The organism is Sporosarcina sp. P12(2017), assembly GCF_002743035.1.
GTDB lineage: Bacteria > Bacillota > Bacilli > Bacillales_A > Planococcaceae > Sporosarcina > Sporosarcina ureae.
In genome coordinates this window covers 57,672-111,415 of the sequence record NZ_PDYL01000012.1, presented here as the reverse complement: position 1 = coordinate 111,415, position 53,744 = coordinate 57,672, and the positions used below count along the sequence as shown (strand labels likewise).

Annotated in this window: 57 protein-coding genes, 16 tRNA genes and 1 rRNA gene; 71 read left to right on the top strand and 3 right to left on the bottom strand. The window is 36.5% G+C overall.

Going from position 1 to position 53,744, the window contains the following annotated elements:
- The first annotated feature begins 203 nt into the window (after positions 1–203).
- The 17 genes from rrf (at position 204) to CSV80_RS11380 (ending at position 1,864) form a co-directional block, all read left to right on the top strand.
- A 5S ribosomal RNA gene (gene rrf / locus CSV80_RS11460) occupies positions 204–319 on the top strand.
- A 42-nt stretch (positions 320–361) separates the two neighbouring features.
- A tRNA-Asn gene (locus CSV80_RS11455) sits at positions 362–436 on the top strand.
- Between the two features lie 5 nt (positions 437–441).
- Positions 442–533, top strand: a tRNA-Ser gene (locus CSV80_RS11450).
- Between the two features lie 22 nt (positions 534–555).
- Positions 556–630 (top strand) — tRNA-Glu (locus tag CSV80_RS11445).
- A 44-nt stretch (positions 631–674) separates the two neighbouring features.
- Positions 675–750 (top strand) — tRNA-Val (locus tag CSV80_RS11440).
- 18 nt (positions 751–768) lie between these two features.
- Positions 769–843, top strand: a tRNA-Met gene (locus CSV80_RS11435).
- A 1-nt stretch (position 844) separates the two neighbouring features.
- A tRNA-Asp gene (locus CSV80_RS11430) sits at positions 845–920 on the top strand.
- Positions 921–968: 48 nt separating this feature from the next.
- A tRNA-Phe gene (locus CSV80_RS11425) sits at positions 969–1,044 on the top strand.
- A gap of 7 nt (positions 1,045–1,051) precedes the next feature.
- Positions 1,052–1,124: transfer RNA gene (locus CSV80_RS11420), tRNA-Thr, on the top strand.
- 8 nt (positions 1,125–1,132) lie between these two features.
- Positions 1,133–1,217 (top strand) — tRNA-Tyr (locus CSV80_RS11415).
- Between the two features lie 3 nt (positions 1,218–1,220).
- Positions 1,221–1,291 (top strand) — tRNA-Trp (locus tag CSV80_RS11410).
- Positions 1,292–1,315: 24 nt separating this feature from the next.
- A tRNA-His gene (locus CSV80_RS11405) sits at positions 1,316–1,391 on the top strand.
- 51 nt (positions 1,392–1,442) lie between these two features.
- Positions 1,443–1,518, top strand: a tRNA-His gene (locus tag CSV80_RS11400).
- 4 nt (positions 1,519–1,522) lie between these two features.
- Positions 1,523–1,594: transfer RNA gene (locus tag CSV80_RS11395), tRNA-Gln, on the top strand.
- Positions 1,595–1,602: 8 nt separating this feature from the next.
- Positions 1,603–1,677 (top strand) — tRNA-Gly (locus tag CSV80_RS11390).
- 7 nt (positions 1,678–1,684) lie between these two features.
- Positions 1,685–1,755 (top strand) — tRNA-Cys (locus CSV80_RS11385).
- A 28-nt stretch (positions 1,756–1,783) separates the two neighbouring features.
- Positions 1,784–1,864: transfer RNA gene (locus CSV80_RS11380), tRNA-Leu, on the top strand.
- 148 nt (positions 1,865–2,012) lie between these two features.
- On the opposite strand, the gene CSV80_RS11375 is transcribed toward CSV80_RS11380, so the two are convergent.
- The 3 genes from CSV80_RS11375 to CSV80_RS18105 all read right to left on the bottom strand — a co-directional run bounded on the left by CSV80_RS11375 (position 2,013) and on the right by CSV80_RS18105 (position 4,124).
- On the bottom strand, positions 2,013–3,125 hold the full coding sequence (locus CSV80_RS11375; protein WP_099670974.1) for a site-specific integrase: 1,113 nt from the start codon (positions 3,123–3,125) through the stop codon (positions 2,013–2,015).
- 56 nt (positions 3,126–3,181) lie between these two features.
- Entirely contained in the window at positions 3,182–3,658 is a 477-nt protein-coding gene (locus CSV80_RS11370) for an ImmA/IrrE family metallo-endopeptidase (protein WP_099670973.1), read from the bottom strand.
- 112 nt (positions 3,659–3,770) lie between these two features.
- Positions 3,771–4,124 (bottom strand): helix-turn-helix domain-containing protein, encoded by a 354-nt coding sequence (locus CSV80_RS18105; protein WP_009499460.1) that lies wholly within the window; start codon positions 4,122–4,124, stop codon positions 3,771–3,773.
- A gap of 171 nt (positions 4,125–4,295) precedes the next feature.
- Between CSV80_RS18105 and CSV80_RS11360 the strand changes: the two genes are divergently transcribed.
- The 54 genes from CSV80_RS11360 to CSV80_RS11110 all read left to right on the top strand — a co-directional run bounded on the left by CSV80_RS11360 (position 4,296) and on the right by CSV80_RS11110 (position 53,521).
- Positions 4,296–4,496, top strand: coding sequence for a helix-turn-helix domain-containing protein (locus tag CSV80_RS11360; RefSeq protein WP_009499462.1), 201 nt, complete (start codon positions 4,296–4,298; stop codon positions 4,494–4,496).
- A gap of 54 nt (positions 4,497–4,550) precedes the next feature.
- A complete protein-coding gene (locus CSV80_RS11355; RefSeq protein WP_009499463.1) occupies positions 4,551–4,871 on the top strand; it encodes a DUF771 domain-containing protein in 321 nt (106 codons plus the stop codon).
- A 79-nt stretch (positions 4,872–4,950) separates the two neighbouring features.
- A complete protein-coding gene (locus CSV80_RS11350; protein ID WP_009499464.1) occupies positions 4,951–5,880 on the top strand; it encodes a transcription termination/antitermination NusG family protein in 930 nt (309 codons plus the stop codon).
- Positions 5,877–8,093, top strand: coding sequence for an SF1B family DNA helicase RecD2 (gene recD2, locus CSV80_RS11345; protein WP_009499465.1), 2,217 nt, complete (start codon positions 5,877–5,879; stop codon positions 8,091–8,093). The genes CSV80_RS11350 and recD2 overlap by 4 nt, the downstream gene beginning before the upstream one ends.
- Positions 8,094–8,100: 7 nt before the next feature.
- On the top strand, positions 8,101–8,748 hold the full coding sequence (locus tag CSV80_RS11340; protein WP_099670972.1) for a MarR family transcriptional regulator: 648 nt from the start codon (positions 8,101–8,103) through the stop codon (positions 8,746–8,748).
- A gap of 718 nt (positions 8,749–9,466) precedes the next feature.
- Complete coding sequence (locus CSV80_RS11335) at positions 9,467–9,766, top strand: hypothetical protein (RefSeq protein ID WP_099670971.1); 300 nt, start codon at positions 9,467–9,469, stop codon at positions 9,764–9,766.
- A 150-nt stretch (positions 9,767–9,916) separates the two neighbouring features.
- A complete protein-coding gene (locus CSV80_RS17355) occupies positions 9,917–10,081 on the top strand; it encodes a DUF3951 domain-containing protein (RefSeq protein ID WP_143560486.1) in 165 nt (54 codons plus the stop codon).
- A 393-nt stretch (positions 10,082–10,474) separates the two neighbouring features.
- Positions 10,475–10,666: a hypothetical protein gene (locus CSV80_RS11330; RefSeq protein WP_099670970.1), complete on the top strand. Its 192-nt coding sequence runs from the start codon at positions 10,475–10,477 to the stop codon at positions 10,664–10,666.
- Positions 10,667–10,782: 116 nt separating this feature from the next.
- Complete coding sequence (locus tag CSV80_RS17350) at positions 10,783–10,980, top strand: hypothetical protein (RefSeq protein WP_143560485.1); 198 nt, start codon at positions 10,783–10,785, stop codon at positions 10,978–10,980.
- A gap of 114 nt (positions 10,981–11,094) precedes the next feature.
- Positions 11,095–11,823, top strand: coding sequence for a Fic family protein (locus CSV80_RS11325; protein ID WP_099670969.1), 729 nt, complete (start codon positions 11,095–11,097; stop codon positions 11,821–11,823).
- Between the two features lie 155 nt (positions 11,824–11,978).
- Positions 11,979–12,404, top strand: coding sequence for a YhfM domain-containing protein (locus CSV80_RS11320; RefSeq protein ID WP_099670968.1), 426 nt, complete (start codon positions 11,979–11,981; stop codon positions 12,402–12,404).
- Positions 12,405–12,720: 316 nt separating this feature from the next.
- Positions 12,721–13,173: a metal-dependent hydrolase gene (locus tag CSV80_RS11315; protein WP_099670967.1), complete on the top strand. Its 453-nt coding sequence runs from the start codon at positions 12,721–12,723 to the stop codon at positions 13,171–13,173.
- A gap of 19 nt (positions 13,174–13,192) precedes the next feature.
- A complete protein-coding gene (locus CSV80_RS11310) occupies positions 13,193–14,254 on the top strand; it encodes a ParM/StbA family protein (protein ID WP_099670966.1) in 1,062 nt (353 codons plus the stop codon).
- A 1-nt stretch (position 14,255) separates the two neighbouring features.
- Entirely contained in the window at positions 14,256–14,624 is a 369-nt protein-coding gene (locus CSV80_RS11305) for a hypothetical protein (RefSeq protein ID WP_099670965.1), read from the top strand.
- 18 nt (positions 14,625–14,642) lie between these two features.
- The gene (locus tag CSV80_RS11300) at positions 14,643–15,017 is read left to right on the top strand and encodes a hypothetical protein (RefSeq protein WP_099670964.1); all 375 of its coding nucleotides are present in this window, start codon (positions 14,643–14,645) and stop codon (positions 15,015–15,017) included.
- A gap of 15 nt (positions 15,018–15,032) precedes the next feature.
- Positions 15,033–15,476 carry a DUF5348 domain-containing protein gene (locus CSV80_RS11295; RefSeq protein WP_099670963.1) on the top strand — a complete coding sequence of 148 codons (444 nt, stop codon included), beginning with the start codon at positions 15,033–15,035 and terminating at the stop codon, positions 15,474–15,476.
- A 24-nt stretch (positions 15,477–15,500) separates the two neighbouring features.
- Positions 15,501–16,190 carry a hypothetical protein gene (locus tag CSV80_RS11290; protein WP_143560484.1) on the top strand — a complete coding sequence of 230 codons (690 nt, stop codon included), beginning with the start codon at positions 15,501–15,503 and terminating at the stop codon, positions 16,188–16,190.
- A gap of 62 nt (positions 16,191–16,252) precedes the next feature.
- Positions 16,253–16,474, top strand: a complete 222-nt coding sequence (locus CSV80_RS11285; RefSeq protein ID WP_099630314.1) for a hypothetical protein — start codon at positions 16,253–16,255, stop codon at positions 16,472–16,474.
- A gap of 49 nt (positions 16,475–16,523) precedes the next feature.
- Positions 16,524–17,729, top strand: a complete 1,206-nt coding sequence (locus tag CSV80_RS11280) for a conjugal transfer protein (protein ID WP_099670961.1) — start codon at positions 16,524–16,526, stop codon at positions 17,727–17,729.
- 61 nt (positions 17,730–17,790) lie between these two features.
- A complete protein-coding gene (locus tag CSV80_RS11275) occupies positions 17,791–18,012 on the top strand; it encodes a hypothetical protein (RefSeq protein ID WP_099670960.1) in 222 nt (73 codons plus the stop codon).
- A 108-nt stretch (positions 18,013–18,120) separates the two neighbouring features.
- The gene (locus CSV80_RS11270; RefSeq protein WP_158231896.1) at positions 18,121–19,434 is read left to right on the top strand and encodes a TcpE family conjugal transfer membrane protein; all 1,314 of its coding nucleotides are present in this window, start codon (positions 18,121–18,123) and stop codon (positions 19,432–19,434) included.
- 26 nt (positions 19,435–19,460) lie between these two features.
- Positions 19,461–20,783 carry a hypothetical protein gene (locus CSV80_RS11265; protein ID WP_099670958.1) on the top strand — a complete coding sequence of 441 codons (1,323 nt, stop codon included), beginning with the start codon at positions 19,461–19,463 and terminating at the stop codon, positions 20,781–20,783.
- A 73-nt stretch (positions 20,784–20,856) separates the two neighbouring features.
- Positions 20,857–23,445: an ATP-binding protein gene (locus CSV80_RS11260; protein WP_099670957.1), complete on the top strand. Its 2,589-nt coding sequence runs from the start codon at positions 20,857–20,859 to the stop codon at positions 23,443–23,445.
- A gap of 32 nt (positions 23,446–23,477) precedes the next feature.
- Entirely contained in the window at positions 23,478–24,029 is a 552-nt protein-coding gene (locus CSV80_RS11255) for a hypothetical protein (RefSeq protein ID WP_158231895.1), read from the top strand.
- Between the two features lie 93 nt (positions 24,030–24,122).
- A complete protein-coding gene (locus tag CSV80_RS11250; protein ID WP_099670955.1) occupies positions 24,123–26,633 on the top strand; it encodes a CD3337/EF1877 family mobilome membrane protein in 2,511 nt (836 codons plus the stop codon).
- Between the two features lie 55 nt (positions 26,634–26,688).
- Positions 26,689–27,372, top strand: coding sequence for a hypothetical protein (locus CSV80_RS11245; RefSeq protein WP_099670954.1), 684 nt, complete (start codon positions 26,689–26,691; stop codon positions 27,370–27,372).
- Positions 27,373–27,426: 54 nt separating this feature from the next.
- The gene (locus CSV80_RS11240; RefSeq protein ID WP_158231985.1) at positions 27,427–28,452 is read left to right on the top strand and encodes a peptidoglycan DD-metalloendopeptidase family protein; all 1,026 of its coding nucleotides are present in this window, start codon (positions 27,427–27,429) and stop codon (positions 28,450–28,452) included.
- Positions 28,453–28,724: 272 nt separating this feature from the next.
- The gene (locus CSV80_RS11235) at positions 28,725–29,435 is read left to right on the top strand and encodes a hypothetical protein (protein ID WP_143560482.1); all 711 of its coding nucleotides are present in this window, start codon (positions 28,725–28,727) and stop codon (positions 29,433–29,435) included.
- Positions 29,436–29,705: 270 nt separating this feature from the next.
- Positions 29,706–30,755 (top strand): replication-relaxation family protein, encoded by a 1,050-nt coding sequence (locus tag CSV80_RS11230; protein ID WP_099670951.1) that lies wholly within the window; start codon positions 29,706–29,708, stop codon positions 30,753–30,755.
- 80 nt (positions 30,756–30,835) lie between these two features.
- On the top strand, positions 30,836–31,042 hold the full coding sequence (locus CSV80_RS11225; RefSeq protein ID WP_099670950.1) for a hypothetical protein: 207 nt from the start codon (positions 30,836–30,838) through the stop codon (positions 31,040–31,042).
- Entirely contained in the window at positions 31,042–31,542 is a 501-nt protein-coding gene (locus CSV80_RS11220) for a hypothetical protein (protein ID WP_099670949.1), read from the top strand. The genes CSV80_RS11225 and CSV80_RS11220 overlap by 1 nt, the downstream gene beginning before the upstream one ends.
- A 218-nt stretch (positions 31,543–31,760) precedes the next feature.
- Positions 31,761–32,495: a serine/threonine protein kinase gene (locus CSV80_RS11215; protein WP_099670948.1), complete on the top strand. Its 735-nt coding sequence runs from the start codon at positions 31,761–31,763 to the stop codon at positions 32,493–32,495.
- 426 nt (positions 32,496–32,921) lie between these two features.
- Positions 32,922–33,194 carry a hypothetical protein gene (locus CSV80_RS17540; RefSeq protein WP_158231984.1) on the top strand — a complete coding sequence of 91 codons (273 nt, stop codon included), beginning with the start codon at positions 32,922–32,924 and terminating at the stop codon, positions 33,192–33,194.
- 27 nt (positions 33,195–33,221) lie between these two features.
- Positions 33,222–34,973: a type IV secretory system conjugative DNA transfer family protein gene (locus tag CSV80_RS11205; RefSeq protein WP_233208482.1), complete on the top strand. Its 1,752-nt coding sequence runs from the start codon at positions 33,222–33,224 to the stop codon at positions 34,971–34,973.
- Positions 34,974–35,145: 172 nt separating this feature from the next.
- Complete coding sequence (locus CSV80_RS11200; protein ID WP_233201581.1) at positions 35,146–35,967, top strand: S1 RNA-binding domain-containing protein; 822 nt, start codon at positions 35,146–35,148, stop codon at positions 35,965–35,967.
- 66 nt (positions 35,968–36,033) lie between these two features.
- Positions 36,034–36,759, top strand: coding sequence for a hypothetical protein (locus CSV80_RS11195; RefSeq protein WP_099670945.1), 726 nt, complete (start codon positions 36,034–36,036; stop codon positions 36,757–36,759).
- A 309-nt stretch (positions 36,760–37,068) separates the two neighbouring features.
- Positions 37,069–38,814 carry a reverse transcriptase domain-containing protein gene (locus CSV80_RS11190; RefSeq protein WP_099670944.1) on the top strand — a complete coding sequence of 582 codons (1,746 nt, stop codon included), beginning with the start codon at positions 37,069–37,071 and terminating at the stop codon, positions 38,812–38,814.
- A gap of 524 nt (positions 38,815–39,338) precedes the next feature.
- On the top strand, positions 39,339–40,631 hold the full coding sequence (locus CSV80_RS11185; RefSeq protein WP_099670943.1) for a RecT family recombinase: 1,293 nt from the start codon (positions 39,339–39,341) through the stop codon (positions 40,629–40,631).
- 2 nt (positions 40,632–40,633) lie between these two features.
- Complete coding sequence (locus CSV80_RS11180) at positions 40,634–41,419, top strand: hypothetical protein (protein ID WP_099670942.1); 786 nt, start codon at positions 40,634–40,636, stop codon at positions 41,417–41,419.
- A gap of 69 nt (positions 41,420–41,488) precedes the next feature.
- Positions 41,489–41,965: a single-stranded DNA-binding protein gene (locus CSV80_RS11175; protein ID WP_099670941.1), complete on the top strand. Its 477-nt coding sequence runs from the start codon at positions 41,489–41,491 to the stop codon at positions 41,963–41,965.
- Between the two features lie 81 nt (positions 41,966–42,046).
- Positions 42,047–42,751: a RecB family exonuclease gene (locus CSV80_RS11170; RefSeq protein ID WP_099670940.1), complete on the top strand. Its 705-nt coding sequence runs from the start codon at positions 42,047–42,049 to the stop codon at positions 42,749–42,751.
- 694 nt (positions 42,752–43,445) lie between these two features.
- The gene (locus tag CSV80_RS11165; RefSeq protein WP_099670939.1) at positions 43,446–43,694 is read left to right on the top strand and encodes a hypothetical protein; all 249 of its coding nucleotides are present in this window, start codon (positions 43,446–43,448) and stop codon (positions 43,692–43,694) included.
- A 15-nt stretch (positions 43,695–43,709) separates the two neighbouring features.
- A complete protein-coding gene (locus tag CSV80_RS11160; protein ID WP_099670938.1) occupies positions 43,710–44,072 on the top strand; it encodes a hypothetical protein in 363 nt (120 codons plus the stop codon).
- A 120-nt stretch (positions 44,073–44,192) separates the two neighbouring features.
- Positions 44,193–44,855, top strand: coding sequence for a RadC family protein (gene radC / locus CSV80_RS11155; RefSeq protein WP_099670937.1), 663 nt, complete (start codon positions 44,193–44,195; stop codon positions 44,853–44,855).
- Positions 44,856–44,929: 74 nt separating this feature from the next.
- Positions 44,930–45,439 carry a hypothetical protein gene (locus CSV80_RS11150; RefSeq protein ID WP_099670936.1) on the top strand — a complete coding sequence of 170 codons (510 nt, stop codon included), beginning with the start codon at positions 44,930–44,932 and terminating at the stop codon, positions 45,437–45,439.
- Between the two features lie 83 nt (positions 45,440–45,522).
- A complete protein-coding gene (locus CSV80_RS17535) occupies positions 45,523–45,699 on the top strand; it encodes a defense against restriction DarA-related protein (RefSeq protein WP_233201580.1) in 177 nt (58 codons plus the stop codon).
- 58 nt (positions 45,700–45,757) lie between these two features.
- Entirely contained in the window at positions 45,758–46,054 is a 297-nt protein-coding gene (locus tag CSV80_RS11145) for a hypothetical protein (RefSeq protein WP_099670935.1), read from the top strand.
- Positions 46,055–46,266: 212 nt separating this feature from the next.
- The gene (locus CSV80_RS11140) at positions 46,267–47,949 is read left to right on the top strand and encodes an Eco57I restriction-modification methylase domain-containing protein (protein WP_099670934.1); all 1,683 of its coding nucleotides are present in this window, start codon (positions 46,267–46,269) and stop codon (positions 47,947–47,949) included.
- Positions 47,950–47,983: 34 nt separating this feature from the next.
- Entirely contained in the window at positions 47,984–48,724 is a 741-nt protein-coding gene (locus tag CSV80_RS11135) for a PaeR7I family type II restriction endonuclease (RefSeq protein ID WP_099670933.1), read from the top strand.
- Between the two features lie 194 nt (positions 48,725–48,918).
- A complete protein-coding gene (locus CSV80_RS11130; protein ID WP_099670932.1) occupies positions 48,919–49,365 on the top strand; it encodes a hypothetical protein in 447 nt (148 codons plus the stop codon).
- A gap of 274 nt (positions 49,366–49,639) precedes the next feature.
- Entirely contained in the window at positions 49,640–50,494 is an 855-nt protein-coding gene (locus CSV80_RS11125; RefSeq protein ID WP_099670931.1) for a tyrosine-type recombinase/integrase, read from the top strand.
- Between the two features lie 85 nt (positions 50,495–50,579).
- Positions 50,580–51,944, top strand: coding sequence for a hypothetical protein (locus CSV80_RS11120; RefSeq protein WP_099670930.1), 1,365 nt, complete (start codon positions 50,580–50,582; stop codon positions 51,942–51,944).
- 222 nt (positions 51,945–52,166) lie between these two features.
- Positions 52,167–52,949 (top strand): GIY-YIG nuclease family protein, encoded by a 783-nt coding sequence (locus CSV80_RS11115; RefSeq protein ID WP_158231893.1) that lies wholly within the window; start codon positions 52,167–52,169, stop codon positions 52,947–52,949.
- 71 nt (positions 52,950–53,020) lie between these two features.
- Positions 53,021–53,521 carry a hypothetical protein gene (locus tag CSV80_RS11110; protein ID WP_099670928.1) on the top strand — a complete coding sequence of 167 codons (501 nt, stop codon included), beginning with the start codon at positions 53,021–53,023 and terminating at the stop codon, positions 53,519–53,521.
- Positions 53,522–53,744: the final 223 nt, after the last annotated feature.

Here is a 53,744-nt window from a genome sequence, read left to right as displayed (position 1 = left end):
ATGAGGTGGATAGGTCTGGGGTGTAAGTACGGCGACGTATGTAGCTGACAGATACTAATCGATCGAGGACTTAACCTATTTTAAAAAGTAGTTACTTGAACTACACCAATGTCTTTTATTCAGTTTTGAGTGAATAAAATCTTTTGTAAAAAGGATTGACATTCTCGCTCAGTTTGATATAATAATCATGGCTTTGAAAACAGTTCAGTGATGATGGCAAAGAGGTCACACCCGTTCCCATACCGAACACGGAAGTTAAGCTCTTTAGCGCCGATGGTAGTTGGGGGTTTCCCCCTGTGAGAGTAGGACATCGCTGGTCTGTTTGACAAGTTATAAAAACAGTATAACCACATTACATTATTCCGCAGTAGCTCAGTGGTAGAGCAATCGGCTGTTAACCGATCGGTCGTAAGTTCGAGTCTTACCTGCGGAGCCATTATTGGAGAGCTGTCCGAGTGGCCGAAGGAGCACGATTGGAAATCGTGTAGGCGGTTTGCGCTGCCTCAAGGGTTCGAATCCCTTGCTCTCCGCCAGATGTACGCTTTCATTATATATGGCCCCTTGGTCAAGCGGTTAAGACACCGCCCTTTCACGGCGGTATCACGGGTTCGAATCCCGTAGGGGTCACCATTTTTTAAAAATTTTTCATGCGAATTATATCGCAATATAACCCAGGAGGATTAGCTCAGCTGGGAGAGCACCTGCCTTACAAGCAGGGGGTCGGCGGTTCGAGCCCGTCATCCTCCACCATTTATTTTATAGTATTATCGCGGGGTGGAGCAGTGGTAGCTCGTTGGGCTCATAACCCAAAGGTCACAGGTTCAAATCCTGTCCCCGCAACCAAGGTCCCGTGGTGTAGCGGTTAACATGCCTGCCTGTCACGCAGGAGATCGCGGGTTCGATTCCCGTCGGGACCGCCATTTTATACATACGCTTTGAAGAGCGTCTTTATGGAAAATAACAAATGTGGCTCAGTAGCTCAGTCGGTAGAGCAAAGGACTGAAAATCCTTGTGTCGGCGGTTCGATTCCGTCCTGAGCCACCATTTATATGCCGGTGTAGCTCAATTGGTAGAGCAACTGACTTGTAATCAGTAGGTTGAGGGTTCAAGTCCTTTCGCCGGCATCCTTACTGGTGGGGTAGCGAAGTGGCTAAACGCGGCGGACTGTAAATCCGCTCCCTCCGGGTTCGGCGGTTCGAATCCGTCCCCCACCACCATTTAGGGGCATAGTTCAACGGTAGAATAGAGGTCTCCAAAACCTTTGGTGTGGGTTCGATTCCTACTGCCCCTGTATTTTTTAAAAATAATTATTTTGGCGGTCGTGGCGAAGTGGTTAACGCATCGGATTGTGATTCCGACATTCGGGGGTTCGATACCCCTCGTCCGCCCCATATTTTAAAAGCATTAACACTCATTACTATACTGTAAGTGATCATAACATGGCGGGCGTGGCGAAGTGGTTAACGCATCGGATTGTGATTCCGACATTCGGGGGTTCGATACCCCTCGTCCGCCCCATTAATGGGGTATAGCCAAGCGGTAAGGCAACGGACTTTGACTCCGTCACTCGTTGGTTCGAATCCAGCTACCCCAGTCAGTTTTGCGGAAGTAGTTCAGTGGTAGAATACGACCTTGCCAAGGTCGGGGTCGCGGGTTCGAATCCCGTCTTCCGCTCCACTATGTTGGCGGCATAGCCAAGCGGTAAGGCACGGGTCTGCAACACCCTTACCACCGGTTCGATTCCGGTTGCCGCCTTATAATTTTATATAATTACTTTACACGTGCCCGAGTGGTGGAATGGCAGACACGTCGCACTCAAAATGCGATGCCGCGAGGCGTGCCGGTTCAAGTCCGGCCTCGGGTATCTCCTGGACTTTTCCGGTTAAGTTGAGTAAAAGCTAAAGCATCTACAAACGTTGATAACACAGCGTTTGTAGATGCTTTTTCTTTTTGATGAATACGATAGAAAACGATAGGTTTTGAAAACTTTGTGCACAAATTATGCACAAGGATTACACAAACATGTTCTCAAAGATCGAAATTGTTTCTTCTTCATCTTTTTCTCTCATCTCATCTAAGATGTGCGAATAGGTCTTCCAAGTTGTCTCTACATCCTTATGTCCAAGTCGTTCGCTTACATAGTTCATAGAAACCTTTTGGTTGGATTCACCACCATATAGAAGCACACTTGCATGTGTGTGACGTAAGCCGTGCAAATTTAATTTTTTAATTTTTAAATCATCTAGTACTTTGTTTAATAATTTATTTACATTGGCATTACTGATCACTTTATATTTTGAGGCTTGACTATAGAAAACAAGATCAAAGTTATTTGTGGGAGTCGTGATAAATAGCTGTTCAAAAGTATCCATAGTAAATTTATTAACTTTAATAACACGTATAGACTCATCATTTTTTGTTGGACCAAATCCTTCAGGCGAATTCTTTGCATAGCCCCAAGTCTTTTCAATGTTAATTGTACTGTCCTCGAAATTGAAATCCTTCCTTGTCAGTCCCACCATTTCACCGAAGCGCATACCGGTAGATAGCGCAAGGAGTAAAATATAATATCCCAACCCCTTATCTAACCGATTGACAACTTCTTTAAAAAGGGCCTTGCTTTCGTAATAGCTAAGGTGTTTTTCTTCTGATCGCTTTGCTTGAATTTTCCACGTCAATGTAACTTTCCTTGTAAAGTCAAAAGGAATAATCATATCTTCTACAGCATCACGTATACAAGCCCTGCAATGATAATTTAGTTTCTCTACAGTTTCTTTACTGCGTGTGCTGCCGTAGTCATTAATGAACCCTTGATAATCTTGCCGTGTGATTTTTTGTAAAGGGGTATCTTTAAAGTATTCTTCTACTATTTCTAGAGACCGACCATAATGATATTTAGTTTGACCTTTTATATTCTTTTTATATAAATCGATCCACTCTTTGAAGTACCAAGCAAAAGGCTCTTCTTTTAAATTAGAAACAATCCCTCTGAGTAAATTTGCTTCGACTTCTCCAGCAGCCACTTGTGCTTCTTTTTTTGTTCGGAAACCACCTTTTCTAATTTGGTTTCCTTTATTACTAACTATATACTGCCAAGTTTTTCCTCGCTTTTGAAATGACGCCATGATTATACTACCCCTTCAATTAAAGTGTTTTATTGTTTATCCAAATAAGGAAAACTCTAATTCAGTAACCATTTATCCAATCTTGTTTCTGCAAAAGTATATTCAACATTGAATAGAGCTGCAACAAAACCAATTGCTTCGCTTTTAAGTTGTGGTAACTCTAAATGGTTCAACATGAATGTTGGAATGCAGAAGTGGAGTGCAAATTGTTCTGCCTGCCATTCCTGATATTCCTGGAACGGCTTGTTCATCGACCAATGATAGCCTTCATAACGCAAGATATGAGCCAATTCGTATGCGAAGTCTTGCCAAATGACTTGTTTAGATTGATTTTCATTTAAAAAGATTCTATAATCGCCTCCTAAATTATTTGCTTCACTTGGTTCATCAAAGTAATAAATTTTTATTTTCAGCATTGTAGAGACATCTTCGATAAGATTAACATGGTAAATTTGTGATGGTTCAGAGATTTTTAGTGAATGATAAATCGAACAAACTTTTTCTTCTAATGAAGATAGATATGATGTTTTCAAATTTAATTCAACACCTTTTCGATATTTAGAATGTATGTTCGTGTATAAGTTATAATAATACCCTATCTTAAATAAAAAGATAGGGTTATTAACTCATATTTTAAAAGATGTTTCATTTGTCCTTATTTTTAATGATTTCCCACATTTTTCTCAACTTTTGTAAGTCTTCCTCGTTAGAGTTAGGTAATTCTGAGTACCAACGTTTTAAATCGGGATCGGAAATAGCCTTTTGGAATTCCTCTTCATCCTTATTTATGAGCGCAGAGTTTTCTGTGCGACCTAGAAGGAAGTCTGTTGAAACATCATAAAGATCCGCTAACTTTTTTAATGTCTCTGTATCAGGGTCACGATAATCTCTTTCATAGTTCGATAACACAGCATTGGTAATACCGACTTTATTAGCTACTTCTACTTGTGACCAACTTCTTTTTTCTCTTTCCTTTTTTAAGCGAAAGCCCAAACTCATATGATCACCATTTTCATTTTACTTATCTATAAGTAATTATACCCTAACTCAACGTAAAGTTAAGTCTTTTCAACTAAAAGTTTAATAAACACTTGACAATAAACGTAAAGTTGAATAAGGTGAGAATACAAATTAAACTTTACGTTGAATGAAGGTTTGGGTGGTGAATAAATGACAAGGTCAGTAAATGAGAAGCTCAGGTTTATCCGGAAGGAATTAAATTTAACTCAATCAGTTATCGCAGAGACACTTAGCATTACAGTACAATCTTACAGCATGAAGGAAAGAGGGCAACGACCAATTACTACAGCTGAATTAGAAGTAATTGCAAAACAATTAAAAGTACCTGTTGCTATTTTTTTTGAAGATTGATTCAACGTAAAGTTTATAATGTTGAACTTAAAATTAAAAGTGAGGTGAATCATTATGGTACAGCAACTGTCAGTCAATCTTACAATTCCAATTCCACAAGATTCTGTATTAATTAGAAAGGTGGAACTAGAAGAGCTAAGAAAACTAGAACTAAGTGGTGTGTATTGGAACATGAAAGAACTAGAACATCGCACAGGCAAAAAACACGAATGGTTGAAAGAAAATATTCTCTTTCGGCAGCAATTCCGAAAAGAGCTTGATAGCGAGAATGGGGGCTATGTTTATTATCCAAAAGGGAAAGGTCAGACTTGGTCTTTTCAAGCATCAAAGATGTCAGCTTTTCTGGATAAAAACTTTCATAGATTTTTCAAGTAACCGTGATAAGAAAAAATCATTAAGTAGTTGACATGCAATTCACATTACAAACGCAGAAATTAAGAAAGGATGAAGAGACATGACTTACTTTGTAGTTCAGGTTCGTAGCGGAGCGGAAATTGAAGTGAAAGAGATGTTAAATACTGTTTTGAATAGAGCAGGCGATTCAATGGTTAAAGCTATCTATGCAATGGAAACATTCACAGAAATTATTCGTGATGACAATACTGCTGTAGATCTTTCCGAGTTAAACACAAATGATATTTCTGAACACTTGTATGTAAAGAGAATTCAAGCAGGTTTAAACAACCTTCGCATCGCTTGCGACAAACTGAAAGAATACAAAGATGCCAATTCTCTTGCCTTGCTTGAAACCTACAAAGACAGCATTCGTGAACTCTCCAAAGACTTGAGAGAAGTTCGAAAGAATACGAAGAAAATTAGTAGCGTAATTAGCGGATATATTTTAGTAGAATTAAACGTAGATTTTTATTACTTCCCGGATAATTTATGGCACTTAGTAAAATCAGTGCCTAACGTAACAGGAATTCCAAGTAAGTACAATGTTCCACAAGAAGAAATCGATGCATTCTTCCAACAGGTAGATATTACACCAGAGGTGGAAATGCAATTTGAAGAAATTCTATCAAGTGATGCATTTGTTGAAGCAAGAAACGAAATCCTGCATGAAGCGAATCAAGTAGTTGGTACTGTTGAAGAAAAAGTTTTACTCGAAAAAATTGATATTATTGCAACTAAAGTTGTTGATTCTGTAAATGAAATGAAAAATGACATTGATTCCTCTAACCCAATTATGAGAAACGTAGAACGATGTAAAGCGTTTATTCGTCGTAAACGTCAAACAGTAGTGATGCCTATGGATTTATTCTTGGCTCTTTATAATGATATTGAAAAACAAAACCTTATCCCAGCCCAAAGTTCTTTTGCATTTCTTAAACGCTTTAGATCCATATTATATAGAGACGATAAGATGGTGAGTTTGGAATGAATGAATTCATTGGAATAGTTGTAAAGGTTCTTTATAGAAATGAGGATTTTCTGATTGCTAAATTGCAAACGGATAATGAGGAACTCACAATTAAAGGAAGCATTTATGGGGTAAATAAAGGTGAAGAAGTAAAGGTTCGTGGGACATGGGAAAATCACACGCAGTTTGGGAAACAGTTTGTCGTAGAGTTTTGGGAAAGGCCGATTCCGCAAACAAAAGATCAAGTGATTGCATTCCTAGCATCGCCCCTAATAAAGGGATGTGGGCCGAAACAGTCAGTGGTCATTGCTGAAAAGTTGGGTGAAGACGCTCTGATGATAATCAGTGAACAAGGCGAAGCGAGTTTACAAGGGATTAAAGGTATCGGTGAGAAACGCGCTAGTAACATTGTAGAAAGTGTTAGGTCTACGTTTGAGGTACAGAAAATCATTTCGGAACTACTTGTATTCGGAATATCCGCTCGTATGGCGATGCGGCTGTATAAAGAATACGAGTCTAATACGGTAGCAGTTGTTACAGAAAATCCATATAAGCTAACAGAATTAAACTTGATAGGGTTCTTAAAGGCTGATGAAATTGCTCAAAAGATTGGTATATCACCCTTATCAGGATACCGCATTGATGCTTGTGTGAACTATGTACTAAAAGAAACATGCTTCAGTTCAGGCCATTGTTATGTGTTGGAAGAAATTCTACTTGCGGAAGCTTCACGTGCATTAAATCATAATACGATTGAAGAGAACAAAGTTTCGATGGATGAATTAGCACAAAGTATTTACCGTTTAGAAGAGAAACATATCGTTATTGAAGACAATTGCGTTTACCCAAAGTTTTTATTCACATATGAAGACAGGTTAGCTCGGAAACTTTCAGAAATGAAGGGTTCTCGGGATGGCGTAGCATTGCCTTCGTTAGAAAAACAGATAACCAACTATCAAAAGAAGCAGGGAATCATCCTAGCTGAGAAGCAACGTGATGCGATTAGGCGGTTATTTGAAGAACAGATGTTAATACTCACTGGTGGTCCTGGAACCGGTAAGACAACCGTTATACGTGCCATGATCGATATATATAAAGAGTTGTATCCAGAATTGATTATATGCTTAGCGGCCCCGACTGGAAAGGCGAGTAGACAATTGTCAGAAGTAGCTGGACATGACGCATCTACAATCCATAGGCTCATTGGGTATCAGCAAGGGGAAATTCCTACCTACAATTGGCAAGATAAACTTTCTTGCGATTTGTTAGTCGTTGATGAAATGTCGATGGTGGATGTTCAGTTAGCCAGTTTACTAATGGATGCACTTGAAAATGATACGAGAATTCTCTTTGTAGGTGACACGGATCAATTGCCATCAGTTAATCCGGGAAACGTTCTAAGCGACATGATTCAGTCGGGATTATCAACAGTGGCTCTTACAGAAGTATTTAGACAAGCACAAGAAAGTCAAATCATAAGTAATGCTCATAGGGTTAACCAAGGTAAATCACTTCTTATCGATAGTGATAAAGGTGATTTTTATTTTATTCATCAAGAAGATCCAAAACGAATCGCAGACTATATTGTAAGAAGTGCTTTACGTTTTCAAGAATTAGGTTATTCCATATCGGACATTTTGATTTTAAGTCCCATGAAAAAGGGACCTGCTGGAACAATTGCATTGAATGATCAGTTGAGAGACGCTTTAAACCCTGCCGACTCGACCAAAAATGAATGGAAGATAGGAAAAAATCTATTCAGACTCGGTGATAAAGTTATTCAAATTAAAAATAATCAATCTAAAGGCGTTTTTAATGGCGATATTGGTGTGATTACTAAAATTTCGAAAGAAGTAAATGAAAATAGTGAGACCGTTGAGAAAATGACATGTGATTTCATGGGAATAAAAGTATCATACGAAAAAAGCGAAACCAAAGAATTAGAATTAGGTTACGCAATCACGATTCACAAATCACAAGGCGGTGAAGCACCTATTGTCATAATCCCTGCTACGACAAGTCACTACATTATGTTGGCTCGGAATTTAATGTATACAGGCATGACTAGGGCAAAAGAAAGAATCGTTTTGATTGGTACAGAAAAAGCGATGGAGATTGCTATAAGAAATAATAAATTGAGAGAAAGAAACAGCGGCTTATCAAATCGTATCACCTCGTATACCGAAAATAACAACCGATTCAGTACGCGCAATGCAAGCGGTGAGAGGGGGTGATATAGAAATGGACATGCAGAACGCTTTAGAAACAGCAGAGAAGCATGCTAGACTTCGTGACGGTGAGAAGTTAGTTGATGTAGCTGCTGTCGCAAGAGAAGAACAGAAAGCGAATGAGCAAGGTTACGCTCTTTACAAGTTGAAAAATAAGAACAAGGCATTATTTGTTCAAACAATTCAAGAAAACCTCGATGTGCTTATCAGGAAAGAATTCCTGACAAATGCAGAGTTAGGTTTTCTTTTTTCATTGATGCCGTTGGTCCAACTACATTCAAATGGCATTACCGATAGAGAAACTGGACAATTTATGACAGTCTCAGAAATTGCAAAGTATTTAAATCGTGATCGAACAGGAATTAGTGCAACAATCCAAAGTCTTTTAGTAAAAGGAATATTATTTGAACTCGTAGATTCACAAGAGATTAAGGAACATAAAAGAAGCGTTACGCGAAGACCATTATTTATGAATCCCGAAATTATTTACGCCGGAGATCGAAATAGAATAAATGCTACATTATCAAAATTGGTTATCGAATTTGATAAATTGGAAAGAAAAAAGGCGTTGCTTTCCTGGAAGTTATGGATAAAAAATGGAGAAGAGTTCGGAAGGTTGTATAGCAGGAAAAGTTATTTGGAATTCAAAAAACTGAAATGAATTAGCGAGGTGTCGAGAAAATACGTCACCCATTATTGTTGATTTATATAGAGTTTCAACACTTCTTTTAGAGGGTGTCGAAAAAAATCTACACCTTCTATGCGCATATTGAAGGGATTAATATGAAAAAGGGGTGTCGAAAAATATCGACACATGTGTAGATAAATCTCTACACGGAAAAGTCTGTGTAAACGTTGTTGTGAAAGGGTTTTTTGGGAATTTCAGAAAGTCTCTCTATCTCACTCTTATATATACAACTGCCATACTAGAATTTTCACCTGTATCTTGAGCGTAAAGTTCGGAGGAAAGTAGTTGTAATTTAAAGCGTATGATATGTCATTATGTTTTATAAAAGATTGCAAACCTTATTATTTTGCAGTAGTTTTGGAAATAGAAATTGGAACGAATTAAAACCTGGGCTGAAAAAAAAGAGAAGGATCGCGATGTCTGCTATTTCAGCTCTTCAATTATTCAGCCCATGTTTTAACGCGTTCACCGCCATGATCCAAATTTATTATAGTGAATATTTATGTGAATCAAACCCGTTCAGTTGAGTGGTATAAAAGTTGAAGTAACGATTCAATTACATCAAATTTGGAATACTTTTCCTTTTTCGAAAGGTTTTTTGGGGTATCTTTGCTATAATGATATTGAGTATTAAAAAAGTTCTTGAAGTTCAACAATCGGGCCAGTATAAACGAGTAAGAGGTGTAAAGGTATGTATAAAGAGTTAGGTAACCACGTAGCAATAAAAGAAATTATTTTTAATGGAAAACAATACTCTAAAACTAAAAAAACACTTGGTATATTTTATATTACCTTATTAGCCTATTTTCAGGCTACACAAAATTATATTATTGGTGGTACTTTGGCAGCCATAGGTATTATCGGTGGTATTATTTATATTGTCAGTAAAATTTACATTTATAATGAACAAAAGAATATCATAGATATTATGTTCCTCATAATATATTGCGTGTTACTTGTATGGGGAATTTATATAATTTATACACTGTAATACCTTGCTATCTGTGATTCATTAATAGGGTGCGATTCTTGACGAAGAATTGTGCCTTTTTCAGTAATAGTGCAAGATTGTAAAAGTTTAAAATTCTAAAATGAGAGTTAATTCTAATGGTATTAATACGGGAAATGGAGGTTTTCATATTTGATAAGCATTATAGTTCTTATAGCAGGAATAATGGCTTTAGGGTTAATAATATTAGCTGTATATAATGTTGTTATTAGAAAAAAGAAAGTTAATAATATGTATACACCGTTTGATGATGCTACCCGTGGGATTAAGGATGAAGATAAGCAAAATCATCAGTAAATACACTGAGAAAAAAGTGTTTTATCTTCCGTTAAAAGGTGCGTTTGCTTTATAAGCGATTGTGTCTATACCGCAATCAGGCCATTTTGCAGAGAAATGGGGGTGTTTCGATGAAGAAGAAATCACTCTTTTACTAGCGAATATTTGTACTTGCTGTTATGTTTTTGCTTTTTTTAATGAAAGTAATAAACCTAGACACCTTTTTAACAATGATAGGTGGAATAATAGTCTTTGTCGGTATCCCTGAGACTATAAAGGCAATAAAGGATAAAGACAGAAAAGAAAATCCATAAACGGGTGCAGTTGTGGAAGAAGTACTGTGCCTGAATTGGGCCAAATTGTTTAGATCTCACCCTCGAAGTAATGAATTTTTTAAAAAAAGAGGGATTAGTAATGAATAAATATCGTGGTTATGCAATGATAAGTGGATTTTTTGGAGCATTTCTAATTGCGACTGGTATGATGTTGAAAAATATAGTTACTTACTCACCATCAATCGGTTGGATAGGTGGAGCCGTATTGTTTTGTGTTGCTACTTATTTCGCTATAAAATCAAATAAACGTAGTGCGGAAATGACTTCTTAATATTTAACAAACTGAATTTGGACTTCTACAAAAGGTGCGATTGTGGAAGATGATTTATTTGTAGACACTTAGTTGATCGGAGTGGAAGCCGGCGACTCTGGGAGGATTGAGGACGAATGACAGTTAATTCGTCCCGGGGACATGTGAAACAACCAACGGTAGCGAAGCGAACGGGTTGGTCCACCGCACGCCCTCCAGAACGCGTCCGACTGCAACGCAGATCAACGGTTTCAGACCACTATCTAGCTATCGGGAGCGATTACAGGACAAAAGTTATTTGGAGACGCTTAGTTTTGAAAGATATCTTTAACTGAAATCCCATCGCTCTAATTTTAAAAGTTAGATGACTATCAATTATGTATAGAACTTTTCAAATATGAGTTACAATAATAGAAATACTTTACTTGTATAGTTGGGAGGTTACACATTTGTTTGAAGTTATTAATAAAAAGAAGGCACAATTAGATGCTGCTCGTCCTTTACCAAAATATACATTGAAAAGTTTACGAGAGAAGTTATTTCTAGAGTGGACCTATAATTCAAATGCCATTGAAGGAAATACATTAACCATGAACGAAACGAAAGTGGTTCTTGAAGGGATTACAATTGGTGGTAAGACGCTGAGAGAACATTTGGAGGTTATTAATCATCGTGATGCCATTAGTTTTGTTGAAGAAATTGTCCAAATGAGAGAATCTCTTTCTGAATGGCAAATAAAAAATTTACATCGATTAGTACTCAAAGGAATTCATGACGAGTATGCAGGTGTTTACCGTAAAGAACAAGTCTTTATTTCGGGTGCTACACATATACCACCAGCGCATTATCTGATCCAAGAAAGAATGGAACAAATGATGAATTGGTATCAGAACGAAGGAATCCACCTTCATCCTGTTGAGCGTGGCGCGATGTTGCATGCCATATTTGTTGGTATTCATCCTTTTATAGACGGAAATGGACGTACTTCAAGACTTTTGCTTAATTTGGAGGTAATGAAAGATGGATTTCCTCCAGTGATTATTAAAGTGGAAAATCGATTGGCCTATTACGAAGCTCTCGATAAAGCACATACGACAGAAAATTATAGTGACTTTATAGCGCTAGTAAAATGTGAAGTAGAAGATTCCCTTGACTTATATCTAAGTACGATCAGTTAAAAGCATCTCTATGAGGTGCTTTTTTGCAAACAATAATTGCGCTTCAATCGGGCCATAGAATTGAAGTTGTATTAATATGAAGTGAAAGAAAAATCGAACTTTTTAACGGTGAATTGGGTCCTAATTGTAGAAGAAAACAATTGAGGAGGGTTACTTTGAAAAAGGTATTTTTAACATTTTCTTTATCTGTTTGTGCCTTGATTTTGTTTGCTTGTCAATCTCAAGAAAAAGAAATGACGTTGTTAGATGATATTTCATCAATTTCTATTTCAAAATCCTATGGTTATGGTGGAATAAATGAAAATTTCTTTGTAACAATTGATAAAAGTGAACTCATATCAAAATTAGAAGACGTTTTAAATGGTGCAGAGGGTAAAAAACAAAAGATTGATGTAAGTAAGGAAAAACCAGATTATGATATATTGGTTAATTATAAAAGTAGGGAAACTCACGGATTGCATCTTGTGCTTGGGGATACGGGAGAAAAGAGCAGAGTTATGTATGTTGGTCACGAACAAAATGGCTTTGATATTTCACCTGAAGGCACAGAAGTTTTAAAAAAGTTGATGGATAAACAATAAACAATGTTCCTGAATCGGGCGCGATTGTTTAAGAAGCACGATAAAATAATAACCAAAAAAACGCTGATTATTTTCAGTGTTTTTTTTGTAGCAAAAATCCCATGTTTCACTCCTCAATTTCCCTTAAGCAGTATTTTGTACAACACAACTGAACGGGAATATGTGAATCGTAAAAACTTTTGTACCTGTCAAAAGCAATCGAAATGTTTTGGTTGTTTTTAAGAGGAACAAAATTATTAATAGGAAGAAAGGGGATATAAATTGGGATATGAAAAAATGAAAGAAGTAAACGATAATTTAGAATCGAGGATGATTCATGGAGTGGTCCACACACGCTTTATCGGGAATGATAGCCGGATATACAGTTACAGGGGGTGATTGGCGAGGAGCGGTGGTAGGAGGAATTGCAGGTGTTCTACCGGATCTTGATGAACCGAAATCTAAGTTTGGAAAGTTGTTCTTCTTTATAGCTATACCACTTAATTCTATATTTGGTCATCGGACTTTTACACACTCCCTGCTATTTACGTCATTAGCAGGGATTTTTATATACCCGTTTACAGAATTATGGGTGGCCTTGTCAGTAAGTGCAGGGATACTTGCCCATATTGCAGGAGACATGTTAACTGGAAAAGTGAAACTCTTCTATCCGTCAGCTAAATCTGTTGGGATTGCAATTCCATCATTCAGTTTTATGTGGATAGACAGAATCACAAGACTGTTGCTTGTTATAGCGATAGGTTGGATTGTACTTAAAAAAGTAATTTGAATTTATAGGAGGTCAAAAATTGGAAAACGTTGCAGTGGATTTAGGTTATGGCTACGTCAAAGCGATTTCATCATCAGGAAAGAGAATAATTTTTCCTTCGTTGGTTGGGAAAGGATACGACAGGGGAATTACAAATATCCTCGGAGATACACCAAACGACTTAGCGAATATACATGTATCAATCAAAGGTGAAGATTATTTTGTGGGAGAACTAGCAAATGAATCTCGTTCTTTGTCTCGTATCTTTGAACGTGAACGTTTCAATCATATGTATACACATATTCTGCTTAATACCGCTATTCAGCTTGTAACAGACGGTAGAGGGGGTTCTGTGAATCTATCAACAGGACTTCCACTAGATTTCTACCAGGCACAGGCAAAAGATTTTCAAACGTCTATTACAGGAATTCAATCGCATATTGAATGGAAATCAGGTCCACTAATAGATGGTGCTAAACAAGTAAATATTGAACGTGCCTTAGTGTTTCCACAAGGTGCTTCAGCTATCTTTTCAGCATTGATTAATCATGATGGGAAATATACCTATCCTCATCTAATGAATCAAGGAACGCTTATCGGATTGGTTGATATCGGATTTAGGACAACGGACTTTGTTGTAGTTGAAATTCAACAGAATGGTTCATTTGTTCCAAAAGCAAAGTTATCTGGAACGGTGGATGACGGTGTAAACAATTTATACAGGGATATCCGTCAAGCCTATAAAACAAAAACAGGTGGTGCTGATTTAAGTGAACATTATATTTCCCGAATATTAAAAGACGAACAATTAACGTACAAAGGAAATAAAATTGATTTCAGCAATATCATTCAGTCTAGTAAGAAATCAATAGCCACTAATATTGTTGACCGATTAAAAAATGTATGGGCTGAAGAATCTGATCTATTTGATGCACTCTTCTTGGCCGGTGGTGGCGGAGAACTCTTTGAACCATTCATCCAGACCCACTTTGATAATCGATTGGTGAAGATTACTGAAAGCCAGTTTGCAAACACCATTGGTTATTTAAGATTAGGAAAATCAGTATTTGAACAATTAGAGCGTCGAAATTCAGTGATTTGATATGAGTGTTAATTGGGAAAAGCGATATAGCTTTCGTTTGCAAGAAGAGGATAAAGAAATATATAAATTACTTCAACAAGTCCCGGATAATAAGCGAAGTGAAACAATTCGGCAGATGCTGAGATTCGCCTTTCGTACGATGTCGGAAGGAAAGAAAACAGAGCAAGGAATCCAAGATCTTTTGGCTGAAATAAAGTCATTAAAAGAAAAACAAAAATTGCAACATCAAGAGTTGCTAGTGAAGATAGGGAGTGCTGTAGCAATTAATAATGACGAAGTAAACAAACCTGACGACAATAAAATGAATGAACAGGCAATTGACGATAGCGCAAGTGCGATGCTATCGTCTTTTGGTGTTAATTTTGATTAATTAAAGGGAGGTGTTGAAATGGATAGGACAAAAGAAGAATTGCGTGCAAGAAAAAAGAAAAAGTTTTTAAAAGTATCTGAAACGCTGAGAGTTTGTGACTCCTGTGAATATCGAAGTTTAGTAATGACGGGGGATAGCTCACAAATCAAGGCACTTGTCGAAACAATTTGTGGTGGCTGTCCCAACTATAAAAGAATGCGGAGCGTAGGTGATGAGCTATGGCATACAGATACGAATATTGAAGCGATTCTGGAAAAGAAACAAGAGATTACAACTCAAGAAATACGAACGCTGCTTGAAGAAGGTGTAACAAAAAAGAAAATTAGAGAGGCATTAGGGTTTCACTCAGTTATTGAATTTAGGGAGTTCATATTAACGATTGCGAATAAATAGGAGGGGAATTTTAAAATGAAATTAGTAGAAGATACCGTAGAAAGTTACCGCAAAGCAGGTAGTACAATAAAACGACTTTTGAAGGAAATGGATGAACTGATGGATAACATCAACATTTTTAATTTGAATGCGGAAGATGTGCAAAGGTATTTCACGCTGTATAAAGCTAAATTAGGACTTGAAGAAGCCTATACATCAATTGTTGATTTGAGTAAGGAAATTCAAATTGAAGGCTATTTACGAAAAAACAGTAGGGCCAGGTATGAATTAAATAGCTTTGAATTAACAAGTGGTGCATTTCTTGATCTTTGGCAGGAGGATTTAGAAATGAAAGAAGGGGGCTATTACAAGCTCTGTAGGATTGAGCATCGCGGAACAGATTATTACTGCGTAGAAATGCCAGAAGTGAATTTAGAAGGATTGAAAGCGCGTTACAGAGTATCATTATTATCAATTTAAATTGAAAGGAGTAATCCCGTGCTATTGAATATAGAAGAAACCTATAGAACTGTGATACTAAAAGAAATGTTAGAAAATGAATTAGTAGAATTGGAAACGGCTTATAAGAATCCAATGGATGAAAGGACCGTAAGTAAAGCAACAGTACGTAAAACGATAAAACACCTTTTCATATGGGTGCCTATTTTCATGGTGCTTGTTAATTATATTCGCAATGGTGTGGATCTATTTATTTTCATCTACACACCTGTTTTTCTGTTCTATACAGCAATTTATACTGCGGTAATTGTTTTGTTCATTTACGCCTACAATTTTATTGTTAGGAAATATAACAAATCCAGGGCAGGAGCAAATGAAACATCACTTTTCTTTGAGCAAAATATAGCAGCGCTTCAATCAAATATTAAGACAGTAGAAAATGCGTTAATGACTAAATCTACTTTAATTCCTTTGTATCATTCAAAAGAGAAATTGGTGAAAATGATTGAGTATATGAAGAAAGGGCGCGTTAGAACAGAAGAGGACGCTATCAAACTATTTAAGAAAGAACATGCGAGCTATATCCAGCCAAATGCTACTAAGCGAAAAAAACGATTTAAAAATCAAGAAGGGTTGACAAGGAAATTGAATCGTTTTGGTCGTTTCATAAGCATGATATTTTTTGCTTCGCTAATCGCAAAAAGTCTAAGTAGATCAAGCTCCCCTAAAAGATAGGAAACAATTGATATTAATAAAAGGGTAAGTTATCGTGCAATTCCTTGAAGGGAGGTGAATACGTGTTTAAAACAATTATCGGAATCATCCTAATGATATTCTTAATCGCTGTTGTCGGTAGTCTATTATTAGAACAGTTTCCAACCTTAGTCCCGTTGTGGGAGGAACTGAAAATGCACATCGGCACTCTTTATGAATCATCCCTTGTTAAATATGGGACAATCACTACGCTGCTATTAATTGTCGCTATTTTTATTATGGTAGGAAGTTCAAAAAGAATGTGATGAGTCGTGTAAAGTTTGAACAAAAAGAAAAGAAGGAGGTCCACAAAACTTGCGGAAGAAGTTAGGGAAATCCAATGGAAAAAAGGATGGTATTGTAAAAAAAGCGATGGATGTATTCAGAAAGTCATCTGAAAATGAAAAACGTAAAAAAGATATGCGAAAACTTGAAAAGAAAAGCAAACCGAAAGGGTATCGAGCCAAAAAGCTAGGTGCATTTACTTTCTGGATGCTTTTTTTGTTTATGCTTTTTATTGTTTTCGTAAATGTGTTTTCATCCAGTGGGAGTTCGAATGCCGGCAATGAAGGGGATAATCTACAGGTGAATAAAGCTTTAGCTGCTGAGGGGGTAGAGTTTTCAAAAGGCTTTGTAGCAGAATACTTCACATGGAATAATGGTAATGAAGATCGTGCTCAACGAAAAATAAAGTTAAGTTATTATTTGCCCGAAAAGTTAAGTGATCTAGCCGCAACAGGTGATAAGAAGTGGAGTTCAAAGATTTTACGAGAAAATATACATTTAAAAGAAGTTGAAGATTTGGGGGACAATCGAGCACGAGTCATTTTTCAAGTTAAAATAAATTTTGAAAATCCTACCGGTAAAGAAAAAAAGGAGAATGATAAAAAAACAGAAGATGAACCCGTTGTTCCTGAAAATATTGAAACAGTAAAGTATATATCTGTGCCAATTGTTTATAACGATGAAGAAAGTCGTTTCGCCGTTTATGAACTCCCGAGCTTCACGTACATGAGTGAAGAAAGTGTTGAGAAAAGTGTTGAATCAGAAACAGAGGGATTGAAACCGATTAATGATGGAAGCATGCAAAACATTCGGGCTTTCCTGGAAACGTTTTTTGAAGCCTATGCAAATGACGCAAAAGATAAGTTAACCTACATCGTTGAGGACCCTAAACATCAAAATGGTCTTAATAAAACAATGGATTTTGTTAGCTTGAAGAATACAGAAATATTTGAAGGTAAGAAAGTGAGTGAGAAAATTGTAAGAACGGATGTTGTGTTGGCGGAACCCAATACAGGAATCGAATTCATATCTACCTACATCCTTGTATTGGTTGAAAAGGAAATGCGTTACACCGTGTTATTCATTAACAATAAACAATACATTGATGAGTTAAAGGACAAGAAAAAAGCAGAAGCAGAAATTGAAAAAGGTATGGAAGTCGAGGAAGATAATCAGGATCAAAATCACGATATTGAAAGCGATCAAGTGGATGAAAATGACACGGAAAATGAATAAGCAGTATGTAGGTACAGACAATTGTGTCTGTATTTTTTTATTTTAAAGGGAGGTGAATTGTATGAGTTTAGAAGGATTATTTACATGGTTCTCACAAGAAATCAAATGGGCATTATTCATCGTTCTTTTTGTTGCATTGATTGTGACAGCATTTAAGAGAGCATGGATTGCAATGATCGGTGTTGTTATCGGTCTTGCGTTCATCGGAATCTTCATTGTCCAACCAGACATTTTAATTAACATATCCGAATTTATTGCTGAGAAATTGAATTTAGGTAACTAATTTTTTGCTATACATGCAAGAGGGCTTCTACTACTAGAGCGCCTCTTGCTATTTGTTTTGAAATAGGCAGCTTGGAGGTGAAAAGACATTAACAAGATTCCGTTATATGTGCTGAATAACTTCATTCGTTTTGAACGTCAGCTCTATCAAATATTCGGGTTAGAACTAGGCAGGCCAATCCGGTTAAAAGCAGTTTTGTATTTCTTTGTGATAGCAATCGTGGAGTCTACTATCTATTTTACTCCGGGAATTGGGCGGTTAATTAATTGGATACCTGTTGGGATCTTAATTCTTATACCAATAGGATTGGCATGGTTACTTGCAGATGTAGGAACGGAGGGTAGATCACCAGTAAACTTCTTCCGTTCGTTTATTTTGTATCAAGCAAGAAAGATAAAGGACAGCTCGGTTTATAGAGGTAGAGAAGTTGATAAAGAAAAGGATTATCAATTTCATAACTATTTTACTTTTAATGCAATTGTACATCCAGAAAGTGACGATGTATCTATTGCAACAGAGATTGATGAAAAACGAAAGAACGCAATTGAATATATGAAGCGAATTTCAGATAAAGGAAAAATGGCTAGTGCGGAACAAGTCAATCATAAAAATAATGAAACAGAGGTGGTCGAGAAGGTGGCAGATGAACAACTACCAGAAATAGAAACAGAGCAATTACAAACAGGAAAGAATCCGGAAAAAATCGGAAAGCGAATAAATCGGAGCCCACTTGTGACAACTGGTATTACTGTTCTTTTCACAATAGTAGTAAGCGTCGCATTGGTTTTCGGTTACCTTTATACATTGACGGATTTTAAGTTCGGTGAGGCAAATGCCATCGCTAACAATTTGGATTCGCCTCATGAGGTAAATAAGGATGGTACTGAAAAAATAGTTTTGCCTATTGATGAAAACCTCATTTTAGGATTAAGAGCTGCGGCCATTCAAAAATACGGTGATGCAGTTAAAAACTTCGATAAATTAGACTTTGGTGAGTTGGAAAAAGCCGATAGAAATGCGGTGTTGTTTACGTATTTAATGTCAGGTAATGCACAAAAAGCATTAGATTATGTTCCAGAATTTGATAAATCAATTGTTGGTTACTATGTCGTGAAAAAAGACCTCGAGTTACTACTAGATTTACAAACTGATTCTGCATTAATCGCATTTGAAGTTGCTGCGTTAAATAACGATTACGAAAAGGTAATTGAATATCAAAGTGCAGAGAGAATGGAGATGGATGATAGACGGGCTTACATTATTGCTGATGCTTATATCGCTTTGGGACGCGAAGATGAGGCTCTTGAGTTTGCGAAAAGCATTGATGATAACTCATTACACTCATATATCAAGGAGAAAACGGATGCCAAAGGCTTGGAAGAAGAGAAAAAAGAAGCTGAAGAATCTAAGGGGAAAGTATAAAAAAGCATTTCATGGGAGGAATTTACTTGTCAATTGAAAATAAAGATATGAAGAAGAAAGTGACGGTGGTCGGATCAATTGCCCTGTCGGCCGTATTAGCTAGTGGTGTAGGATATACCAGCTATAACATATTGAAAGAAAAAACCACAGAAGAAAAACATGAAGAACAAATCAAGAAAAAGGATGATAGTAAAGTCGTTGATAGATATACTTTCGACGAGGAATTAACAGAAACTGAAGATGTCCTTGAAGTGATGATTGCACAGGCTGCTGAAAATGAAGAATCAGATGTAACATTCTTTGATGATGAATATTTGGATTTGGACGATTCCATTGCGAATGTTAAAAAGAATGATGTGCAACACATATCTTTTTTTGATGAAGAAGATGATTTTAAAGAACTGAATGATTCTATTATTGCTGTTGCAAAAGAGGAGAAAACTGAGATATCTTCCGACGATGTAGCAATGATAGAACCTGTGCTAAAGGATTCCGTTGTGCCGGAAGAAAATATAGAGACAGTGGGGCTTGAAAAGCCAATTGAGTCCGTGCAATCAACTAAACCAATAGATTTTAAGAAGCCGATAGAGCAAAAGAAACCATCTAATCCAGTTATTTCGGAACCGGTAGAACAAGAAGAAACAACAAACCCAATTGAATCTCCGAATCCAGAAGAACAAACTGTACCGCAAAAACCGCTAGTTCCAGCAAAGCCAATGGAACCTGAAGTACCGACAACTCCGGAAGAACCAACGAATCCTGTGGAGCCGGAAAATCCAATAAAACCAGTGATTCCTGAAGCACCAGAAGCACCAACAAATCCAGTGTTACCAACAGAGCCTGAGAATCCAGTAGAACCTGATGTACCATTGGAACCCGAGGAGCCTATAATTCCAGAAGACCCAACGGACCCTGTGGAACCAGTAGTTCCTGTTGATCCAGCAGAACCAGAAGAACCGACGGACCCGGAAGAGCCAACTAATCCAGTAGAACCTATTGAACCCGAATACCCGACTGATCCAGAGGAAACGGAGGATCCAACTGAACCAATTAATCCCGAGGAACCGGTAGAACCAGTAGAACCGTCAGAACCGTCAGAACCAGAAATACCTACTATTCCAGTAGAACCTGCCGATCCTGAAGTTCCCACAGAAACAGAAGACCCAACGGAACCTGTACACCCAGTGGAACCGATTGACCCAATTGAACCAGAACTTCCAACTGATCCAGTAGAACCTGGAAATCCAAACACAGAACTGGAAGAACCAGCAGAACCGACAAACCCTACAGATTCGGAACAACTAGAAGAACCCGTTATTTCTATCGGACCGAACGAGGATGCAGAATAATGATAATGAAAGAAGCTGTGTTTAATTTGCGGCTTCTTTTGTTATTAAAAAACTATGAAGGAAGTGGTACACATTGAAAATCGAGTTTCCGATTAAGCATATAGAAAATAATTTAATATTTGCCCATGATAGAACAGTTTGGGCATATTACAAAATAGATGGATTTAATTATGACTTTTTAGAAGATGATGAGAAAATAATTCCATTTCAACAACAGATGTCTTTTCTAACAAATATTGGTCTTGATTTACATTATTTAGTGATTCCTAATCCAACGAATATTACAGGTATTTTGAACGCTACAATTAATGAAATGAATATGAAAAGTTATCCGTTGAAAGAAAATGGCATTCAGTATATAAATCAAGTCAAAAGAGCTTTAGAAAATGAACGGGAATTGAATGAGTCTAGTGAGTATCATCACTACATTGGTATTCAACTAGATCCCGAGAAAAATAAATATGCCTCGGGTAATGCTGGTATCAATGCCCTTACATCTGTTAAGAAGTTTATTGAAGGATTCAGTTCTCCTTTATATCAAGCGTTAGGATTGTATCCCGATGACATTTTAGAAAGCCAAATTAAAGCTTTTCAAAGCCAAGCCGTGTCAATAGAATCATCAATAGCTAACTCATTCGGTTCACGGATTCAAAAAGTAACGACGGAGGAATTAGTATTTATTATTGAAAAAAGTTTCAGTACAAGAAATAACAATACGGATGTGCAGCTTCGTAATTCATATGAAATTGGTAAAGAAGTTGAAGGGATTGATATGCAAGGAAAGAAATATAAAGCGATTCGTAATAATAAGAAGGAATTCTTTGATGTGCAAAATACGAATATCAAAGAAATTGGTCCTAAGACATTGATGTTGAGTCGAATTACTGATGCGAATGAGATTGAAAGTCTGTATTGCCAATACTTAACGATTGAATATATGGACGATGTTCAGCATCATCCCGGTAGTGAATGGCTATACCGGATTCAATTGCGAATGCCCTTTCCGTTAACCGTTTCGATTCGCGCGGAAAATCAACCGAATGAAATAATTAAGAAAAAATTAAGTAATGCAAAGTTGGAATTCAAAGATCAACGCAATGAAGCTCAAAAGGGCGGTCAAGACGTGGATATGAGTGTCGATGTTTCACAAAGTGGAACAATCCAAATGGAAAATTATTTTAAGCAAACAGGATTTCCTGGATTTGCTGTATCGTTCGTCTTTAAAGTAACTGCCGAAACTGAAGAACAATTAAAGACGAGGGTTGGTTTGTTGCGAAATGAATTATCAAAGTACGGTTTGAAAATTGTCGCACCTTATGGTGAGCAAGTCCATTTCTTATTGGAAGCTATTCCCGGCTCAAAAAAGTATCACGATGATTATAAGATGGAAGTTGCTCCGGGTGTGTTAGCTGGAATGATGTTCGGTGCTACTACAAACATTGGGGATAATCGAGGATTCTATATCGGACATACTTCACAGTTTTCAAAGCCAGTCTTCATCCAGCCCGATTTAGCAGCCAAGGCATTTGATGGGCTTGGTAACGTAGTAGATTCAATTTCAGTTCTCGTTGCTGGAATGACAGGACGAGGAAAATCCTTCTTTATGAATCTGTTTATTTATCTTGCAACACTTACTGGCTCCAAAGGGTTAATCATAGATCCTAAAGGTGATAGAACAGGATGGGATAAGGGACTCCCGTTCATTCCGAAAGAGTTCATAGAAGTTTGGACGCTCGGTTCAGATCCCGACGATGCCGGTTCACTTGACCCATTTAGAACAAGTACAAGTATTGAGGAAGCGAAAGACATTACTATGGACATTCTTTCGTATCTGGCAAACATTAATTTGAACGAAGATGCTTACAATATTTTGAGTGAAGCAGTTGAAGAAGTATCAAATGAAGATGATCCATGTATTGGAAGGGTTCTAACATATTTACATGAGTTGTATGACCTTCGTCCAGAAAGTATGTCGAATAGCCGCTATGAAGCACTAGAACGGTTGAGAGGTACGCTAGAGACGTTGAAACGCAATCAACTCTCCATGTTGCTATTTGGGGAAGTGGGGCAAAATTTTAAAGTGTTAGAACATGACAAACCGATTCAAGTACTTATGATTCAAAACCTTAACTTGCCATCATCTAGTGAGAAGAAGAACGCTAGAACGATTCACAAGATATCGGAAGCAATTATGATTTCAATCACTGCTTGGACAAAGCAATACATGTTTAAAAGCGATAGAGGCACACACAAGTTCATTCTACAAGACGAAGCAAGTGCAATCGAACGAAGTCCAATTGGAGCTGAATTAATGGATTTTATCGTCCGAATGGGTCGTTTCTATAACACGACTTTGATTAAGGGGTCGCAAAATGCTTCTGACCATGGAAATGATGTTGCAAACATGGGAATGAAATTTAGTTTTGGATTGCGTAAAACTAGTGAAGCGGAAGAAATGTTAAGTTATTTGAACCTACCCAAAACAAATGCAAATATCGAAACGTTAAAAGCATTGGATCGTGGTGAAGCTTTATTTCAAGATATTTATGGTCGTTCTGCCGTTGTGAAAATTAATCCGGTGTTTGTTGAGTTGTTAGATGCATTTGATTCTTCAACATCATCCGAAGAGGAAAGAGAGCGTGAAAAAGATAGAGTAGTATGATAATATACAACTCAACGAAAGGAAGTGTCATATTGAATAAAAAACGTATACTAAGCCTAGCAGCAGTGTTAGGTATGACTTTTCTAATTGCGGGCTGTAATTCGGATGGGAAAGAAAGCGAAACGGTAGAAAAAGAAGAAAATGCTAATGCGGAGAAATATGAAGAAGTATTTAAAGAAACTGATGAAATAGCGCATGATTTTATGGTGGTTAAGATAGAACAGAACTATCCTGAGATTCTTAAATATTTATCGGCTGAAGGTATTGAAAAGCTAAAAGAAGAAAGTGATTATCTATTGGATAAGCATAGGTTACCTGAAGAGTTTGATAAACTTGATGGGATGTATGAATTAAGAAGATATGATAACTTTTACGACGAAGAAATCAATGAGGTTTATTATAGATATAGTAGACCTGATGATAAAGGGGTAATTGTCAACAGTTGGATTGTTTTAATAGAGAACGAGGATAAAGAGTGGAAAGTCAGAGATTACACAGAGTTCAGACCTGAAATGATAAACGATGCCAATGATGAAACTGGAACAGTGCTTCATGAATTACCTTTAGAAGTAAAGGATAAATAATGATTGTATTGAAAAAATAAATATGTAAGGAGGTAACTGGCTCCGAATAACCCTTGCTTAATGAGAAGGGTTATTTTTATTGCCTAAAATTATATGAAGCTAAACTATAAAAAAGTATTAATAGTATTCGTGATGACTTTTCTGCTTTTTTGTCTAGGAGTACCAAACTACGGGTCAGCTAATAATGGCGAAGAGCCAAATAAGATGTCCGATATCATGGATATTATTACGGATCAATATGGTGAATTTAAAGACGACGGAAAATCTTATTATCACTTAGATGCAGTTTCGGATAAGGACGTAGAGTCATATGACGAAGGGGGAAAGTTTTGGGCTGATACTTACGATAAACTTTTTGGGTGGGCTGACGTTAAAGAGAATGTTGGGAATAAATTAAGTGAAATGGTTAATTTGGTTAACAATATTGTTTTTGATATAAATATATTTTTGACATATACAATGTTAATTATGTATGACTTGGCTTATACCGCTGATTTCACCGAGAAAATAATTATAGAACTAGATACCTTAATGTCCAATATCACCGGCATTTCAGGAGGAATGTTTAGTATTGGGAATGGTCTATTTGGGAATTTAGTGAAGTTAATCGCTATAATAACGGGTTTGTATGCATTGTACGTGTTCATTATTAAACGTGCTTTTTTTGAGTCTTTTTCTTCTGTCTTTCAAACGATTATCGCATTAACAATCGCAATTCTGATGTTTGCAAACTACACAACGTTGTTAACAGGCGCTAATAAAATAACAACAGAATTAAGTGGCTTTGTTGTTAGTCTTCCAAGTCATTCTCAAGATTCCGAATCATTGGTACCAGAATCCAATGTTAATATTGGTGACCCAAGAGTAAAAATGAAAGACAGTATATGGGGAATGTTTGTAGATAGACCTTATTTGTATATGCAGTATGGTACGCACGATATAGAGACGCTAGGTGATGGTGATAGAAATAGCGGAATCCAGCGGGTTAAAAATATTCTAAAAGTGCCTCTTGGCGAAGATAGACAAAGAAAAGTTATAGAGCAGGAAGCCTCGGTGGAAAAGTACGGAAACAACATGATGAAGTATTCCGCAGTAAATAGCCGATTAGCTTTCTCATATTTCTACATGATGATTAATGGGTTAGTCTCACTACCAATCTATTTATTATCACTTTGTTTAATTCTATTTCAGTTCTGGTTTATGGTCATTGCAGCTCTTGCGCCCTTTGCTTTACTGATTGGTGCAATTCCAGGACAATTTAATGTTTTGAAACGGTATTTCATTGAGTTAGGTATCCCGTTAGCTTTGAAGATATTTGTATCATTCATTGCGTTAATTGTATTTGTAATTTCAGATATTATTTACGCTGGTGATTTTAAATCAATCAGTGGGGGTTCAAACCCGTTTTATAGCTATGTGGGTGCAGCTACGTTCAATTTATTATTATTCGGAACAATTTTTATTCTACGGAACAGAATCAAAGATATATTCTCGTCTGGATCGAATGCAATTCGTGACCTAAGAGAAAGTTCTGGAACGTTCACAGCTCCATTTAAAAAGGGTGTACAAAATGTTGCTACTGTTGGCGGTGCTGTTGCGGGTGCTGCGGTTGGAGGTCCAGCTGGTGCTATGACAGGTGCAGCAATTGGTGGATCTGTTGGTAAGGTTGCAACAGGTGAAGGTGGTATAAGTGACGTTGCCGGCTCTGCGATGAAAGCCCAACATCTTGCCCACTTGAGTAAGATGACAAAAACTCAACAAGCTGCAAAGCTTTCTGCTACTGACAAGGGTAAGTTAGCCGGCTTTATGGATGAAAAAAACTTGACCCCTGAAATGAAAGAGGAGACGGGGGAAGCCCTTGAAAAAGAAGGGATAACCAATTTAAGTGATGAAGAAATGAATGAGCAATTTGCGAAAATTAGTAATAAAGGTGATTTGGACGGTAATTTTGCTCAAACGTTTGCTAAAGGTATTTCAGATGACCGAAGAAGCAATGCAATCGAAAAAGAAAAAGATTTATTATTTGCCGGAAGAGAACAAAAACGAGAACAAACAAAAGCAGTTCTGTCTGACAAAGGAATCCCATCAGAAATGATTGATGCAACAATGACTGCTTTAGATCAACAAGGTTTGCACGATGTAAGTCCGAAAGAATTGCATTCGCAACACGACAAATTGATGATGCAAGGCGAATTGAATGATGACTATGCTGCGACATTTGCAAAAGGTATTGCTGATGAAAGAAAAACGATTCAACTACAGAAAGAGAAGCAAGATGTATACGGTGAAGTGGAATATGAACTTCATTTGAATAAATCAATGGTGACAAATGAGCTTGCGAACAAAGGTGTGCCAGCCGAAATGATTAATCAAACCCTGGATAAATTAGGTGATCGTGGTTTAAACAATGTCAGTCCAAGTGAAATGAACAGACATTTCGATTTGGTAGTTGAACAAGCTGAAAAAGGCGAATGGAAAAATGGTTTTGCAGACACGTTTGCTAGCAACATTGAAAATGAAAGAAGGGCCATCGAATTGGAAAAGGAAAGAAAAGCCATTATTGAAGGCAATAACCTGAAATCGTTAGATAATTTTCCAGAGTAGTAAATGAGTTTTTTGAAACTAGCATAATAACTAGAAAAGGGAGTTGACACTTTCAGTGAGTGAGAAAACAAAAAGAATAGTTTCTTATGGCGTGATGGGTCTAGCTGTCACGCTTTTATTATTGGGTTTTATTATCGGTTTTGTCGATAAAGGAAAGAAGAACAGTGTAGATGATAATTCTATACAAACCCCAAATGAAAATGAGGAAGAAAATATATGGCAATATACTTCAAAAGAAGGAAGTGGAAATATTGACGTTGTAGAAGAGAAGCCTGAAAAGAACTATTTGAAAATACCAGAGGAAGTTTCAAAAAATCCGACTCAAAGCGATATGTTCAGCAATAAGGATTTGGAGAAAACAACGGAAATTGCAAATGAATTTGCTTTAAAGTTTCATGAATTTGATAAAGCATCCCCTGTTAAACATTTAGAATCCGTTGAGGGACTGTTGGATCAAGGGTATATCAGCTACCTGAGGGATAACGAAGAAGAAAAGATTACGGGGTTAAAAGATGTGAAAGGAATCGTTTCAAGAAAAGTTCTGTCAGTGGAGATTAAAGAACCTGTTGCTCCGACATTAATTGCTATTTCATGGGATGCCGTTGTTATAAGTGAGGTGATTGATAGCGATGGTAAAACTAGGAAGGATACGGATGTTTACAGTTTGATGTTTGAAAAAGATGACAGCAGAAAATTCCAGATTGTTGAGTATTACTTGAATTATGACGACAAAAGATAGGGAGGAGGGAACGAACAAAACCTCTATTATGAGCAAGTAGTTCGTTGAATGATTATGAAAAAGTTGTTATGGATTATACCAGTTATAGCCAGCCCAGCCTTGCTATTAATGTTTTCACTTCTTGCCCTTCTTCTATTCTTCGGGGTAATTGTAATTTTTACAGAAGAAGACGATGAACAGATGAACTTTGGGGGTGGTGCGATATGTCGTGCTGATGGAGAAATTAGTGAAACAGTATTCTTCTCGCAATTTAATGATGCTGGTAAATTTACAGGCAAAGGGCAAGTATTTATTGACGTTGCAGAAAAGTATGGCATTGATCCGGTTTTGATGTCCGCAGTGGCTTTTCATGAAACAGGATTCGGAACATCATCGGCGGTTATTTTAAAAAACAATCCCGGTGGTTTGATGGATCCTGCGACAGGAAGTAAATATTTATATTCATTCTCAACAATTGAAGATGGTTTAAATGCAATGGGAAATACATTGCACAATCGAATTATTAAGGACGGCTTAACAACGATTGCCGATTTAGGTAGTGTGTATGCGCCAATTGGAGCAGATAATGACCCGACTGGATTAAACAAGCATTGGGCACCGAATGTTACTACATTGGTAGCTCAATTTGGTGGATTAACGATGAACTGTGAAGTGCATGTCGTGGGTGACTGGATGCTTCCTGTATTAAATGGATTGCGGATTACAAGTCCGTTTGGTTATCGAACTCATCCCGTCCATGGCGATGTAAGGCTTCATACGGGTGTAGACCTCGCTTGCGCAAATGGTGACCCTATACTTTCAGCTCAAAGTGGTAATGTTATTTTTGCTTCTGGAACTGGTTGGTCTAATGGATACGGATTACATGTAATCGTCAATCATGGTGAAGTCACTACTTTGTACGCCCATCTAAATTCCACGAAAGTAAAAATAAATGATGTGGTTTCTCAAGGGGACGTACTCGGCACATGTGGTTCAACGGGAACATCAACCGGAAATCACCTACATTTTGAAATAATTCGTGCGGGTAGCCAAGAAGATCCGATGCCGTATTTAACGGAATATAAGGCTGTTGGTGAGTAGTAAATAAACGAAAATGATTTGTCCGACGCTAATGTGATGTGGAAACGTTGATAGAACAGTATTTCCGATTACCAACGTCGGACGTTGAAGAAAATGAACGTCCGACGTGAAAATACTCTCCAAATGGTGTTGTTATAAGGTTTCTATTTCCTAACGTCTGACGTTGGGTTATTCGTGTTGGAAAATGATTATAAACGTCCGACGCTCGGTTTTAAGAATGCAGATACATCAAGGGATTAACTGGTGAAATAACGTCCCCAAATAAGAAAGGAATGAATTTGGTGGAATCTGAAAAGAAGATGCTTTTTGAACAATTAAAAAGCCTAGAGGAAATGAAAGTTTATTTAATGTCACAAATAAATAAGTTAGGAGGAAATGATGCTGCCATAAAGAGGACGTCAGTCTATCCAATGGCAAAGGTGAAACCAATGATTATCAATGGTTATCCTGTTTTTCAGTTTTCATACGAAGGTGCTTTACCGCTTTATAAAGAATCTGATAGGGATTATCTAGCAATGATTAGACATTATTATTTTCGCGCGACCCATGATTCATATGACTTTTCAAAGATTGATTATCAATTTGATAAGTCGGTAATTATTATCGCTCAACATTTTGAAAATAAGATTATCCGTGATTTAGATAATCGAAATCGAAAGCTTATTCAAGATGCAATACGGCATACAGGACTAATCGGTGACGATAGCTGGTGGAGGGTATGGAATTTTGATATAGGGTTTCTTGATCCAAGAGGAAATCATGTGCAAGTCTTTGTAGTATCGCAGGAAAACTTCGAGGGTTTTATGACTTATCTAAAAGAAGAGCATTTTCATTTAGCGAAAATCCCTGAATCAACGTTGCAAGAAGAAATATTTAAAGAATATAGAGCAGAAGTGAAAAGAGAAAAGAAGGAAAAAGAGAGCAAGGAGAAAGAACGGTTAGTGCGTTCTTCAAATACTAAACCAGAATATTTTTGGAGTTAATTGTTTTAAAGTATTTGAATATTGTACCCAAGTTAAAGCCCCGTATTTTAGGTGCAATATAAAGGGGTTTTCTGAACCCTTATATTGTACCCATTAGGGAGCCTAAATTGTACCCGGTATATAAAGGTTAATCGTAAGTGGCTAATGGTTTTCTGAAATTTTAGGCGAATTGGGCAAAACGGGGAGGTTTAGTTGAATCAATTCGTAGCGCAGTGTAGAAGTGACCGAAAATAAACAGCCGGGGCGAACAATCAAAAAGGAGGGGAACGCATGTCGAAGACGGGTAATAAACAGGTGGTCAAGGTTCTGCAATCTCGTGATATTGAGATACTTCGTGGTCTGTACGAACATCGTGTGTTGAGTACGGAGCAGATCATGCGACGCTACGAAATGTCAAGGTGGTATACGTATAAGAAATTACGAATCTTGCGTAATTCAAGACTTATCAGCAGCCACCCGATCAGTGGCTATCTTGCGAATCAAAATAGACAAGGTTCTTATCATCGAATCAGTGAAATAGGTATCTCCTGCTTGAGAGAGCAGGGGGTGCCTATTGAACGAAGGGCCGATGAATTAAGAGTGAATATTCGTCGTCTACCGTTCTTGCTATCCACCAATGATGTGATGATTGATTTAGAAAGATACGGTTGGGAAATGAAAGACAGCAGGGATGTAAAGGAGAAATTCGAGTTAAACCGTGGTGCAAATGTGCAAGGCATGTTGACAAGTCCAAGCGGGTCGGAATATTTATTCTACATGTTCATGCATGGCGTGGGAATGAAGAATCTGATGAAGACAGCAAAGGAAATAAGAGATTTCGGGAACCCCAATTATATCCTATTCGCCAAAAGTGCAACCAGTTACAGTACAATTGTCCAGCAACTTTCAACAAATAATTCCATAATCGTTAAATGCCAAAGCCTAAAAATCTTCCCCTATACATTTGCAAAGTACTATTTACGTTTATTCGAAGATGAAAATAACATCATGAAGTTTCTGGAAGACTACGAGATCTATGACCTGTCCTTTAAAACGTCTTCTGTTAGCGGTGGTAAGAAACAATTCGATGGTTTGGAGCGCGTGGTTCGACACAACGGTGAAGAAAAATATCTTGTGAATCTGCTCGACACGGATTTGGTCAAGGTTTATAACATTAAACAATACCGAAAAGAAATGTACGAATTAGACGGAAGGAAAGTGCTAGTGGTAACTACTCCAAATACACGGGATATGCATGAGCAGCTATTAGATGAGATTCATCATGTTGATTACCTTGAAATTGATTCCGGGGATCTCGTGGATTATCTAACCGCAATCTAACCGACTATCTAATAGAAGGAACTGTCCTTCAAAAGACATTTTGAAATTCAATTTAACTAAAATTGAGAGGGGATAATAACATGCAAACCAATAATGAAATCATTCCGGAGCTACGGGCGATGACACGATTAACTGAACATGAGAAGGGCCTCAACAATGAAATTGCGGTCCATCTTAATAAAGACGACCAGAAAAGGATGTATCGAACAATGCGTAAACTGTTAGCGGATGAACTTGTCTTCGTGTTGAATTTAGAGGTTTCGCAAGCCCGGATCAGGAAGAGGTGATGCAATTGCAAATAATCGTTGTGGCGATTAGTTTTATACTGGCAGCACTGGGGGTCACTGGTATGTATAACGGTGTCTATATCCCATCAGTAAAGCTAATCTTGTTGTCCGGGCTGACGGCTATTGCCATTCATTTAATAGTGTGTAGGATTCGACCAAATAAGAATAAGAAATTAGATAAGTTGATGGGGTTCGCGATGACATTATTCGGGGTCATGCTTCTATCAAGTTTTGTCTATTCTTCTTGGAAGATGGAAAAGTTTCTATCACATCTTGCAATGATGAAATTGACGTTAGTGTTGCTTGTGGTAGTCGCTGTTTATTTGAATATCGTATTTATCCGGGCGGAAATCTCCTACAAGAAAAAGCGTGGCAATCAGCGAATCGAGGAACAACCGAACAAAAGCTATTTTGAAAAGCGCAAGGAAGAAAAGAAAAGAATCGAACGTGGAGAAGTAAGAATTATTCTAGGCGGATCAACCGATAATGACGATAATTGACAAATATCAAATTTGAATTGATAATTAAATTATCAGATTACTATTTATGGTATTCAAATTACAGTAGAATTATAAAAAACTTGTTCAACTGACGGCAGTTTGTCTAAGAAAAAGTGCTAACTTATTATTGCAAATAAGGAGGGATTTATTAACTGTGAAAAATAGGAAAGTAATGGTATAGTTTAACGAAATATAATAATAGGATTGGGAGTGAGATAATGTCGGATTACGAGAAAAACTATAATGAAACTAAAATGAAACAACTTGACTTATGGGGAAAAATGGTTACTGAACTTTTGGGTAGTAAATCAGAAGATACCGTAGAAATTACTGATAAGAGCCAAATAATTAAGGATTTAAACTTCATAGGAAAAAACAAAGCATTAAATCATGCTTTCATGCCTTCTGGTGGAGGTTTAGATCTAACAGGCGCTGTTGCATCAAATGAAAAAGGATTGGTGGAGCTTAACTTTGGTGGAAGTGCGTTAATAGTAAATCCTGATTCATTTACATTTCATCCAGTTGGTGATAATCCTGAGTGGTGGTATTTTAGATTAAATACTTCACCGTTTGCACCAAGTGGTGTTTATGAAGTTGAAGAAGATGATGAAACTGAAAAAACTTACAAGTCTGCCTTGAATAGAGAAGTAGCAGAGGATATGAAATATTATGGAGAAGAATTGCTTGAAATTGCACCTGGAGATTATATAGACCGTTCATTTTGGGATATAAATCATTTAGGATATAACGAATACGGAGAAGAAATTCCTCTACCAAAAAATGCTCGTGTAGTAAGCAGAAAATATAACGGCGGTGCTTTCGTTATTTTTCCGAAATTCTCTGCATATAATCATAACCCTGCAACATATGATGCTCGACATAACAGGGTGTCTGATGAAAAGTTCGGAATTTATATCAAGGGAATTGTAAATGAATTGGCTAAGAGAAGTTAGATTTTAATTTACTATACCGCAATCTTGAACAAATTATTTGATGCCGAATTTAATTCGACTATTTTATGTTTCAAAAGAGTCATAATTTAAAATTAGATACGATTGGATTATTAAACTAACATCGTGTTTTACTTGAACAACGGAAAAGTTTTCAAACAATGTTTTTGCTATTTTGTTGAGCAAATAAAATAACTTTTTTATAATAACACAAAACACGTTCCATTCAGTCAATGAATGGGACGTGTTATTTTTATGGCCTTTTTTTAAGGAAGGGGAAATCACAAAGTGTTATTCAAGTCTACAATCTGTAGTAATAAGCTGTATATCTACCCGGAAGTCGAAGTCCAGGTAGCGAAGCAAAGTCCACCTGAATTAATCGAGTTGGGGTTTCTTGTCCTTGAGACATCACTTCTACTTTTGAGGATAATGGATACTCGTAACTACAAAAAGGATATGCAATTTTGGGCGAAACGTATATCCCACAATGCCAATGCGCTACCAGAATTATTATGGGAGGAAGGTGAACAATCAAATCAATTGTTGATTAGAAAACAGAACCAAGAGCATCTGGAATTACTCAGATATAAAATTTCAAGAACCATCCAGACGTTGTTCAGCTTTCAAGAAGCTAATTGTGCTCCATTTAAATTGGATTCGATACATGCGCACTTCGGTAAGTGGGATTGGATAAAGAAATGATAGTGAAAGGAGTTGAGGCAGATGGGAATGCCAATCGTATGGCAAGGAAGTGACTGTTTCACACATATGCTTGCCGTCGGTCCTACGCGTTGTGGTAAGACAGCGACGATATTGAAACCAATGATATATCAACTACTGTTGCAAAAGAAACGGGGTATCCCCTTAGGTATTTCTGTTGTAGAACCAAAAGGTGATGTCGCGGCAATGGTTGCTGAAATGTGTGAAGAAATGGATATACCGTGTACTCACGTTGATCCCGATAAACCAGATTCAGCACGATTCAATCCAATGGAAGGTGACACGGATACAGTAGCGGAAGCAACAGTCGTTGTATTAAAAGGATTGTTCGGGAAGCAGGATGCATTCTTCGCCACCGTACAGGAACTATCAGCACGTAACGTTACAAAACTGCTTAAAGAACTTCATGGCAACAATATGGATATCGTTGATGTAATGAACACGTTGCGTGATCAGAATGTATTGGAACAAAAGGTTACAGAATTAAAACGGCGTGACGGGATGACAGACTTGGTCCATTTCTTTGAAGCGGAACTACTTGGGAGTATGCGAGAAAAATATCAGCAATTCGTAATTGGGTTAAGAGCCCAACTAGAAAACATCGTCAGTAACGAAGCGCTACGCACAATCATGACAGGCAAGAGTGATGTGAATATTGATGAACACTTGGAAATAGGCGGCGTCCTCGCAGTTAACACGGCACTAGGAAAGTTACGTAAAGCGGGTGACGCCTTCGGCCAGTTTATAATCATGCACTTGCAAAACGGAACGTTTAGGAGGCCGGGAACGGAAGATACACGCATCCCACATTTTTTGATTGTCGATGAATATAGTCGTTACATTAATCCAGATGTAGAGATTTTCTTGTCACTCGCTGCCGAATACCGGGTAGCGGGTATTTTTGCAACACAATCACTTGGCCAACTTGAAATCGAATCAGGGAGCCTTGGTCCAAAAGCCATGAAACAAGCGATTCTTACTTCTTGCCGAAACAAAATCTGTTTTGGCGGCATATCCGCGCAGGATGCCCAAGATTTTGCGGATGAATTTGGTAAAGATAAAGTCATCATGCGGCAAAGTACGTATAAGAACAGGATATTGTTACCCCGGCTATTCCCTGATTCTTATCGGGATACAGAGGATGAGGAATACCGTTTTGATCCTACAGATTTAATGGATGGCATACCAAAATTCAACTTTGTCCATAAGCTTTTGGAAGATGGTACACCACAGAAACCTGCTTTAGCAAAAGGTCATTTTGTGCCACGGAATTGGAAGGAACTTAGGGAGTGGGAAGACAAAACAACTTTTAAAAAGGCAAAGAATAAAAAGTCCAAGAAGGTCACTAAGAATAGGCTGCTTGATCGTTTTCGGGAACGAGTGAATAAAAAAATAGGGAAGGGGGCTGAAAGAATAGAACAAATAACTGATACCCCGATTGAATCTAATATCCAGCCCGAACAAGAATCGCTTCATTCATTTGAAACATTTACTGTCGAAAGTCCAGTTAATGCACCAGAAGTAGAAATTGAATCATTTAAGACAAAGCATAAACTAACCTGTAATCCCAAAGAGGATAAGCGTTCGTACAATCATCAGGAGGAAGTTAAACATAACTTCAATCGGACAATTGCAGAGGATGAGTCAGCGATTGTTACTGTTCCTCCCAAGGAAAAGAAGGTTATTGTTCAACCAACTTCGAATCCTAAAAAGAAGGAAGCTAGCAATGTAGTCAAGTCTAATGATGGATTTTGGGATTAGTTTTAATTCAAATAAATAGGTGACATCGTTCGCTAATCGGAACTAGACGATTAATGGGTGGTGTTATTTTTATTGCCAATTTTAATCGCGAAAGATAATTCAACCAGAATGCAAAATGATACGGGTTTTAATTTCAAACAAAAATAAACTATTGAAATGGAGAGAATATAAAATGACAGAAAACAACATGCAGGTTCTAATCGAAGGTTTTGACCCATCGAAAGTACAGGTGGAAAATGAGTTTAATAATGATTGGAAAAAAGTTTACGGCGCTTACCAAAATAATTCGATTCTACAGGCTTCGATGACTGGAATTGAAACGCTGCTTGATAAACCTTGCGCTGTGGTAACACTTGGTAACATCCGTGGGTTTATCCCATTGGAGTTTACGGGTGCCGATAATCTACGCCAACTCCGAGCCATGACAGGTCAAACTGTTGCGTTCAAAGTTTTGAACTATGACCGTGAAGCAGAAGTATTCACTGGATCTCGTATTGCGGCATTGGAGCACATGGCATTCATCACGCTAAAGAAAATTGATATAGATGATGAAATCATTGCCGTTGTTCGGAGTGTGAGCCCATCGCTTGTCCGTGCTGATATCGGTGGAATCGAAGTTAAAATTCCGCTGGAAGAAATCAAATATGGTTGGATTGATGATTTAACGGAAGAAGTTAAGCAAGGAGATCACCTGAAAGTTAAAGTCTTGGAGATTGATAAAGAAGAGCAGAAAGTAACCGTCAGTGCAAAAGCAACGCAAAAGAACCCGTGGTTGCGTTCTATCGGACGGTATACTTCAGGTAACGAATATGTCGGTACAGTCTCAGGTGTTCGTGAATATGGCGTGTTCATCAATCTGGAGGCAGGTGTTGATTCGTTGGCCCGTCACTTGAAGTTTCAAAATGTTAAAAGGGGTGATCGGGTATTGGTCCGTGTGTTAGAAACTGATGCAAAAAAAGAACAGATTCGTACCCGGATTACCCGTGTGCTGTAAAAATACTGAGGGGCTGCGTCAAATTGACGTAATCCCTCAGTAATCTAATTTGAGGAGGAGAAATCTATGTCAACCAGTCCATTTTCTTTATCGCATCAATGGAGCTTGCACTGGACACGAATACCATCAAACATAAAATGCTCAGATTTTGTAAACGGTGAATCACCGAATGAACGAAAGGCATTGGAAGCACTTGCGGCGGTAGGGGTAATCGGGGGAGCACAACTCTTCCGGTTATTTTCTTTGGATAAGAAACGATTAAAACGAATGGTAGTAGAAAAGAAAGTTGTTCGTCATGAAATTCATAGGAACAAGCAGGTCATACCGATTTACTCATTAGGCATAAATGGAGCAGTCATTGCTGGGCTGAATGACTGTTATGAAAGTAACTACTGGGTCGAATACAATATAGAGAATGTTTTGAAACAACTTCTGTTTTTTCAACTGTTTCAACATTTTCCTGAATCAAATATTTTGCCGACACAAGAACCGTTTAGTGGAGCAATTGAGTTTCAAGATAAACTTATTTATGTGTATGTGGTGCGTGGTGATTTTAATGACTTGCTGATGTATTTAAAGTGGGAGGGTAATAATTTCAATGAACGGCTGATTGTTGTTACCGAATCGCTCCGTTATTTGCAACCGCTTATAGTTAATGCAACGAAATTTAAAACAAGAGCAATAATTGATATGGATATACGTGATAGTGTAGAGGATATTCAAAATCAATTTTATTTTATTGCTAAGAATGGGGAATTTCAAAGAGACACAGAAGTGTCAGGAGAAACATAAGAGATATTATCCATTGAAAATTTGAATTCCGAGTTTTGAAAAAATTCGGATAATCGACTGGATGAATCTCTCAAGTTAGTGAATGCTACGGTTTTGGGAAGAATAATTACTAGTTTGAAAATAGAATGTGATATAATGGCTTTGGGGAAGTAGGGAACAATTTACATTCGCGGTGATAATCGCTGCGTCTTATATAAATGTATGATTTACTCACGTGTATCTTATATTGTTTTCCGCGTCGTCTATGTCGGGGTAACTAGAACGGTAGAATTATCCCTACTCCCCTCTTTAAAACAAGGATGTGTAGCCATGTCATTTCAGGGAAGTCCTAAATTGCAGGATTCCGATGATAATATAACGAAGAAATATAAATCCCTTAATAGTTTTCAAGATATAGCTGGGTTACTAGAAATACCGCAAGAACTTTTATGGAAGACCTTGATGAAAAATAAAGAAAATAATTATCGTACTTTTACATTAAAGAAAAAAAGCGGTGGGGATAGAATTATTAATGCACCAACAAATAATTTATCAATCATACAGAAGAAATTAAACTATATTTTATCCATAAGTTATAAAAAAAGTCATACTAACTCACATGGATTTGTACTGAAAAAAAGTATTGTAACAAATGCAAGTCAACATGTGGCGAAAAAATTCGTTTTGAACTTCGATTTAGATAATTTTTTCGGAACTATAACTTATGCTCGGGTAAGGGCTATGTTTATGACTTATTATAAGTTTAATAATAGTGTTGCTTCTACGTTAGCAAATATTTGTTGTAATAACGATGGTGTATTGCCTCAAGGAGCAGCGACATCTCCTATTATCTCAAATATAATTTCCCGTAGGATAGATGAGGATCTTTCTAGATTAGCAAAAAAAATGAATTGTACCTACTCAAGGTATGCGGATGACATTACTATTTCATGCGACAGTAATTACTTTCCTAGTGAAATAGCTTATTTTGAGGAATCTATAACGAAAATCGGCTCACAAGTGAAAAGTATAATTTCAAAAAATGGTTTTTCAATAAATATGAAGAAAAATAGATTGCGGAGTCAATATCAAAATCAATCTGTTACTGGAATAACTGTTAATCAAAAAACTAATGTAGATAGGCAATACATCCGAAAAATAAGATCGATTTTAAATTGTATAGAAAAAAATATAGACGACATTAGTATGGCCGAAAAAACATTTAGAGAAAAGTATAGTTTTCGTCAAAGTCAAATAAAAAAGCCAAAGATGTTTGATGTATTACGTGGGATGATTTCTTATGTCGGACTTGTAAAAGGTAAAGATGATCAACTATTTTTAAAGTTAGCAAAAAGATTTAATAAAGTAATAAAAAATCAAAACTTAGCTTTTATTAGGGTACCGATTAGTAAAGTTGAATTAAGAGAAGAAAACACCTTTGTAATTGATTCTTTATACAGTATCTATTCGATGGATGGCGAAAAATCTGAGGCTTGCAATGGTCAAGGCACCGGTGTTCTGATAAGAAATATGGGTTTAGTCACAAATGCACATGTACTCTATGAGAACATTGAGGTTTTAGAGTATGGCGCTGAATTTGAGAGAGAATATTATATAAGAATCCATAAATCCAAATACGGTAGTCAAGAATATTTTGCCAAGATTGACTACTTTGATTCATTTAGGGATATCGCAATATTAACCATAAAGGATTTCGATACAAGTAAGTACGGTTTTGAATACAACGAAGAAATTGAATTTAATCAAATAATCGAATTAATAGGATATCCAAGTTATAAAGATGGTCAAGACTTAAGAGTATCAAGTGGGGTGGTTATGGGAGAAAGAACCCATGCAGACCGAGTTAGAAAACAAAAACGATTTGAAATAAGTGCCCAAATATTCGGCGGAAATAGTGGAGGACCGATAGTAAATTCGGATAATGAAGTTATTGCGATAGCGGCGAAAGGAAGCACAGAAAAAGGATCTGTTCCGAATGAGGTAATTCCTATTTCTGATGTAATTAATGTATTTGATAATAAAACACGTAAGTTTTATCATTTAGCGCATTCGTAAATAATATTAACTTTTTTCTATTCATAAAACGAGATTTACCTCTTAAATATAATTGATTTAAAGAACCCAACCCTTTAACTAATTTTCATTCGATTTGCGAGTTCTTTGTGAATTGGATATAATAAATACATATTTCATTAGTTTTCAGTCACCATTTCTTATAGGTGAATGTCGTTATACCTTTTATTTATATCTAAAGGAGATTCGACACAAATGTTTAGCCTTTGTATTTTCATTCTCATTGAGAAATGTTAGGCAGACGTATTACGTCCCAAGATTGCTACATGCACACTAGATACTTACGCATTATTTGCGTGATATATATTTTAAAAGCCGATTGATCCCACTATGGGTGACATCGGCTTTTTTTGTTTTAAAAAACTGAAAGGAGTATATCAATGAAATGATATGAAAACAAAACAACTTTCGTTTTCTGTTGCAGTGGGTTACATAAAAGTCGATTGATCCCTTATGGGTGAGATCGACTTTTTTATTTCTAAAAAAATTAAAAGGAGATGGTTTAAGTGGAAAAAGTACTTACGTTTACAAACGAACAAAAGTCGTTGATTTGGAATAGGTTTGTTCAGCCAGCAAATGGAACTGAAGAAGAGGCGAACCATTTCATTGAAGTCTGTGAAACGTTTGGCCTGAATCCTTTGCTTGGTGACATCGTTTTTCAACGTTACGAAACGAAGAACGGACCGAACACCTCTTTCATCACTACTCGCGATGGGTTGCTTCGTGTAGCTACTACACAAGAAGGCTATGTAGGACCTCCCAATGCTAACGTGGTTAGAGAAGGAGACACATTCGAGTTCATCCCTTCAGAAGGGAGTGTTCGGCATGAGTTCGGTCAGAAGCGTGGTCCAATACTTGGTGCTTATGCAGTTATGCATCATAAGCGTTTTAGACCCGTAGCCGTCTTCGTAGATTTTCTGGAATACTTTCAAGCGAATTCAGGTGAACTTAACTCGAAGTATAAAAATAAAAATGTTTGGGATAAAATGCCTTCCGCAATGATCCAGAAAATAGCGGAAGTCTTCGTACTTCGTCGTCAGTTTCCATTAGGTGGTTTGTACACTCGCGAGGAGATGTCGATTGATGAAGGATTTAATGACAATAGTGGCAATGCGGACATTCCGGATCAGTCTAATCCAGCCCCACAAAAACAAAACGAAGTTGTCGAGAATCAACATACTCCTACGGCATCTTTTCAAAAGCCAAAGGAAAACGTTTTCGAAGGCGTATTCATCCTACAAAGTTTTGAAAAAGGTATAAGTCCACAAAATGTTACGTTTGCAAAATTGAACGTAATGGACAAAGCGACCAATGAAGTAAATCTTGTTTTGGTAAAAGAGCAAGAAGAAACAATTGACTCTCTAAGCCGTGTTCAAACGGGGCAAGAGTTGTCTTTGGTCATTAAAAATGAAAGTGGCTTTAATTTTCTTGAAAAGTTTTCGTATGTTCAGACGGATGAGCAAAATGTTCAAACTGAACTGGAATCCAATCAAACAGAATCTGTTCAAGGGCCTGTTCAACAGGAAAATCAAATAGCTTCCGAGCCTATTGAATCGCTTGATGCATTCATCATGGAAAAGTATGAACCTGGTAAAACACCAGCTGGCGTATTTTTTGCAAAAATGTATGTGAAAAATATCGCGGATAATAAGCAATCAATGGTGTTTGCACAAGGTCATGAAGCAGTTGAGACAACAAAGCATCTTTCGGTAGGTGACGAATTTGCTATGCAGACTCGTACTGAGAATGGATTTACGTTTTTCGTGAAATTGAGAGATGCTGATAAAAGGAGTGCTTGATTATGCTCCCAGAGATTCTAAAAGTTGCCGAGGAATATGGACTTACGTTCAATCCTCGGTATCACGGTAAAAAGGAAACGCTTTGCAAATGTACATTTTGTGAAGAGGATTTTAAACCGGGAAAGGGTAACAAGTTTTATCTATCTTTAAATACGCATGATCAAGTCTATAAATGTTGGTATTGTGGCGTTTCAGGAGGCGTTTTAGACTTTGAAGCAAAGTTGTCAGGTCTTCCTTACAACGAAGTACGTGAAAAATACTTTGGCAAAAGGAAGAAACCTCTACACCCTGCTGAAAGTTTGAATGCACGTCAACTTCGGTTAATCGGGTGGGCTGAATACAAACGAAAAGATCGTAACGATTTCAAAAAGAATCGGGAATCGGTTTTAAGAGATTGGAAAAATTATGAGTATGAAGAGCTAGTAAAACACTTTGCCTTGTTTATGGTGATTGCTCACATTGAAAATCAAGCAGCACGTCAAAATGAACTTCTTAAATATGTCATTCAGTCGTGTCATAAAACGCAAATTTATTTGTTGTTCAATCGACTGTTGGCTGAATACGTGAAGGATGAAGATGAACGTACTGGCTGGGCTATAGAAGGAGCTGAGATAGGGCGAGCGGCGTGGAAAGCATCATTATCAACCTATGACTTTGGAATGGATAAGGTCGTGTACAACGTCGTTTTTCTTTATCACATGCTAGAAATGGAGAAACTGCAAACGCCGATAAAAGGTGTTCATAAAAAGGAAGCAAACGTGAATGACAAAATGTCTTTCGCAAATTAAAATATCCGTCACCCTTTACGGAGGACAAATAGGGACGTAGCTGTAAATCAGTTACGGGAATAGGAGAACATTATGAATAACGTAAGTTTAGTAGGTCGATTAACTAAAGAGCCAGAATTAAAATACACACAAAACGGTGTAGCTGTTTGTAATTTTACACTTGCTATTAACCGTCCCTTTAAAAATGCCAATGGTGAAAATGATGCTGATTTCATCATGATTCAAGTATGGAGAAAGCCGGCTGAAAATGCAGCGAATTATCTTAAAAAAGGTAGTCAAGCGGCCGTAAATGGTCGTATTAATACTCGACACTATGAGAATGACAAGGGAGACCGTGTATACGTTACAGAGGTGGTCGCTGATTTTGTACAGTTTCTAGATCCGAAACCACAAGGTCAAGGCAACCAACAACAGCAAGGGCAGGGGAACTATCAGAAACAATCCAATCCGTATGCTGGCAACAGTAACACTCAAAATCAAAATGGTAATCAATTCGAAACCGGTGGAGGTCCTATTGCCGTAAGCGATGATGACCTGCCGTTTTAGCTGGAAGTTTAATAGAAGGAGATTGGAAATCCAGTCTCCTTTTGTTTTTTTGAAAACAGAAAGAAGAAAGGAGAGATCACATTGATTTACTCTTTTTCACGTTTAAACCTTTACAGAATATGTCCGTATCGCTTCTTCAAGAAATACATCGCGGGATACGAAGAACCGACCACATACCCTTTAGCTTTGGGTAAAGCGGTTCATAAAGCAGTCGAGGATAAAATTAATGGAGTGTCTCATTCGGAAGCCGTTTTAAACGGGATGATTGAAGCTGAGTTTCATCCAGAAGTGACTATGGATGAAATGTCAGAGTTGGTTAGTCATGCACCGATTAAAGAGAACATGGGTGAAACGGAGATTCATTTTCAACTTTCACTTTCCGATGCAGATTCAGCCCCGGTGTTACAAGGCTATATCGATCTTTTATCACCAGATGGCGATAAAATAGTCGATTGGAAAACGAATCGCGTCAGATATGATGTTCGTGATAATCATCAATTAGGATTGTACGCGTGGGCTGTAGGTCAATTAAAGAATAGAAAACGGGTTGAAGGCAACTTGTATTTTCTTCGATTCAGAAGAGCAAGCAAACACGTTTTCAATCAAGCTGATATGGAGAGGTCCAGACAGTGGGCTTTGGGTGTAGCAAATGAAATCAATTCCAAACGTGAGATTTTAGACATGCTGCCGGAAGAAGCGGAGGGTTTATTCCGATCGACGCCTTCTAGCCATTGTAGGCATTGCCCGTTTGTAATTGAATGCTATCGGAAGTTCAGTAGTTATTAAAAGATGAAAATAAGATAGAGGTATCACCGATGTGGATTATTCCCTTCGGTGTTTTTTCTTTGTCCAATAAATAGTGGAGGGAGGTATTTACATGACTATGCTTACAATAATGGAAGCAGTCGCAATCATAGGTGCAGGCGGAGGCATTGCTACTGTGTCGTATCTGATTGGTTTAAATCAAGGGAAAAGAAAATTAAATAATCTTTGAGGCTTCTAGTAACTTAGGGGCTTTTTATTTGTCTTTACTTAAAACTAAATCGGTTTTAAAAACATATGAGCCATCATCGTATTGATTGCCAAGTATTCAGTCTGCTCCTATTCCTTATAAGGTCATTAGTCAACAAATATCTATGGGGTTTCCTAGCTATAAATTTTCCGAAGTGTTGCGACTACTACGATGATTTGATAAACTTAATTTATATTCTATTAGTTTTCAAGTCATCGTATTTTGATGAAAGTCGTTATACCTTTTAAGTTTCTAAAAGGAGATTCGACACAAATGTTGTAGCCTTTGAATTCTCTTTTCGAGAAAAGCCAGGCAGATGTAATCGTGCGTCATAAAATTGCTTTCGGGCATGTTCACATGGGGTATTTACGCATTTTTGCGTGATATATATTAAAAGTCGATTGAATCCTTCGGGATGCGGTCGGCTTTTTTTGTTTTCAAAAATAAAATGGGAATGGAGTGATTTAAATGGTTGGAAAACAATTAGAAAGTCTTATTTCCAATGTTAAAAAAGGAGGTGCGAAGAAATCTTTCATCTGTTATATAGATGAAAAGAAAGAACGGAAATTTCTTGTCTTTAAGTTTGGTGGTATCTACCAACTGGATGGCAAAGGAGAAGTTAAAAAGCTGAATTTGCTTACCGATATTCAAGATGTTTTCTTGTCCATTGAAAACGGTGATGTGAAGGTTATCGGTAGCGGAAATGTTGGAATTTAAAGGAGGATTTTAATCATGGTACTCGCAAAAACAGAAGAAGTTAAAAGCATGGATTATGCAATAAAACTAGGTAAGGAAATTGAACGGGTCGAAGCAGCTGCGAAAGCAATGAAAGCTGAATTGAAAGCATTTGTTGATGTTAATGGTCCTGTTGATACTGGCGACGTTATTTGGGATTACAACATATCTGCATCGTGGAGTTTCAACGAGGAAGGGCTGAAAGAATTAGCGCAGAACATGGTTCTTGAAGGTGTCAATCCATGGAAAGTGTTGAACATTACGGCTTCTAATCTAAAAAAGTTGGGTTGGGATGATGCCATTGTAGCAAAAATGGGCGAAAAAAAAGAGACAAGAAGATTCTCGTCTCGTAAAAAGTAATTCTTTAAAACAATGTAGATTTATTATAACATAAAAAGCCTTCCACCGGGCAAGGAATGAGTGGCACATGAAAGCTAGTGCCACTCGGCGCTAGCTTTGTGTGAGAGAGGACTATCAAAAATGACAACAATAAAATATATTACTTCTGCACGTGAAGCAGTCGCAACATACAATGCAATCGGTTCAGAAAGTGTCATAGAGTTGCAAGATATTCTTGCCGTGCTAATTGGGCCATCTTCAACACCTGAATTTACAGGCCGCTTAGCTGGTCGTGGAATAAGAACTTTAGTTGAAATGACTGTTTCTGAATTGGAAGATGAAGGCATGACACATAATGAGGCTTTGAAAGTTCATTCGGGGATGCTCCTTGCTAAAAAAGTACGGAATGCTGGAAAGAATGAAAAACGTTATACAATCAGGTCGCCTGAAGATGCAGCGTCTTATTTAATGGCCGACATGACATCTCTTACGCAGGAGCATTTTGTAGTATTATTTTTAAATGTAAAAAATGAAGTGCTTCATAAAAAGACGATTTTTATCGGTAGCTTAAATTCCTCGATAGTACATCCACGCGAGATCTATCGCGAAGCTGTAAAACATAGTGCTGCATCCATAATTTGCGGGCACAATCATCCCAGTGGATCGCCAGAACCTTCACCGGAAGACATTGAAGTTACTAAGAGACTGGCTGAAGCTGGCAGTGTGATGGGAGTGGAGCTTTTGGATCATGTGATTATCGGAGACCATCAATTCTTATCACTTAAAGAAAAAGGATATATGTAAATGAAATCTGACAAAGAGCGTATTAATTTACGCTCTTTATTTTTCATCAAAATTAGATCCGAGGAGAATGCAAAATGAAAAACTTATTTTCAAAAGTATGGAACTATTTTAATAGAAAGAACATAGAAATTGAAAAATTACAGGAAGCAAATAAAGCACTTGATCAAGAAAATTTCCGGTTAACTAATTCGTACAACGTGGAATGGGATATATCAACGTATCGGGAGAAAAGAATTGTGAAACTGGAAAAAGAAAAAAAGGATTTGCAATATGTAATAAACGAATCCAAGAGGAAGGTAATGGAAACAAAAAGCCTTATGGATGAAAAAATAAAGGATTTGGTATTGCAGATTCAAGTTCCGACAGAAAGTATTTCTTTGTTGCACTTGTTCCGAACTGAATTACGTCAGGGATATGACTCGTCGTGGGTAGCCATCTTAAATACTCCTAATGGGCTAGAGGTACTATATTTAACTTGCCGAGATGGAGAAAGTACCGGTGGATTGACTAAGGAAATTGGAAAGTGTCAAACGATAGATCGCATAAGAGCTTTAGATCAAAGAGAACATATTTGGTATGATTGACTAAATTTATGCGAAAGGCGTTCCTTGTGTATTCAATGGAACGTCTTTTGTTTTTTATTAATACATTTGAAAGGATGATTTGTATGAAGTATTGGTATGAAATGCTGCTACGTCCTGTATCAATTGGATGCCAGCCAAAGGGTTTCTTAGAAGTGATTGAAGCTGAAGGGAGACACGGGATCGTTGCGTACAAACGTGAATTGACTGCGGAAGAACTAGACGACTATGACATGAAGGCATGGACGGTTCTAGCGAAGTGAGTAACCAGTTTTAACAGATGAAAAATATGGGTATTAATAAAATTGGAGGCAAACAAATATGGAGAAGGCATTCAGATCTTTGCTGACAAGAGGAATAAATGGTTTGATTGAAGGGGACGGAAAATACACTAATATTCTTGCTGTTATGTTTCGGATTGCCAGAGATTTTTACGAACAAAGTTATTTTATCGCCTTTAAAAAGGAAGGCGATAAAGTGATCATTACAGATGGAAATGAAAATATCTTTGGCGAATTGGATCTAACTGAATTAAATATACCTGAAAATATTTGGTTGGTAACTGACGACTACGGTGATGAGTTAGTCTGTATCGCAATGTTACCCGAAGAGTATTGATAATTTAGCGAGAAGTGATAGGCCTGGATATGGCGATACTTTATAATTGTTACCAAATTTTTAACGATAGATGGGTGACTCAAAATAGTTAGTAAGTTGTAAACAGCATACTTGGCAGAGGGAACTGATATGAAGTTCCCTCTTAACTGTATAGTTTTTTTATAAGATGTATAATGGAATGAGAGAACTACAATAGAAGGAGAATAATAGTAGTGATAACTATACAAAAAAGATTGGGTCAATATTATACGAAACCTAAAATAGTTAATGCAATGCTTGACATGATTGGCTATAGAACTGATGAAGAGTTACATACGAAAAGAATGTTAGAGCCTTCAACGGGTGATGGAGCCTTCCTGTCGTTTGCAATTAGTCGATTAATAGAATCGGTAAAAGGAAAAATGGATTTAGAAAAACTAAATAGAGATGAAGATTTCTTAGAGAACCTTTTGAAAGACTCCTTTAGGGCAATAGAGGTAAACCCTCAAACATATGAAGAATTAAAAATTGAGATATGCGAACATATTCAATCCGAAGGAATAAATGAAAATATTGCTAGGAAACTTTCTGAACATTGGATTGTGAATGAGGACTTTTTATCTTGGAACTTAAATCTAGAGGAAAGATTTGATTTTATTATTGGAAATCCTCCATATATTCGAATAGAAAATATAGACCCTCAAGTATTGGAAACCTATCGCGAACGTTTTGAGACGCTATATGATCGTGCAGATATATATATTGCTTTTATGGAACATGGTCTTAACATGTTAACGAATAAAGGGATCTTATCTTATATTTGCACTGATCGTTTTGCGAAAAATAATTATGGAAAGAAAATCAGAGCCCATATAAGTAATTCATTTAGGGTGAAGTATTTCATCGATCTCAATCAGACTCAACCTTTTCTATCCGATGTCTCGGCCTATCCATGTATTTTTGGAATCGATCGAAAACATGGAGAGGCGTCAATGTGTCTATATACGGACAGTATTGCGGAGGAAGAAATTAAAGAGATTATTGCAAGCGTAATATCTAACAAAGAAACAAAAATTGTTGATTCACATCTGAAAGAGGAATGGTTTAAAAATGACGATCCTTGGATTTTGGATATTGCAGTGCTTCCAATTCTTGAGAAATTACAGTTTTTGTATCCATCAATAAAGCAAGCACCTCTAGGGGTTCAATGCAAAGTTGGGGTTGCCACAGGTCTCAACAGAGTATTTCTAATATCAAATAAAATAGTAGAGAAGTTTAAATTAGAAAAAGAATTGCTTATTCCAATTATCACCAAGGATCATATTAAAACTGGCAAGATAAACTGGGACGGTAAGTATTTAATAAACACTTTTGATGAGAATAATCAAGCAGTTAATATAAATGAGTTTCCAAATATAAAATCATATTTAAACTTGCATAAAGAAAGTTTAGCAAATAGAGCTTTTGTTAGAAAAAATAAAACAGGCTTAAATTGGTTCTATACACAAGAGAAAGTTAGATTAAAAGAAATAAATATACCTAAATTAGTTTTTCCAGATATAGCTTCTAAATCCCGAATAATAATAGAAAATGGTAAGTATTACCCCGAACATAGTTTATACTATGTGCTTCCTGGAAAGTGGAATATAGAAACACTTCGAATTTTAATGGAAAGTCCAATTGGATTAGCATTTGTTAAAGCCTATTCAACTAAAATGAGAGGGGGCTATAGTCGCTTTCAAAAACAAAGTGTCGAAAAAATTTGTTTGCCCACCAATCTTAGCTGTGAAATTGAAGCGGAAATTCATGAAGCCTATAAAAAGGATGATCAAAGTAGAATGAATTTATTGCTAAAAAAAGTATATAATTTAAATAATCGAGAAATGGATTTACTAATCAATTATGTAACTAATTAAAATGATAAAATTGATGAAATGAGAGGCGTTAGCATTGCAAATCAATATACCATCTGAGGCAGAAATAAGTGAAGAGATAAAACACGGTTTAAAGCACTTTTGGAAAGTTCGTGAAGATGGGGTACTCCATGGAAAAACAATGAACGCTTTTGAACAGATAATAAAAAAATTATTAATTCAAAATGGTATTTCTGAAGATCATATCGTCAGCGGAACAAAAGCTAGGTTACCAGGGTTTTTCCGTGTATCTAAGAATTGGGATATAGTGGTTTATAAACCATTAGAGGATGGCAGGAATTTATTATTAGCTGCTGTGGAAATGAAGTCAATGTTTGGTTCAGTAGGCAATAATCTTAACAACCGTTCGGAAGAAGCGATAGGAAGTGCATTTGATTTACAACAAGCTAATATTCGATTGCATTTAAGTGGTAGTGAGAACACATTTGGACGCCCATTTGTAGGATACATATTTGTATTGGGAGAACATGAAGATAATAAGAATGGCTCGAGAATAACTATACCTTTATTTGAAGCTGATGAAGTATTTACAACACAAGATGGTAATGGTGAAATTATTCCGGAAAGTTACGAAACACGTATAGAAGTTTTAGTTAATCGCTTAGTAGAAAGTGAACTTTATACTACGGGCACTTTCATCATTGCTAATGCCGACGACCACGGAAAATATATAGAGCCAAGTCACGAACTTGGGTTTTATCAATTTGTAGCAAAAATGTTAGGTGATGTTGTATCACGTTACCACGTATCCAAATAAAATAGATAAGCTTGGAGAGTAACTTATATTTTATATAAATAGAAAAAGTATTGTGTTATTGGGAAATGCTTTCTATATACAATAAATGCACTAATTATCTATAGAAGTATGAGAAATTAGCAGCTGTCATTAATCGGATGCTAATTTGTATAATGATATAATTTAATTAAAATATATTGTGAAGGAGCATCCTGATGGCTGATTATGTTAGGGTTTTAAGCACTCGCAGTTCTTCTGAAACTAATAATCTAATAAGGTTAGGATGGGAGCTAATTGAGACAACTAAACCTCATAATTATGATGATGGCTCCCGTATTGAGTATCATCTGGGTTTCCCGGTTCGACTTTTAGCGGAAGAATTGTTGTCTATCGTCAAGTTATATGAAAAGCATACATCTAGGGAGCAGTTCTTCGAGAAAGTTGCTAAAGGTTTTGATGATAATCTAGATAGTTATATAGAAAAAACAGGAGGGTATGATACAACGGATACGATGAATCCTTTGGCATTATGGATGGCTAAGTATGAATTTATAGTCAATGATAAAATTATGACTTATGCAAAAAAGAGACCAATTCCAAAATATATGCAATCAGAAGTCAAGGACGAGAATGATATAAAGGATGAAGATTTACCATTTTAATTATTTATAAAGGTAATGTGAAATGGGAAGTTTAAATATTAAATCCTAGATTCTTATAAATGGTCTAACCATACACTTGAACACTTTCGTTATTGTTAAGATCCAAAGAGGGATTAAGACGTTCACTATAAAAAGTGAACGTTTTATTTTTACAACATAATATAAATTATGTTGTATTTTAGTGTTTTATTATATATAATTAAGGTCATAATGCAACATAGTTTATAAATTATAATGAAAAATAAATGCAACATAATTTACAGGAGATGATATTATGATGGAAGCTTTCCAGGAATATTTAAATTCAAGTGACCTAAGTGAAAATACCATCAAAGGATACACTCAATCCGTTAATGGATATATAAAATGGTTCGATGAATCAAAAGCTGTTTCATTCACAAAGTTGCACCGGGAAAATATAAGAGAATATCTATCCTATCTTAAAACAATTGAAACGGTAGGACCAAAAACAATTAACACTAAATTAAGCGGTTTAGTAAAATTCAACGAGTTTTTAATTCATGACAAAAAACAATCTGATCTAGTTATTGAAAAGAGTGACTTCGTTAAAGTTCAGCAGCAGTATGCGTCCCTTGCAAAAGTTGAATTTCAGGATGCAGAAATGTTTCGTCAGTTAGTACTGGATAGTGGAAAGGCAAGAAATTATGCAATTGTAACCGTTCTAGCCTACGGGGGATTACGAATTTCAGAGACACTCAATTTAAAAGTAACTGATATTAACTTGGTATCCCGTGAAATACTTATTCTAGATGGGAAGGGAGATAAATCTAGAACAGTTTTTATGGGAGAGAAAGTGAAAATCGCCTTACAGTCTTGGCTGCGAGAAAGAAAAGAGAAAGGAATAGATTGCGAATTCCTTTTTCCAAGCAACCGAAACAGAAGGTTAGATCGCACTGTCGTGAATAGGCTGTTTAATACTTATTCAGCCAAGATTGGAAAAGATATAACTCCACATGATCTTCGGCATTTCTTTTGTTCAAATGCGATTGAGAAAGGCATGAGTATTCATGAAGTGGCAAATCAAGCAGGTCATTCAAATATTCATACGACGATGTTATATACAAACCCCACAAAAAAAGAAATGTTGGAGAAAATGAATCAACTATAAAGTTTGTATTTTTATTCAACTGTATCTTTGGAAGAACTGAAAGTAATTCAGGTTATATATTCGAACTAAAAAAGGAGTTTGAGATATGGTAGAAAAATGTATATATTGTAATGCGACCGATGATTTATCAGTTTCAGATATTATTCCTGAGACTTTAACTAATGCTAAAATCACTAAAAAAAATGTATGTCGGGTACGACATAATAATGATTTTGGGGAAAGTTTTGAAAGTGATGTAATATCTAAGCTAGTATTTCTTAGAAACCATTTAGATATTTCAAACAAGAAAAAAAAGCAAGCAGAATATAAAGTAACAGTAGAAATTGATGGTGTAGAATATGAACGTCAAATTAAAAATGTACTAGACTTATTTAATGGTAACCCCTATAAAAGTTTAAGTGGAAACTATTTATTTGGTGACTTTGAAAAGCTAAAGGAATTGGCTGAAAGAAAAGGAAAAGAAATTAAGGAAATTAACCTAAATAATATGGAAATCCAATTAAAAGTAGGTTTTAGTTTTGAAATATTTTATAGTCAATCTATGCAAAGGTTAGTGGCGAAAATGGCATACGAGTGGTTATGCTACGTTAATGATATTAATGAAAAACATGAAGAATTTTCAGATGTAATTAACTTTATTGAAAAAGGTGGAGACAACAATTGTATAACTTATATTTCTGATAATGATCTATACTACGATTTTTCAAAAACCTGTGAAAGTGGTAGTCATTGTTTTTTATCTTTTAGAAATAACAAAAATCAATTACAAGTATTAGTAAGTTTTTTTGGAGTATGCTTGTTTAAGGCTAATTTCGGAGGTAAGGCTATCACCAAAATTAAAAAGGAATTTGTCTTTCACGAACTTCAAGTTACTACGAAACAAGTTGTATTTAAGCATAAAGATTTTAAAGAGTTTATGGATCATATTCATAATAATATAGTTTTTATTGTAAGTGATATCGTAAAAACTCCTTTCTCATTAGGATTATCCCCTCAAGAATTTGAATATGGTTTTGGGATTTTAGGTATTATGGGGAAAATAAATAATGATGTGTATACCTCCGAAGTAGATGAAAAGTTAGTTCGAATTGTTTTGGAGAATTTTAGGGAATTAATGCATACATCGATTATACATATTCGAAAGTTAAAACGATTTGTGGCGGAACATTATCCAAATTTAACAGAAGTAAAAAAAATAAATCCTAAAGGTTCTTCGTATGACATTTATTTCTTATACTATATTCTTTATTTAATTGGGAAAAATAGCGAGACATCAATTGACTCAGATTCAATTTTCTCGCTAATTAGTGAAAATATAGGTGAGAAGGGACCATATATATTAAATTCTAGTTTTACAAAAGAAATAGTTAACTCGATGCTAACTGATGTGTCATGTCCTACTTTAATGTTAATAGGAGCTAAATTGGTTGCAGAGGCTCCATATGATTAATATGTTTGAATTTAGATGAAGACAACTACAAGGTTTTGAAATGCTCTATGGATATAAGGGTGGAGAGAGATAAAGAAGTTTGGTTTCCCTAAAGGAAATAAAATTTGTTGGTACCCTTATGGGGGCTATTGGATAATCTGTATATAATGCTGGAAAAAGAAAAGACGGAAGAAATTATAATGTCGAAGTGGGGTGAAGTGTATCTTTAGTTTCCAGAAGTGTGTGCCTGAAGCCTCGTTGACTATCCAGGTATCGAATATAAATATTCTTCGCCAATTACCCCCTCAGTTGCTTTCAAGATACGGTGTATATGTTTTCTTTGATAATGATGATCAAGTGTTGTACACAGGAAAAAGTTCTAACCTAAGAAAACGAATTATAGACCATTTTCGTTTTTCACACAATCGGGAGTTATGGAACAGTATTCAGAGGGAGGAAATCACAAAAGTCCAGGTGTATTTTTGTCAAAAAGAACTTGATGCAGATTTGTTAGAACGTTTCTTTATTCGCAGTGGGATGTTTAGGGGTAAATATAATATTAGCCTGGTGTCAGAAAGAGATGAGTATATAAATGTAAGCTTAGGTGAAGAGGATTCAGACTTACTGTTAGCTGATAAAGAGAAGAATGCAATAAATAAGCGATGGCTTCAATCGCTAAATGATAAATTATTTCAGATAAAGGATATTTATTTAGCTGCAAATGTAATCGAGGAGTACTTGAACGAGTATTTTGGGTTCTATCAGCAAAGTGAGCTGAATTTTACGCTATTAAGCATAATGTTGGAGCTTGATACGAGCTATATAGAAGATAAGTTTTTTAGTGACTCTGATTTTATATTGTATTTCTGGAAACAATCCAGCTTTGCAATCAGAGAACGAAATAATCAAATAATCCTTTGTATTATTCACAAAGTAGACGGAAAAATTGTCAGTCCTGAAGTATTTTTAAAGAAAGTAAAAAAAGATGGTGAACGCTTTGTCCAAAAATGGGAGCGCTCTAATTAGAAATTCTTTTAATTTGACGAGGGCAAAAGGAAAAATTTGACCGGGAGTTTCTGGCGAAGATTGATCGGGATATGCTTGATGTTTACATGAGTTGTTTCTTTTACATTACGGTTGATCAGTTTCAAGAAAAACGAATTCCTTCAGCTATTATAGATTCCTTCAAAAATGAATTTCAAGGAAGAAAAATTGCTTTTTTTCATGGTGTAAAAGATTTGGAACAAGGGTTACTAGAAAACGATTCTAGATTTAAGGGGGGATGGATGCATGCGGTAGAATATCAAGGTTTGGATGATGCACCTTTATATTTGGAAACGGAGTATGACAAACATCCAGAATTAGGGTATGCGGCTAAAAGACGTCAGAACTTTGATAATCAACAAGAGTTAAGGATTTACACACCTGCCCGTAATTTTGATCGCAAATTCATTGATGATAATCCTAATGGATTTCACCTTCATTTTGGTGACATCGGCAGAGAAGGAAGACCTGGCGTCAGGATTCTGAACAGTATCGAGGATTTGTATGATATAACAATATCATTTGATTCGAACGAAGAGGCCCCAAACGAATAAAGCTGTAGCATAAGGAAGGGAAAATGCTATTGAGAAAAGGAAACCTTACAGTTTGTTTAACGTTCTCAAGAGTAATATTTTTATTAATTAACTTACAGTGTATTTAGAGAAAAGAAAACAATCCAGTACAACACTTAACAAAGAGTCCACTTCTGGTAACTTTTGTTAAGTGTTTATTTTTCGTTGTGTTACGAACATACATTCTGTATAATAATTAAAAGAG

Bases quoted from the DNA above. Each gene is read 5' to 3' on its own strand.
- radC (WP_099670937.1), top strand. From the start codon at position 44,193: ATGACAACAATAAAATATATTACTTCTGCACGTGAAGCAGTCGCAACA.
- CSV80_RS11355 (WP_009499463.1), top strand. From the start codon at position 4,551: ATGGTACAGCAACTGTCAGTCAATCTTACAATTCCAATTCCACAAGAT.
- CSV80_RS11130 (WP_099670932.1), top strand. From the start codon at position 48,919: ATGGCTGATTATGTTAGGGTTTTAAGCACTCGCAGTTCTTCTGAAACT.
- CSV80_RS11230 (WP_099670951.1), top strand. From the start codon at position 29,706: ATGTCGAAGACGGGTAATAAACAGGTGGTCAAGGTTCTGCAATCTCGT.
- CSV80_RS11180 (WP_099670942.1), top strand. From the start codon at position 40,634: ATGCTCCCAGAGATTCTAAAAGTTGCCGAGGAATATGGACTTACGTTC.
- CSV80_RS11145 (WP_099670935.1), top strand. From the start codon at position 45,758: ATGGAGAAGGCATTCAGATCTTTGCTGACAAGAGGAATAAATGGTTTG.
- CSV80_RS11225 (WP_099670950.1), top strand. From the start codon at position 30,836: ATGCAAACCAATAATGAAATCATTCCGGAGCTACGGGCGATGACACGA.
- CSV80_RS11200 (WP_233201581.1), top strand. From the start codon at position 35,146: ATGACAGAAAACAACATGCAGGTTCTAATCGAAGGTTTTGACCCATCG.
- CSV80_RS11275 (WP_099670960.1), top strand. From the start codon at position 17,791: ATGAGTTTAGAAGGATTATTTACATGGTTCTCACAAGAAATCAAATGG.
- CSV80_RS17535 (WP_233201580.1), top strand. From the start codon at position 45,523: ATGAAGTATTGGTATGAAATGCTGCTACGTCCTGTATCAATTGGATGC.
- CSV80_RS11240 (WP_158231985.1), top strand. From the start codon at position 27,427: ATGAAAAAGTTGTTATGGATTATACCAGTTATAGCCAGCCCAGCCTTG.
- CSV80_RS11295 (WP_099670963.1), top strand. From the start codon at position 15,033: ATGAAATTAGTAGAAGATACCGTAGAAAGTTACCGCAAAGCAGGTAGT.
- CSV80_RS11150 (WP_099670936.1), top strand. From the start codon at position 44,930: ATGAAAAACTTATTTTCAAAAGTATGGAACTATTTTAATAGAAAGAAC.
- CSV80_RS11110 (WP_099670928.1), top strand. From the start codon at position 53,021: ATGCTTGATGTTTACATGAGTTGTTTCTTTTACATTACGGTTGATCAG.
- CSV80_RS17540 (WP_158231984.1), top strand. From the start codon at position 32,922: ATGGATACTCGTAACTACAAAAAGGATATGCAATTTTGGGCGAAACGT.
- CSV80_RS11160 (WP_099670938.1), top strand. From the start codon at position 43,710: ATGGTACTCGCAAAAACAGAAGAAGTTAAAAGCATGGATTATGCAATA.
- CSV80_RS11195 (WP_099670945.1), top strand. From the start codon at position 36,034: ATGTCAACCAGTCCATTTTCTTTATCGCATCAATGGAGCTTGCACTGG.
- CSV80_RS11215 (WP_099670948.1), top strand. From the start codon at position 31,761: ATGTCGGATTACGAGAAAAACTATAATGAAACTAAAATGAAACAACTT.
- CSV80_RS11315 (WP_099670967.1), top strand. From the start codon at position 12,721: ATGGAGTGGTCCACACACGCTTTATCGGGAATGATAGCCGGATATACA.
- CSV80_RS11340 (WP_099670972.1), top strand. From the start codon at position 8,101: ATGGACATGCAGAACGCTTTAGAAACAGCAGAGAAGCATGCTAGACTT.
- CSV80_RS11375 (WP_099670974.1), bottom strand. From the start codon at position 3,125: ATGGCGTCATTTCAAAAGCGAGGAAAAACTTGGCAGTATATAGTTAGT.
- CSV80_RS11220 (WP_099670949.1), top strand. From the start codon at position 31,042: ATGCAATTGCAAATAATCGTTGTGGCGATTAGTTTTATACTGGCAGCA.
- CSV80_RS11120 (WP_099670930.1), top strand. From the start codon at position 50,580: ATGGTAGAAAAATGTATATATTGTAATGCGACCGATGATTTATCAGTT.
- CSV80_RS11165 (WP_099670939.1), top strand. From the start codon at position 43,446: ATGGTTGGAAAACAATTAGAAAGTCTTATTTCCAATGTTAAAAAAGGA.
- recD2 (WP_009499465.1), top strand. From the start codon at position 5,877: ATGAATGAATTCATTGGAATAGTTGTAAAGGTTCTTTATAGAAATGAG.
- CSV80_RS11125 (WP_099670931.1), top strand. From the start codon at position 49,640: ATGATGGAAGCTTTCCAGGAATATTTAAATTCAAGTGACCTAAGTGAA.
- CSV80_RS11235 (WP_143560482.1), top strand. From the start codon at position 28,725: ATGAATTTGGTGGAATCTGAAAAGAAGATGCTTTTTGAACAATTAAAA.
- CSV80_RS11335 (WP_099670971.1), top strand. From the start codon at position 9,467: ATGTATAAAGAGTTAGGTAACCACGTAGCAATAAAAGAAATTATTTTT.
- CSV80_RS11205 (WP_233208482.1), top strand. From the start codon at position 33,222: ATGCCAATCGTATGGCAAGGAAGTGACTGTTTCACACATATGCTTGCC.
- CSV80_RS18105 (WP_009499460.1), bottom strand. From the start codon at position 4,124: ATGAGTTTGGGCTTTCGCTTAAAAAAGGAAAGAGAAAAAAGAAGTTGG.
- CSV80_RS17350 (WP_143560485.1), top strand. From the start codon at position 10,783: ATGACAGTTAATTCGTCCCGGGGACATGTGAAACAACCAACGGTAGCG.
- CSV80_RS11360 (WP_009499462.1), top strand. From the start codon at position 4,296: ATGACAAGGTCAGTAAATGAGAAGCTCAGGTTTATCCGGAAGGAATTA.
- CSV80_RS11350 (WP_009499464.1), top strand. From the start codon at position 4,951: ATGACTTACTTTGTAGTTCAGGTTCGTAGCGGAGCGGAAATTGAAGTG.
- CSV80_RS11305 (WP_099670965.1), top strand. From the start codon at position 14,256: ATGAGTGTTAATTGGGAAAAGCGATATAGCTTTCGTTTGCAAGAAGAG.
- CSV80_RS11300 (WP_099670964.1), top strand. From the start codon at position 14,643: ATGGATAGGACAAAAGAAGAATTGCGTGCAAGAAAAAAGAAAAAGTTT.
- CSV80_RS11190 (WP_099670944.1), top strand. From the start codon at position 37,069: ATGTCATTTCAGGGAAGTCCTAAATTGCAGGATTCCGATGATAATATA.
- CSV80_RS11250 (WP_099670955.1), top strand. From the start codon at position 24,123: ATGAAGCTAAACTATAAAAAAGTATTAATAGTATTCGTGATGACTTTT.
- CSV80_RS11330 (WP_099670970.1), top strand. From the start codon at position 10,475: ATGAATAAATATCGTGGTTATGCAATGATAAGTGGATTTTTTGGAGCA.